Annotated in this window: 50 protein-coding genes and 1 rRNA gene (1 of these 51 only partly in view); 23 read left to right on the top strand and 28 right to left on the bottom strand. The window is 62.9% G+C overall.

All coding sequences use genetic code 11. The features are described 5' to 3' along the window. Positions 1-841, top strand: partial view of a LysR family transcriptional regulator gene (locus ACF8FB_RS14255; protein ID WP_010955289.1) — the 3' portion only. It extends 41 nt beyond the left edge of the window; the window shows 841 of its 882 coding nt (coding positions 42-882); its start codon lies off the left edge, out of view; the stop codon is at positions 839-841. A gap of 21 nt (positions 842-862) precedes the next feature. Here ACF8FB_RS14255 and ACF8FB_RS14250 read toward each other — a convergent pair whose 3' ends face one another. After that, positions 863-1,318: a flavodoxin gene (locus ACF8FB_RS14250; protein ID WP_003251656.1), complete on the bottom strand. Its 456-nt coding sequence runs from the start codon at positions 1,316-1,318 to the stop codon at positions 863-865. Positions 1,319-1,433: 115 nt separating this feature from the next. On the opposite strand from ACF8FB_RS14250, the gene ACF8FB_RS14245 reads away from it, so the two are divergent. Next, complete coding sequence (locus ACF8FB_RS14245) at positions 1,434-1,862, top strand: PAS sensor domain-containing protein (RefSeq protein WP_010955290.1); 429 nt, start codon at positions 1,434-1,436, stop codon at positions 1,860-1,862. Positions 1,863-1,921: 59 nt separating this feature from the next. Further along, positions 1,922-2,539 (top strand): hypothetical protein, encoded by a 618-nt coding sequence (locus ACF8FB_RS14240; RefSeq protein ID WP_049587077.1) that lies wholly within the window; start codon positions 1,922-1,924, stop codon positions 2,537-2,539. Here ACF8FB_RS14240 and ACF8FB_RS14235 read toward each other — a convergent pair. Next, complete coding sequence (locus ACF8FB_RS14235; protein WP_049587079.1) at positions 2,524-3,459, bottom strand: MerR family transcriptional regulator; 936 nt, start codon at positions 3,457-3,459, stop codon at positions 2,524-2,526. The two genes, ACF8FB_RS14240 and ACF8FB_RS14235, sit on opposite strands and share 16 nt — an antisense overlap. Positions 3,460-3,678: 219 nt before the next feature. Here ACF8FB_RS14235 and ACF8FB_RS14230 point away from each other — a divergent pair, with 219 nt between their 5' ends. Genes ACF8FB_RS14230 through ACF8FB_RS14215 form a run of 4 tightly spaced genes read left to right on the top strand, consistent with a single transcriptional unit; the run spans position 3,679 to position 5,651 of the window. Further along, a complete protein-coding gene (locus tag ACF8FB_RS14230) occupies positions 3,679-4,239 on the top strand; it encodes an antibiotic biosynthesis monooxygenase (RefSeq protein ID WP_010955292.1) in 561 nt (186 codons plus the stop codon). 33 nt (positions 4,240-4,272) lie between these two features. Next, complete coding sequence (gene folM / locus ACF8FB_RS14225; RefSeq protein WP_010955293.1) at positions 4,273-5,010, top strand: dihydromonapterin reductase; 738 nt, start codon at positions 4,273-4,275, stop codon at positions 5,008-5,010. 9 nt (positions 5,011-5,019) lie between these two features. Further along, positions 5,020-5,313: a DUF1244 domain-containing protein gene (locus ACF8FB_RS14220; protein ID WP_003251648.1), complete on the top strand. Its 294-nt coding sequence runs from the start codon at positions 5,020-5,022 to the stop codon at positions 5,311-5,313. Further along, complete coding sequence (locus ACF8FB_RS14215) at positions 5,310-5,651, top strand: HopJ type III effector protein (RefSeq protein ID WP_014592347.1); 342 nt, start codon at positions 5,310-5,312, stop codon at positions 5,649-5,651. The genes ACF8FB_RS14220 and ACF8FB_RS14215 overlap by 4 nt, the downstream gene beginning before the upstream one ends. A 44-nt stretch (positions 5,652-5,695) precedes the next feature. Here the strand turns inward: ACF8FB_RS14215 and ACF8FB_RS14210 are convergent, their stop codons facing one another. Further along, a complete protein-coding gene (locus tag ACF8FB_RS14210) occupies positions 5,696-6,604 on the bottom strand; it encodes an alpha/beta fold hydrolase (protein WP_060489783.1) in 909 nt (302 codons plus the stop codon). A 143-nt stretch (positions 6,605-6,747) separates the two neighbouring features. After that, positions 6,748-7,959 (bottom strand): enoyl-ACP reductase FabV, encoded by a 1,212-nt coding sequence (gene fabV, locus ACF8FB_RS14205; RefSeq protein ID WP_010955296.1) that lies wholly within the window; start codon positions 7,957-7,959, stop codon positions 6,748-6,750. Positions 7,960-8,260: 301 nt separating this feature from the next. Here fabV and ACF8FB_RS14200 point away from each other — a divergent pair, with 301 nt between their 5' ends. Then, a complete protein-coding gene (locus ACF8FB_RS14200; protein WP_392509259.1) occupies positions 8,261-9,439 on the top strand; it encodes an acetyl-CoA C-acetyltransferase in 1,179 nt (392 codons plus the stop codon). A 138-nt stretch (positions 9,440-9,577) separates the two neighbouring features. Here the strand turns inward: ACF8FB_RS14200 and ACF8FB_RS14195 are convergent, their stop codons facing one another. Next, positions 9,578-10,402 (bottom strand): 5-methyltetrahydropteroyltriglutamate--homocysteine methyltransferase, encoded by an 825-nt coding sequence (locus ACF8FB_RS14195; RefSeq protein ID WP_392511491.1) that lies wholly within the window; start codon positions 10,400-10,402, stop codon positions 9,578-9,580. 227 nt (positions 10,403-10,629) lie between these two features. Here ACF8FB_RS14195 and ACF8FB_RS14190 point away from each other — a divergent pair, with 227 nt between their 5' ends. Continuing rightward, complete coding sequence (locus tag ACF8FB_RS14190; protein ID WP_392511490.1) at positions 10,630-12,117, top strand: methylenetetrahydrofolate reductase C-terminal domain-containing protein; 1,488 nt, start codon at positions 10,630-10,632, stop codon at positions 12,115-12,117. Here the strand turns inward: ACF8FB_RS14190 and yjiA are convergent. From yjiA to ACF8FB_RS14175, 3 genes are all read right to left on the bottom strand, one after another. Continuing rightward, positions 12,077-13,054, bottom strand: a complete 978-nt coding sequence (gene yjiA / locus ACF8FB_RS14185; RefSeq protein ID WP_049587087.1) for a GTPase — start codon at positions 13,052-13,054, stop codon at positions 12,077-12,079. The two genes, ACF8FB_RS14190 and yjiA, sit on opposite strands and share 41 nt — an antisense overlap. A 77-nt stretch (positions 13,055-13,131) precedes the next feature. After that, positions 13,132-13,329, bottom strand: a complete 198-nt coding sequence (locus tag ACF8FB_RS14180; protein WP_003251633.1) for a YbdD/YjiX family protein — start codon at positions 13,327-13,329, stop codon at positions 13,132-13,134. A 17-nt stretch (positions 13,330-13,346) separates the two neighbouring features. Then, complete coding sequence (locus ACF8FB_RS14175; protein ID WP_392511489.1) at positions 13,347-15,413, bottom strand: carbon starvation CstA family protein; 2,067 nt, start codon at positions 15,411-15,413, stop codon at positions 13,347-13,349. Positions 15,414-15,590: 177 nt separating this feature from the next. Here ACF8FB_RS14175 and ACF8FB_RS14170 point away from each other — a divergent pair, with 177 nt between their 5' ends. Together ACF8FB_RS14170 and ACF8FB_RS14165 are read left to right on the top strand one after the other, a co-directional pair. Then, the gene (locus ACF8FB_RS14170) at positions 15,591-15,953 is read left to right on the top strand and encodes a PilZ domain-containing protein (protein ID WP_029615590.1); all 363 of its coding nucleotides are present in this window, start codon (positions 15,591-15,593) and stop codon (positions 15,951-15,953) included. Between the two features lie 263 nt (positions 15,954-16,216). Then, complete coding sequence (locus ACF8FB_RS14165; RefSeq protein ID WP_010955302.1) at positions 16,217-17,734, top strand: nucleobase:cation symporter-2 family protein; 1,518 nt, start codon at positions 16,217-16,219, stop codon at positions 17,732-17,734. 35 nt (positions 17,735-17,769) lie between these two features. On the opposite strand, the gene radA is transcribed toward ACF8FB_RS14165, so the two are convergent. Continuing rightward, positions 17,770-19,140 (bottom strand): DNA repair protein RadA, encoded by a 1,371-nt coding sequence (gene radA, locus ACF8FB_RS14160; protein ID WP_003251626.1) that lies wholly within the window; start codon positions 19,138-19,140, stop codon positions 17,770-17,772. A gap of 176 nt (positions 19,141-19,316) precedes the next feature. On the opposite strand from radA, the gene mscL reads away from it, so the two are divergent. Continuing rightward, a complete protein-coding gene (gene mscL / locus ACF8FB_RS14155) occupies positions 19,317-19,736 on the top strand; it encodes a large-conductance mechanosensitive channel protein MscL (protein ID WP_014592354.1) in 420 nt (139 codons plus the stop codon). Positions 19,737-19,859: 123 nt separating this feature from the next. Here mscL and ACF8FB_RS14150 read toward each other — a convergent pair whose 3' ends face one another. Continuing rightward, a complete protein-coding gene (locus ACF8FB_RS14150) occupies positions 19,860-20,636 on the bottom strand; it encodes a ferredoxin--NADP reductase (RefSeq protein WP_003251619.1) in 777 nt (258 codons plus the stop codon). Between the two features lie 215 nt (positions 20,637-20,851). Between ACF8FB_RS14150 and ACF8FB_RS14145 the strand changes: the two genes are divergently transcribed. Both ACF8FB_RS14145 and ACF8FB_RS14140 read left to right on the top strand, forming a co-directional pair. After that, positions 20,852-21,559: an autoinducer binding domain-containing protein gene (locus tag ACF8FB_RS14145; protein WP_392511488.1), complete on the top strand. Its 708-nt coding sequence runs from the start codon at positions 20,852-20,854 to the stop codon at positions 21,557-21,559. A 96-nt stretch (positions 21,560-21,655) separates the two neighbouring features. Next, positions 21,656-22,780 carry a methyltransferase gene (locus ACF8FB_RS14140; RefSeq protein WP_019752542.1) on the top strand — a complete coding sequence of 375 codons (1,125 nt, stop codon included), beginning with the start codon at positions 21,656-21,658 and terminating at the stop codon, positions 22,778-22,780. 105 nt (positions 22,781-22,885) lie between these two features. Here ACF8FB_RS14140 and ACF8FB_RS14135 read toward each other — a convergent pair whose 3' ends face one another. Genes ACF8FB_RS14135 through ACF8FB_RS14125 form a run of 3 tightly spaced genes read right to left on the bottom strand, consistent with a single transcriptional unit; the run spans position 22,886 to position 25,498 of the window. Next, positions 22,886-23,041 carry a DUF2474 domain-containing protein gene (locus ACF8FB_RS14135; RefSeq protein WP_003251614.1) on the bottom strand — a complete coding sequence of 52 codons (156 nt, stop codon included), beginning with the start codon at positions 23,039-23,041 and terminating at the stop codon, positions 22,886-22,888. Between the two features lie 9 nt (positions 23,042-23,050). Further along, positions 23,051-24,058 carry a cytochrome d ubiquinol oxidase subunit II gene (cydB, locus tag ACF8FB_RS14130; RefSeq protein WP_392511487.1) on the bottom strand — a complete coding sequence of 336 codons (1,008 nt, stop codon included), beginning with the start codon at positions 24,056-24,058 and terminating at the stop codon, positions 23,051-23,053. 3 nt (positions 24,059-24,061) lie between these two features. Further along, positions 24,062-25,498, bottom strand: coding sequence for a cytochrome ubiquinol oxidase subunit I (locus tag ACF8FB_RS14125; protein WP_392511486.1), 1,437 nt, complete (start codon positions 25,496-25,498; stop codon positions 24,062-24,064). Between the two features lie 343 nt (positions 25,499-25,841). Here ACF8FB_RS14125 and ACF8FB_RS14120 point away from each other — a divergent pair, with 343 nt between their 5' ends. From ACF8FB_RS14120 to trmA, 3 genes are all read left to right on the top strand, one after another. After that, complete coding sequence (locus tag ACF8FB_RS14120) at positions 25,842-27,062, top strand: MFS transporter (protein WP_392511485.1); 1,221 nt, start codon at positions 25,842-25,844, stop codon at positions 27,060-27,062. A gap of 229 nt (positions 27,063-27,291) precedes the next feature. Next, positions 27,292-28,587, top strand: coding sequence for an NCS2 family permease (locus ACF8FB_RS14115; RefSeq protein WP_010955311.1), 1,296 nt, complete (start codon positions 27,292-27,294; stop codon positions 28,585-28,587). Further along, positions 28,584-29,669 carry a tRNA (uridine(54)-C5)-methyltransferase TrmA gene (trmA, locus tag ACF8FB_RS14110; RefSeq protein WP_392511484.1) on the top strand — a complete coding sequence of 362 codons (1,086 nt, stop codon included), beginning with the start codon at positions 28,584-28,586 and terminating at the stop codon, positions 29,667-29,669. The genes ACF8FB_RS14115 and trmA overlap by 4 nt, the downstream gene beginning before the upstream one ends. Positions 29,670-29,806: 137 nt before the next feature. On the opposite strand, the gene pcaG is transcribed toward trmA, so the two are convergent. Both pcaG and pcaH read right to left on the bottom strand, forming a co-directional pair. Further along, complete coding sequence (gene pcaG, locus ACF8FB_RS14105) at positions 29,807-30,412, bottom strand: protocatechuate 3,4-dioxygenase subunit alpha (RefSeq protein ID WP_010955312.1); 606 nt, start codon at positions 30,410-30,412, stop codon at positions 29,807-29,809. Positions 30,413-30,422: 10 nt separating this feature from the next. Further along, positions 30,423-31,142 (bottom strand): protocatechuate 3,4-dioxygenase subunit beta, encoded by a 720-nt coding sequence (pcaH, locus tag ACF8FB_RS14100; RefSeq protein ID WP_009682255.1) that lies wholly within the window; start codon positions 31,140-31,142, stop codon positions 30,423-30,425. 199 nt (positions 31,143-31,341) lie between these two features. Between pcaH and ACF8FB_RS14095 the strand changes: the two genes are divergently transcribed. Beyond that, positions 31,342-32,226 carry a neutral zinc metallopeptidase gene (locus ACF8FB_RS14095; RefSeq protein ID WP_049587096.1) on the top strand — a complete coding sequence of 295 codons (885 nt, stop codon included), beginning with the start codon at positions 31,342-31,344 and terminating at the stop codon, positions 32,224-32,226. A 123-nt stretch (positions 32,227-32,349) separates the two neighbouring features. Beyond that, the gene (locus tag ACF8FB_RS14090; RefSeq protein ID WP_370688789.1) at positions 32,350-34,317 is read left to right on the top strand and encodes a methyl-accepting chemotaxis protein; all 1,968 of its coding nucleotides are present in this window, start codon (positions 32,350-32,352) and stop codon (positions 34,315-34,317) included. A gap of 122 nt (positions 34,318-34,439) precedes the next feature. Here the strand turns inward: ACF8FB_RS14090 and ggt are convergent, their stop codons facing one another. The 3 genes from ggt to ACF8FB_RS14075 form a co-directional block, all read right to left on the bottom strand. Continuing rightward, positions 34,440-36,107: a gamma-glutamyltransferase gene (gene ggt / locus ACF8FB_RS14085; RefSeq protein WP_010955315.1), complete on the bottom strand. Its 1,668-nt coding sequence runs from the start codon at positions 36,105-36,107 to the stop codon at positions 34,440-34,442. A gap of 117 nt (positions 36,108-36,224) precedes the next feature. Beyond that, positions 36,225-37,121: a LysR family transcriptional regulator gene (locus tag ACF8FB_RS14080; protein ID WP_010955316.1), complete on the bottom strand. Its 897-nt coding sequence runs from the start codon at positions 37,119-37,121 to the stop codon at positions 36,225-36,227. 183 nt (positions 37,122-37,304) lie between these two features. Further along, positions 37,305-37,895 (bottom strand): NAD(P)H-dependent oxidoreductase, encoded by a 591-nt coding sequence (locus tag ACF8FB_RS14075; protein WP_049587100.1) that lies wholly within the window; start codon positions 37,893-37,895, stop codon positions 37,305-37,307. 163 nt (positions 37,896-38,058) lie between these two features. On the opposite strand from ACF8FB_RS14075, the gene ACF8FB_RS14070 reads away from it, so the two are divergent. Next, positions 38,059-38,373, top strand: coding sequence for a putative quinol monooxygenase (locus tag ACF8FB_RS14070; protein ID WP_010955318.1), 315 nt, complete (start codon positions 38,059-38,061; stop codon positions 38,371-38,373). Here ACF8FB_RS14070 and ACF8FB_RS14065 read toward each other — a convergent pair. After that, the gene (locus ACF8FB_RS14065) at positions 38,363-39,127 is read right to left on the bottom strand and encodes a sulfite exporter TauE/SafE family protein (RefSeq protein ID WP_010955319.1); all 765 of its coding nucleotides are present in this window, start codon (positions 39,125-39,127) and stop codon (positions 38,363-38,365) included. The genes ACF8FB_RS14070 and ACF8FB_RS14065 overlap by 11 nt on opposite strands. A gap of 77 nt (positions 39,128-39,204) precedes the next feature. Between ACF8FB_RS14065 and ACF8FB_RS14060 the strand changes: the two genes are divergently transcribed. Together ACF8FB_RS14060 and ACF8FB_RS14055 are read left to right on the top strand one after the other, a co-directional pair. Beyond that, entirely contained in the window at positions 39,205-40,086 is an 882-nt protein-coding gene (locus ACF8FB_RS14060; protein WP_010955320.1) for a LysR substrate-binding domain-containing protein, read from the top strand. Between the two features lie 141 nt (positions 40,087-40,227). Continuing rightward, the gene (locus tag ACF8FB_RS14055; RefSeq protein WP_003251579.1) at positions 40,228-40,572 is read left to right on the top strand and encodes a cupin domain-containing protein; all 345 of its coding nucleotides are present in this window, start codon (positions 40,228-40,230) and stop codon (positions 40,570-40,572) included. A 191-nt stretch (positions 40,573-40,763) separates the two neighbouring features. Here the strand turns inward: ACF8FB_RS14055 and mmsB are convergent, their stop codons facing one another. Next, entirely contained in the window at positions 40,764-41,651 is an 888-nt protein-coding gene (gene mmsB / locus ACF8FB_RS14050; protein WP_010955321.1) for a 3-hydroxyisobutyrate dehydrogenase, read from the bottom strand. A 10-nt stretch (positions 41,652-41,661) separates the two neighbouring features. Then, positions 41,662-43,188 (bottom strand): CoA-acylating methylmalonate-semialdehyde dehydrogenase, encoded by a 1,527-nt coding sequence (locus tag ACF8FB_RS14045; protein ID WP_010955322.1) that lies wholly within the window; start codon positions 43,186-43,188, stop codon positions 41,662-41,664. Between the two features lie 132 nt (positions 43,189-43,320). Here ACF8FB_RS14045 and ACF8FB_RS14040 point away from each other — a divergent pair, with 132 nt between their 5' ends. Beyond that, on the top strand, positions 43,321-44,271 hold the full coding sequence (locus tag ACF8FB_RS14040; protein ID WP_392511483.1) for a LysR family transcriptional regulator: 951 nt from the start codon (positions 43,321-43,323) through the stop codon (positions 44,269-44,271). Between the two features lie 124 nt (positions 44,272-44,395). Here the strand turns inward: ACF8FB_RS14040 and ACF8FB_RS14035 are convergent, their stop codons facing one another. The 7 genes from ACF8FB_RS14035 to rrf all read right to left on the bottom strand — a co-directional run bounded on the left by ACF8FB_RS14035 (position 44,396) and on the right by rrf (position 56,356). Next, entirely contained in the window at positions 44,396-44,887 is a 492-nt protein-coding gene (locus ACF8FB_RS14035; RefSeq protein ID WP_049587103.1) for an OmpA family protein, read from the bottom strand. A gap of 4 nt (positions 44,888-44,891) precedes the next feature. Continuing rightward, positions 44,892-46,163 carry a diguanylate cyclase domain-containing protein gene (locus ACF8FB_RS14030; protein WP_392511482.1) on the bottom strand — a complete coding sequence of 424 codons (1,272 nt, stop codon included), beginning with the start codon at positions 46,161-46,163 and terminating at the stop codon, positions 44,892-44,894. Then, positions 46,160-46,726, bottom strand: coding sequence for a YfiR family protein (locus tag ACF8FB_RS14025; protein ID WP_010955326.1), 567 nt, complete (start codon positions 46,724-46,726; stop codon positions 46,160-46,162). Before ACF8FB_RS14025 ends, ACF8FB_RS14030 begins: the two co-directional genes overlap by 4 nt. Before the next feature lie 100 nt (positions 46,727-46,826). Next, on the bottom strand, positions 46,827-48,902 hold the full coding sequence (gene recD / locus ACF8FB_RS14020; protein WP_392511481.1) for an exodeoxyribonuclease V subunit alpha: 2,076 nt from the start codon (positions 48,900-48,902) through the stop codon (positions 46,827-46,829). Beyond that, complete coding sequence (gene recB, locus ACF8FB_RS14015; RefSeq protein WP_392511480.1) at positions 48,899-52,573, bottom strand: exodeoxyribonuclease V subunit beta; 3,675 nt, start codon at positions 52,571-52,573, stop codon at positions 48,899-48,901. The genes recD and recB overlap by 4 nt, the downstream gene beginning before the upstream one ends. After that, entirely contained in the window at positions 52,570-56,052 is a 3,483-nt protein-coding gene (gene recC / locus ACF8FB_RS14010; RefSeq protein ID WP_392511479.1) for an exodeoxyribonuclease V subunit gamma, read from the bottom strand. Before recC ends, recB begins: the two co-directional genes overlap by 4 nt. Before the next feature lie 188 nt (positions 56,053-56,240). Further along, positions 56,241-56,356, bottom strand: a 5S ribosomal RNA gene (gene rrf, locus ACF8FB_RS14005). Positions 56,357-56,472 lie beyond the last annotated feature (116 nt).

Raw genomic sequence — 56,472 nt, 5'->3', positions numbered from 1 at the left:
CCGCGGCGGTTTTACCCAGGCGGCACAGACCCTGCACATCAGCCAGTCGGCCGTGAGCAAGCAGGTGGCCCAGCTTGAGCAAGATGTGGGCCAGCCGCTGCTGGAGCGCCAGGCGTCACACCTGCACTTGACCGCTGCCGGGCGCATCGTGCTGGAGCGTGGCGAAGCCCTGCTGCGCCAGCGCCAGGCGCTGCTCAACGAGCTGGACGATCTCAGCCAGATGGAGCGTGGCGAACTACGCCTGGGCTTGCCGATGCTTGGCAGCGACACGCTGTTCGCCGGCTTGTTCGCCGAGTACCGGCGGCGCCATCCGAACATCGCCATCCAGCTGCTCGAAGGCGGCAGCCGCAGCGTCGAACAGGCCGTCAGAAGTGGCGAACTGGAACTGGGCGGCTGTTTGACGCCCACCGACGAGGCATTCGACTACCAGCCCTTCTGCAACGAACCGCTGGATGCCTTGCTGCCGGCTGGCCATGCTCTGGCGGGCCTGGACGCCGTGGGCCTGGGGCAACTGGCCGATACACCGTTCCTGCTGTACCAGCGCAGTTTCGTGCTCAACGACCGGCTGCTGAAGGCGTGCCAGCAGCAGGGCTTCACCCCCAAGGAAGGCGGGCGCAGCGGCCAGGCGGATTTTTTGGCGGCGCTGGTGGCGGCGGGCCAGGGCGTGGTGATGCTGCCCCGGGTGGTGGCAAAAGTGCTGGAGCGCCCCGGGGTGGTGCGTGTGCCGTTGCATGCGCAGGAGGATTTGCGTTGGGATATCGCGTTTATCTGGCGGCGTGGCGCCTACCTGTCACGAGCGGCGCAGGCGTGGTTGGCCTTGTTGCGCGAGCCCCACGGCTAACACGCCTGCACAGGTGCCGGGTCAGGCGTTCAGTGCGCTCGCCAACTCAGCCAGCCAAGGCTCGGCATCCGCCTCCGGGGTCACCGTCTCGCTCGCATCCAGGCGCAGCATTGGCTGCACTTCGCGCACGCCCAGTTCGGCGAACAGCTCACGCATCTGCTCGCCACCCCCGCAATAGGTATCGCCGTAGCTGGAGTCGCCCAAGGCGATCACCGCGCCAGGCAGGCCGCGCCAGGCCGCAGGCAGTGTGTCACGAAGGGTGCTGTACAGCGGCATGAGGTTGTCCGGCAACTCACCCATGCCGGTGGTAGAGGTCACGGCCAGCAAGGCGTCGGGGGCAAAGCCCTGAAGATCCTGAAGGGTGGCACGCGCAGCATGCCAGGCCTCGAACCCCGCCGCCTTGAGCAGCGATTCAGCATGACGGGCGACTTCTTCGGCGGTGCCATAGACCGAGCCGGAAATAATGGCGACTTTCATCGGGTAGAGGATTCCGAAACTGAGTGAAAACGTAGGATACTAGCATTCAACGCTGGCAAAAGGCCGCCGTTACCCACGTCGCCATCTTCCGTTTTTCTTTACCAATGGCCCGGACATGATCAACGCGCAATTGCTGCAATCGATGGTCGATGCGTCCAATGACGGCATCGTGGTTGCCGAGAAGGAAGGCGACGACACCATCCTGATCTACGTGAACGCCGCTTTCGAATACCTCACTGGCTACAGCCGTGACGAGATTCTCTACCAGGATTGCCGGTTCCTGCAGGGTGACGACCGTGACCAGCTTGGCCGCGCACGCATCCGCAAGGCCATGGCCGAAGGCCGCCCATGCCGCGAAGTGCTGCGCAACTATCGCAAGGACGGCAGCGCCTTCTGGAACGAGCTGTCGATCACGCCGGTGAAGAGCGACTTCGACCAGCGCACCTACTTCATCGGCATCCAGAAGGACGTCAGCCGCCAGGTCGAACTGGAACGGGAGCTGGCAGAACTGCGCGCTCGTCCGAAACCCGACGAACGCGCCTGAACCAAGTCCGCCACGCACGGTCAATTCCGTTGAAGAAATCGCCACCACCGAGTTCGATCATGCAAGCAGACGCGCTCCTGACCCAGGACGAGCTGGATTTCATACAGAACATGCAGCATTCGCCGCAACTGAACCTGGCTGACACCATGTCGAGCCTGCTGGTCAATGGCGACCGCCGCATACAAAGCTTGCTCACCCGGTTGGTGGCTAATGAGCAGGTGACCTTGCAGGCCCAGTTCAACAACCAGCAGATCAGTTTTCCCCTGCAGCTGGTAGAGGACGAGTTCCACGCCCTGCACCTGCAGCTGGGCTCACCGGAAATCTACGAAGACGGCCCCATGCTGCGCCCATGGCGCTTGTCGCTGGACCAGCCGAGCGCACTGCTCGATGCCCATGACGAGGCAAGTGGCCTGTGGGTGCGCGAGATTTCCTTCAAAGGCGTGCTGCTGGAAGTCCGTGATTTGCCAACAGCCCCTACCCGCTTCGAGCTGCGCTTCGCCCCCGGCGGCATCACCCCGATCGAACTGCATGGTGTGTTGGGCCGGCGCATCGGCACGGACCTGGCTGCCTACGACCTCGGCCAAAGCCCAGCCGAAGAAATCGAACGCCTGCGCGACTACATCCTCCAGGCCCACCGCCACGCCCACCCCGAACTGCACACTCAAGTATCGAGCTGACGGGCCAGAAACTGCCGCAAGCGCTGGCGCATCACACTGCCCTGCGCGCCCAGGCAGGCTACAGGGCTGCCAGCCAGGCTGTCCTGTACCGCTTCCGCTGCTTCACCAGCCAGTAACAACGGGCATTCCAGCATCGACGCCAGGCGCTTGAAGTGCCTGGCGAGTTCTGCTGTGGGCGACTGATGGGAAAACAGCACCAGGGCGTCCGGCTTCAGCCGTTCGCAGACCAGCGCAAGCTCCTGCAGCGGCTGCCCGTTCGCCAGCGGGATCACGCGTGTTTCGTCGCTGCCCAGGATCAGGCTGGTTACCAGCAACTCAAGCTCATGGCACTGCCCCGGCAATGGCGCCAATAGCACGGTGCGGCTACACGGCACACGGGCCAGCTGCAAGCGGGCGAAAACCCGACCGCGCAGGAACTGGTCATAGAACAGCCATTCGCTGGCCTGCCCATAGCCGCCTTGCCGAACGACCATGTCATGCCAAACCGGCATGAACACATCGGCGAAAACCTGGTCCAGGGTGCTGGCCGCGAACACCTCGTCATAGAGGCGATTCAGGCTCGCCACATCGAAGTGCTGTACCGCCAGGCGAATCTGGTTTTGCCAGCGCAGGCAGGCGTCCACCGCGCCGCCAGCCTGCCCGGAGAGCGCATTGTCGCGAGCGAGAATGCTGCTCACCTTGCTGACCGCCACGCCGCGCTCCAGCCACCCGAGGATACGGCGGATTTCATCGATATCAGCCAGGGAATACAGGCGGTGACCACTGTCGGTACGGATGGGCTGTATCAGCCCATAACGGCGTTCCCAGGCGCGAAGGGTCACGGCGTTGACACCGGTCAAGCGTGACACTTCACGAATCGGAAACAGCTCCTGCTGCTCGAAACTCGCATCGATCACCGGTTTACGTCCCTGCTCGTTCATCTGCACGAAGTACCCTGAGTGCGTAAAAACTGTGCACATAGCTTACTACGACTGTGTCGGTCTGTTGGACCCACCGTTTGCCAGCTGATAGTTGCCGAGGAACGCAACTTCGCGATAATGCGTGCCCGATTCTTGCATGCACGACTGCGTTGCCCACCACCCCGGGCAACACAGCCAAAGGGCCAGCTACCCGCCAGCCCCGTTGCCAGGAGATACACAATGTCTACCCCACCCGTCACCCTCATGGTGTCGCGTCGCGCCGCCCATGGCCGCTACCAGGACCTGCTGGCCTGGCTGCACGAAGGCGAACAGCTGGCCACCGACTTCCCTGGCTACCTCGGCTCGGGCATCCTTGCCCCGCCCCGGGATGGCGACGAATTTCAGATCATCTTCCGCTTCAGCGACGAGCCGACGCTGCATGCCTGGGAGCACTCCGCCTCTCGCCGCGCATGGTTACAACGCGGCAACGGCCTGTTCGAACGCCCCAAAGAGGCGCGCGTAAGCGGTATCGACGACTGGTTCGGCACCAACACGGTGCAGAAACCGCCACGCTGGAAGCAGGCCGTGGCCATCTGGCTGGCGTTTTTCCCAGTTTCGCTGGCCTTCAACCTGCTGTTCGGCCATTGGTTGACGGCACTCGACCTCGTGCCTCGGGTACTGCTCAGCACCCTGGCCCTGACGCCGGTGATGGTGTACCTGTTCATCCCGCTGTCCACCCGCCTGCTGGCCAGTTGGCTGCATGCCTCCCCGGCCACTGCCGGCGCCTTGCGCAGCCGCTGAGGCCAGGCCATACAACAGGGAAACAGTTCGGGTATGCTGGGTGGCAACCAAAGGACAGACAAGTTGACCACCCCGAACATGAACAGCCCCATTCTCGTTACCGGAGCCAGCCAGCGCGTCGGGCTGGCCCTGGCCCTCGAACTGGCACAGGCCGGCCATACGGTGGTCAGTGCCAGCCGCAGCATCCAGCCGCAGGCAGCCCACCCCAACATCGTGCAGTTTCAGGCCGACCTGTGCCAGGCGGGCGACCGCCAGGCGCTGATCGATCACCTGCACGATCGTTATGACGGACTACGCGCCATCATCCACAACGCCTCGCTATGGCTCGACGACGGCCTCGACAACCTCGAGACCATGTTCCGCCTGCACGTCGAAGCGCCCTACCACCTCAACCTGGCCCTGGGCGACCTGCTGGCCAAGGTGGAAAAGGCCGACATCATCCACATCTGCGACGAAACCTCCTCGCGCGGCAGTAAAAGCCACATCGGCTACGCCGCCACCAAGGCCGCGCTGCAGAACATGGTGCTGTCATTCGCCGAAAAATATGCGCCCAAGGTGCGTGTGAACGGTATCCTGCCTGGGCTGCTGATCCTCAAGGAAGGGGGTGACGACGCCTACCGCCAGCAAACCCTGAAAAAGGCCCTGCTGGAGTTCGAACCCGGCGCCGGCCCGCTGATCGAGACCGTCAAGTACCTGCTCGCCAGCCAGTACAGCACCGGCAGCCAGGTGGTCATCAACGGTGGCCGCCACCTGAAGAACCGCATGACTTGAGAGAAGACCATGACCCCACAGCAACAGCTCGAGCTCGAGGCCGCCGCGTTCCGGCGCCTGGTCGAACACCTGCAAAAGCGCACCGATGTACAGAACATCGACCTGATGAACCTGTCCGGTTTCTGCCGCAACTGCCTGTCCAAGTGGTACAAGGCCGCCGCTGATGAGCGTCAGCTGGACCTGAGCCTGGATGATGCCCGCGAAGCGGTGTACGGCATGCCCTACGCCGAGTGGAAAGCCCAATACCAGAAAGAAGCCAGCGCCGAACAACAAGCGGCGTTCGAAAAAGGAAAAACCTCGTGACTGACCTGAATACCCTGCGCGCAAGCCTGGCCAGCGGCCAACATGTATTTGCCGATACCTTGGCGTTCATTGCCGACAACTACAGCTACCAGCCGCAGGCCTTCAACAACGGCGGCGTGGAGAATGCGGCAGGGCAGAACGAAGGGTCGTGCAAAACCCTGGGCCTGGCCCTGCTTGAAGGGCTGAGCGACCAGGAAGCGCTGCTGGCCTTCGGCGAGCACTACCGTGATGTGTTGGCCACGCCTGAGGGTAGCGACCATGGCAACATCCGTGCACTGATCAAACACGGTTTGGCGGGTGTGAAGTTTGCTGCGCAGCCGCTTGCGCGCAAGGCTTGAGATTGCCGGGGCCGCTTTGCGGCCCCACGATCCTGCGCCCACCATCAATCCATGATGGTGCCAGGCCCCCCGCCTTCCAGCCTCCCCTGCCGCAACCACTGCAAGGCCACCGGCCACAGGCTTTCGCGAAACCGGTCATGGAAAAACGCGAAATGGCCAATTTCCTCGGCCGAGATATCCACAGGTGCAATGCGCAGGTGCTTTCGCTCGGCACCCTGTAGATAACCCAACAAACGCTCGGTCGCCGCCACGGTCCCGAAAGGATCGTCAGTCAGACTGATGGCCAACGTCGTCGCACGCACCTGGGCGAAAGGTAGCGCCGCCAACGCCCGCCCGCTGGGGCGGTGCTCATAACGTGGGGTACGCGTGGTCCAGTCGTGCACCACGCCGGATGGCGTGTCTTCCAGCCACCCCAGGCGCTTGCCGGGAAAATAGCCGAATACCCGGGTCAGCAGCGGCATGACCACATGCCACTTGCCGAACAGCTGCCAGCGCTGGTTGGCCGCATAGTCGCGCCAGTAGGCGAACTGCGCGCCAACCATCACGACCCGACGGATCTGGCCAGCCGATGGCGCCAGGCCTACTGCACAACCGCCGAAACTGTGCCCCACCACGTCCACCGGTTGACCTGGAAAATGCGCTGCCGCGTGCGCCAGCATGGCTTCGAAATCCAATCGGCCCCAGTCGCTCCAGGAGGCCTGGAAACCACGCAGCGAAGCCGGCCGGGATTCGCCGATGCCACGGTAGTCGTAGGTCAGCACATCGCAGCCGTGGGCGAACAGGTAGTCGGCAAAGCGGGCGTAATAGCGGCAGCGTACCGAAGTGGCAGCGTTGATGATCACCAGCGGGCGCTGGGGATCAGGTTGGGCGTGGCGCCAGCAGAAGCCGCCGAGGCTGTATCCGTCGGCCGCGGGGTGGCGAAATGGGGTAGCGGGTTGGATGAGGCTACTCATGGCGCATGTCCTGTTGTTGTGCGCCAAAACTAGCAAAGATTTTGTAGCCTGTACTGGCCTCTTCGCGGGTGAACCCGCTCCTACAGGGGGAGAACCTGTGGGAGCGGGCTTGCCCGCGAAGAGGCCGGTACAGGCTTACCCGATTACAGCTCGACGCAGTCGAACTTCACATCGGTGGCCACGTCTTTGTCGTAGTCAACGTCAGCGCGCTCGAAGCCGAACAGGTTGAGGAACTGCTTCTTGTAACCGGCGTAGTCAGTCAGCTCGAACAGGTTCTCGGTGGTCACCTGTGGCCACAGGGCCTTGCAGGCGTTTTGCACGTCGTCACGCAGTTCCCAGTCGTCCAGGCGCAGGCGCCCCTTCTCGTCGACCTCTGCCGGCGCACCGTCGGTGCGGTACATACGGTCGCGGTACATGCGGTCGAGCTGGTCCTGGGTGCCTTCGTGAACACCTTTCTCCTGCATGATCTTGAAGACCATCGACAGGTACAGTGGCATCACCGGGATGGCCGAGCTGGCCTGGGTAACCACCGACTTGAGCACCGCCACATTGGCGCCGCCTTTCACTTCACCGGCCAGCTTCTGGTTCAGACGCAGGGCGGTTTCGTCCAGGTCCTGCTTGGCCTGGCCCAGTGCACCGTGCCAGTAGATCGGCCAGGTGATATCGCTGCCGATATAGCTGAAGGCCACGGTGCGAGCGCCTTCGGCCAGTACATTGGCGCCAGCCAGCGCATCGATCCACAGCTGCCAGTCCTGGCCACCCATGACGGTGACGGTATCGGCAATTTCCTGCTCGGTGGCCGGCTCGATGCTGGCCTCGATGATGGTGTCCTTGTTGGTGTCGATGGCGGTCGACTTGTATGGCTGGCCGATCGGCTTGAGTGCCGAGCGAATCACTTCACCGGTCTGCGGCAGCTTGCGCACGGGCGAAGCCAGCGAGTAGATGACCAGGTCGACCTTGCCACCCATTTCGTTCTTGATCAGCTCGATGACCTTGGCGCGAGCTTCGTCGGAGAAGGCGTCACCGTTGATCGACTTGCTGTACAGGCCCTCGGCCTTGGCGAACTTGTCGAAGGCTGCAGCGTTGTACCAGCCAGCAGTGCCGGCCTTGGTCTCGGTGCCTGGTTTTTCGAAGAACACGCCCAGGGTGTCGGCCTTGAAGCCGAAGGCCGCCGTGATGCGGGCAGCCAGGCCGTAGCCGCTGGAAGCACCGATGACCAGGACCTTCTTCGGGCCATCCTCGCGTACGCCCAGCTTGCGGGTGGCTTCGATCTGGTCACGGACGTTGAGCTCGCAGCCCTTCGGGTGAGTCGTGGTGCAGATGAAACCGCGAACCTTAGGATGAATGATGGCCAATGTCTGTACCTCGTCAGGTTTATGCCAGGAAAGCGCCGCTTGGGGCGATTCCGATTGATCAGAGGGTGAGACTACCCCCGCAGGTTATCCGACACATATTACGGGGTGATCAGAGGGATGCAAAACCAGAGTTCTTCTGTGCAGGAAGGACATGGCTGCTTGAAATCCAGATTGGCGGGTTAGAACGCCGGGCACCCATTGATTTGCTTTTCACATCAATCCGAAAGAAAAACAAACTTAACAAATAAGCCAAACCCGCCGATGCTGGCGGCACTACGCCCATTGCACGGAGAACAACAACATGAACGACGTGGTGATCGTCGCCGCAACCCGTACCGCCATCGGCAGCTTCCAGGGCGCCTTGGCCACAGTGCCTGCGGTTGACCTCGGCGCCGCCGTGATCAAGCAACTGCTGAAACAAACCGGGCTGGACCCGGCGCAGGTCGACGAAGTCATCCTCGGCCAAGTGCTCACTGCCGGTGCCGGTCAGAACCCGGCACGCCAGGCAGCGATCAAGGCTGGCCTACCCTTCAGCGTACCGGCCCTGACCCTGAACAAGGTCTGCGGCTCGGGCCTCAAGGCCCTGCACCTTGCCGCCCAGGCGATCCGCTGTGGCGATGCCGAGGTGGTGATTGCCGGTGGCCAGGAGAACATGAGCCTTGCCCCCTACGTGATGCCCTCGGCCCGCACCGGCCAGCGTATGGGCCATGGCCAACTGATCGATAGCATGATCACGGACGGCCTGTGGGATGCCTTCAATGACTACCACATGGGCATCACTGCCGAAAACCTGGTGGACAAGTACGGCCTCAGCCGTGAGCAGCAGGATGCCTTTGCTGCCGAATCGCAGCGCAAGGCAGTGGCAGCGATCGAGGCCGGCCGTTTCGACGCTGAAATCACCCCCATCGTGCTGCCGCAGAAAAAGGGCGAGCCCAAGGTTTTTGCCCGTGACGAGCAACCACGCCCGGACACCACCGCCGAGTCCCTGGCCAAACTGCGCCCGGCCTTCAAGAAGGACGGCAGCGTCACCGCAGGCAATGCCTCCAGCCTGAACGACGGCGCAGCCGCCGTGCTTTTGATGAGCGCAGCGAAGGCCGAGGCGTTGGGCCTGCCGGTGCTGGCGAAGATCGCCGCCTACGCCAGTGCCGGGGTAGACCCCGCGATCATGGGCATTGGTCCGGTTTCGGCGACCCAGCGTTGCCTGGACAAGGCCGGTTGGCAACTGGCCGAACTGGACCTGATCGAAGCCAACGAAGCCTTTGCCGCCCAGGCGCTGGCCGTGGGCAATGCGCTGGCATGGGATGCCGCGCGGGTTAACGTCAATGGAGGAGCGATTGCCCTGGGCCACCCGATTGGTGCTTCCGGGTGCAGGGTGCTGGTGACCCTGTTGCACGAGATGATCAAACGGGATGCCAAAAAAGGCCTGGCGACCTTGTGCATTGGCGGTGGGCAAGGGGTGGCGCTGGCCATCGAACGTTGATTGATTCACGCAGGCCCGGCCTCTTCGCGGGTAAACCCGCTCCTACGCTGATCGGTGGCGGACACACATCGGTGATTGCGCGCAGGCCGTCGTAGGAGCGGGTTCACCCGCGAAGAGGCCGGCACAGGCGGCAACCGTTCAAGCTGCGGCTCGAGCCTGCTCCAGCGACGCGGCCAGCACCGCCACTTCCTGGCACTTCTGCACGGCCAGTTCTACTGGAATCTCCAGCAACGAACAAGCCGGCGCCAACCACAGCCGCTCACCCAGGCGTTCATGGGCTTCGTGCAGCAGCCCCAGGGTCTTGCCCAAATCACAAGGCGAGGCGTTGCGACCGTCGACCAGGCCCAGCGACAGTACCTTGTAGGCCGGCAGGCGATCGAGAATGGTCTGGTACTGCTCGGGCGCCTGAACCAGATCGACGTGCAGGCCATCAACCGGCAGGTTGGCGGCCAGGCCGAGGTTGCCTTCCAGGCCACCGAAGTACGTGGCGATCAGCTTCTTCAACGGTGCGCGTTGAAGGATGTTGTAGACGCGTTCATAGGCGTTTTTCCAGTCCTGGGGCAGCGCCTGGGCGAGGATGGGTTCATCGATCTGCACCCATTCAACGCCCAGGGCGGCCAGGCGGTTGAGGAGCTGGTCATACACAGGCAGCAGGCGGTCAAGCAGCTCCAGCTTGTCGAAGTCACCGCCCAGGGTCTGGCCCTGCCACAGGTAGGTCAAAGGGCCGATCACTACCGGCTTCACTGCATGACCCAGAGCCTTGGCGTGCTCCACTTCTTCGAACAGTGGTTCCCAGTTCAGAACGAACGGCTGATCGCCTGCGCTAAGCACGTGGCTGTCCCAGGCGAAGTCGCCGACCGGCAGCAGCTCGATGCCAGCGTCTTTCTGCACCTGCCAGTGGCGGGCACGCAGCTCGCGGTCACGGCCGATGTGTGGAAAGCCCAGGTTATGTGCCAGTGCCATGTCTTGTCCCTTCAGCATGCTTGAATGAATGAGGGGATTCTCCGGCTGGCGGAGTATTGAGACAAACTCATTAAATTTGAGATGAACAGAAGAAATCTTCATGATCATGCTGTCATGGTCTTCGCGCCCCATGTCTCATTCAGATCACCACCTTGCGCATCCGGACATGACCCGGCTCGCCTTCTGCCGCACAATGCCACCCTGACCACACCAGGTGCCCGGCCAATATGAGCCTGCTGAAAACCGCCCTGCGCGAACAGAACTTCGTCTGCGTAATGGAGTTCGTCCCCAAGCCTTCCGCAGAACGCTTTGCCGCCATGGAAGCGATCCTGGCCCGTGCGCACCTGTGCGGCTGGCCCATGACCGTGGCCATCGGTGATCGTGTCGGCAGCCCGCTGGACATGTCACCGCTGGACGCCCTCGCCTCGTTCAGCAACCCGGTGCCTGCCCTGCCGCATTTTTCAGGCAAGGATCGCGAACGCCACCACCTGCTCGCCCAACTGCAGCGCATGGACGCCGCCGGCCTCGACCAGCTGTTACTGCTGACTGGCGACCGCCTGCCCGGCCATGAACCTGGCCAGCGCCCGGTGCGTTATCTGGAATCGGTCGCCGCCCTGCAGGTTGCCCGCCAGGCCTGCCCGCACTGGCTGCTGGGCGCGGCGCTGAACCCGTTCAAATACCACGAGGAAGAAGGCGGCGCCCAGTACTTCAAGGCCGAGAAAAAGCTGGCAGCGGGGGCTGACTTCCTCACCTTGCAGCTGGGCTTCGATGCCGCCAAGCATCAGGAAGCCATACACTGGATGCGCCGTCAGGCCTCACCCAAGCCCATGCTGGCCTGCCTCATGAGCCTCACCCACGGGCGCGCGGCGATGCTCGACCACGTGGCCGGCGTGACTGTCACGCCATCCATGCGCGACATGCTCGAAGCGGAGACGGCGCAGTCCAAGGCCTTTGCCCAGGCGCGCAGTGTTGACCGCCTGGCCTTGCAGATTATCGGTACAAAGCTGATGGGCTACGCCGGTGTGCACCTGTCAGGGGTTCACACGCTCGAACAGCTGCTGGCCCTGGAGACCCGTATCGAGTACTGGCAAACCCAGGTTCAGTCCCTGGAGCAATGGGCACCGGCCTGGCGCGCCAGCTGGCAGATGCCTGGCCTGCCGGCGGTGACCTTCCATCCGCCACAGGCTGGCTGGCGCCTGGACGAGTCACGGGTCGATGCCTCACTCAAGGAAAAAGCCCGCTATCACCTGATGCATGGCATGCACGCACTGCTGTTCAGCCGGCGTAACAGCCTGAGCAAGGCCTTCGGCTGGGCGGTGCGCCAGCCTCTGTGGGGTACGCGCGTCGGCGCACACGTGCTGCACACGCTGGAGCGCAGTGTGAAGCGCCCACTGGTGGGTTGCGACACCTGCGGCCGTTGCCGCCTGGAAGACACCTTGTATATTTGCCCGGAAACCTGCCCTAAAGGCCTGGCCAATGGCCCTTGCGGCGGCACCGCCCTGAACCGCTGCGAGTTCGGCGACCGCGAGTGCATCCACAGCGTCAAGTACCGCACCGCCAAAGCCGTGCGGCAAACCGCTGTGCTGACCGAGCGCCTGATCCCGTGCATCGAGGTCGAAACCCGCCACCGCAGCTCATGGCCGCAGTGGTTCGCGGGGCAGGCACCGCAGCGGCTCAGCCCGCAGCCATTGCCTCGAAGCCAGCCCGAATCGTAGCCTCGGGCAGTTCATCGGCAATGAACACCATCACGCTCTCGCGCGCTTCGCCTGCAGCCCACTCGGCGTCCCAGTCGAAGCCATAAAGCTTGAGCACGCCCTGAAACACCAGCTTGCGCTCCTCGCCGGCAATGTTCAGCACGCCCTTGTAGCGCAGCAGCTGTTTGCCGTGGGTTTCCAGCAGCTCGTTCATGAAGCTGCTGAGGCGGTCGATATCCAGCGGGGCTTCGGTACGCAGCACCATCGTGGAAATGCGGTCCGGGGTGGCAGGCTTGAGCACCGGTCGCAACATCGGTTTCAGGTTCACCCCAAGGTCAGGGTTGAGGTTGAAACCTCGCACATCCAGTAACTCAGCCAGGTCGATGCAGCCGTGTTCGACCACACGGATCGCAGCCCTGCTATTGATGCGGGCCAGGCGTTCGCGCAGGGCTTCAACCGCAGCCGGCTCGACCAGGTCGGTCTTGCTCAGCAGCAGACGATCGGCAAAGCCGACCTGCGCCTGAGCGATGGTCTGGGTCAGGTGCAGTTCGGCATGCGCGGCATCGACGAGGGTGATGATGCCGTCGAGGATGTAGCGCTCACGCAGCTCTTCGTCGATGAAGAACGTTTGCGCGACCGGCGCCGGGTCGGCCAGGCCGGTGCATTCGATCACCAGGCGATCGAAGGCGATTTCCCCGGCATCCAGGCGTTCAAGCAGCAGGTACAGCGCGCGAGTCAGGTCGCCATGGATGCTGCAGCATACACAACCGTTGGCCAAGGTCATGACCTGCACCGGCTGTTCCCCCAGCAGTTGGCTGTCGATGCCGGCCTCGCTGAATTCGTTTTCGATCACGGCGAGCTTCAGGCCATGCTCGGCCTTGAGCATGTACTTGAGCAAGGTGGTCTTGCCGGCACCGAGGAAGCCTGTGAGGACGGTTACGGGAATGGGCATCTGCACGCAAAATACTCCTGAATCTGAAAATGACTGTGGGAGCCGGTTACCCAGGCTCCCACAGGTTTACACGTACCGCAGGCTCAACAGCACTTGGGCCCGGACTTGCCACCGTAACGTGCTTCCTGACGTTCGCGGAAGAATGCCTCGTAGCTCATCACCGGCTTGTCCGGATGCGTTTTCTGCATGTGTTCGACATAGTTGTCGTAGTCGGGCATGCCGACCATCAGGCGGGCTGCCTGCCCCAGGTATTTGCCCAGTCGACCCAAGTCGTTGAACATGATTGCAGTCCTCTCGATTACGCGTCAGGCAACGCCTGGAACGGGGTTTCCTTGTCGCTGCGTTCTTTGCGGCCCAAGGCGGCGTAGCCGACCTTGATGGCGAAGAACAGGATGCTGAAGACCACCAGCAGGAACAAGATCGTCAGGCCCGCGTTGGTGTAGGCGTTGAAGATCACGTGCTGCATCTGCCCGATGTCCTTGGCCGGGGCCAGTACCTGGCCGGCGTCCAGCGCAGTGCTGTACTTCTTGGCCAAGGCCAGGAAGCCGACAGCCGGGTTGGGGTCGAACAGCTTGATCAGGCCTGCAGCCGTGGTGCAGATCAGCAGCCATACGGCCGGCAGCAGGGTGACCCAGATGTAGCGCTGACGCTTCATCTTGATCAGCACCACAGTACCGAGCATCAAGGCGATACCGGCCAGCATCTGGTTGGAGATACCAAACAGCGGCCACAGGGTGTTGATGCCACCCAGCGGGTCGATGACGCCCTGGTACAGCAGATAGCCCCAGAGCGCCACGCAGCCAGCAGTGGCAAGCAGGTTTGCCCCCCACGATTCGGTGCGTTTGAGCGCAGGCACGAAGCTGCCCAGCAGGTCCTGCAGCATGAAGCGCCCGGCACGGGTACCAGCGTCTACCGCCGTGAGAATGAACAGCGCCTCGAACAGGATCGCGAAGTGGTACCAGAAGGCCATGGTGTTTTCACCTGGCAACACCTGGTGCAGGATCTGCGCGATACCGACCGCCAGGGTTGGCGCACCGCCGGCACGGGCCAGGATGGTGTGCTCGCCGATGTCACGGGCAACGGCTTCGAGCTGCTCGGGTGTAATCAGGAAGCCCCAACTGCTGACAGTCTGCGCCACCGACGCGACATCGGTACCGACCACTGCCGCCGGGCTGTTCATGGCGAAGTACACGCCCGGTTCGATCACCGAGGCCGCAACCATGGCCATGATGGCGACGAACGATTCCATCAGCATGCCGCCGTAGCCGATATAGCGGGCGTTGGTTTCGTTATCCAGCAGCTTGGGGGTGGTCCCCGAGGAAATCAGCGCGTGGAAGCCGGACACCGCACCACAGGCAATGGTGATGAACAGGAACGGGAACAGGGTACCCTTCCACACCGGGCCCGTACCGTCGGTGAACTGGGTCAGCGCCGGCATTTTCAGCTCGGGTGCGATGATCAGGATACCGATGGCCAGGCCAACGATCGTGCCGATCTTGAGGAAGGTCGACAGGTAGTCACGCGGTGCCAGCACCAGCCACACCGGCAGCACGGCAGCGACGAAACCGTAGCCCACCAGCATCCAGGTGATCTGCACGCCGGTGAACGTGAACGCCGGGCCCCACACCGGGTCCGCAGAAATCACGCCGCCCAGCCAGATCGAGGCCAGCAGCAGTACCACACCAACCACCGAGATTTCGCCAATACGGCCCGGACGGATGTAGCGCATGTAGATGCCCATGAACATCGCGATCGGGATGGTCGCCATCACCGTGAACATGCCCCATGGGCTTTCGGCCAGGGCCTTGACCACGATCAACGCCAGCACCGCGAGGATGATGATCATGATCAGGAAACAGCCGAACAGGGCGATGGTGCCCGGGATTCTGCCCATTTCCTCGCGCACCATGTCGCCCAGCGAGCGCCCGTTGCGGCGGGTAGACAGGAACAGGACCATGAAATCCTGCACCGCACCGGCCAGCACCACGCCGGCGATCAGCCAGAGCGTGCCGGGCAGGTAGCCCATTTGCGCGGCGAGTACCGGCCCGACCAAGGGGCCTGCGCCGGCGATGGCCGCGAAGTGGTGACCGAAAAGAATGTGTTTGTTGGTCGGGACGTAGTCCAGGCCGTCGTTGTTGAGCACCGCCGGGGTGGCACGGCGCGGGTCGAGTTGCATCACCTTGGTGGCGATGAACAGGCTGTAGTAACGATAGGCGACCAGGTAGATGGCCACTGCCGCGACCACGATCCACAAGGCGTTGATCGCCTCGCCGCGACGCAGGGCAACCACACCCAGTGCGCAGGCGCCTATGACTGCCAGCGCCAGCCACGGAATATGGCGTAGCAGGCTATTATTGTTGTTCATGGTTAGCTTCCAGCTGGTGGATTGGAAAGACCGCCCACCGAGTCTAGGGCCAGTCAAGCGGCATTGCCACACTTGCTTCGTTCTAGAGCCTCTGCGGCCAGATTGCAGTACCTGATGCACATGCAACTCTAACTATAGTCAGGATGACACCTGATGACCTATTCGAGGATCCATGCCATGAGCGATCATGACGAACGCCGCCGCTTTCAACGCATCGACTTCGATGCCCCCACCGAGCTGCGCCAGGGGCTGAAACGCTGGCCTGCAAAACTGCTGGACCTTTCACTCAAAGGCTTGCTGATCGAACGCCCGGCAGACTGGGATGCCGACCTGACTCAGGACTTCGACGCCATCATCGACCTGGACAACGAGGTACGTGTGCAGATGCAGGTCGAACTGCGCCACGAAGAGCCGGACCGCCTGGGCTTCATCTGCCTGTACATCGACGTCGATTCGATGACCCATTTGCACCGTCTTGTGGAATTGAACGTGGCTGACAGCACCGAAATGATGCGAGAGCTGCGCGAACTCATCGAATAATGAAATCTCTTAGCTAGCTAATAGCCCTCCCACCTGGTGTTTCTTGTCTACCCAGACAGCTTTAAGCCTGGGTAGCGATGCTTTGTACACACCCTTCTAATACAGCTTCTGCCAAGTTGGTACGCCTTCTGCATTGGGTTTTAGCACACCCTGCAGCCAGACCTGTTCGCGCTCCGATCAAAATATTGTATACAATTCTTGTGGCAATCATTTGTAGGAAGTGTCTACAGTAGCGGCACAACAATAAACAGAGAGCCTGCTCCATGACTACGTCCCCTAGCACGTCTCCCGCCAAGCGACCCGAGGATGAAAACCTCGGCCTTGGTGCCAACCTGGCCTATGGTCTGCAGCATGTGCTGACCATGTATGGTGGGATCGTCGCAGTACCCCTGATCCTGGGGCAGGCCGCGGGCCTGAATGGTGCCGAAATCGGCATGCTGATCGCCGCCTCGCTGTTCGCCGGTGGCCTTGCCACCCTGCTGCAGACCCTTGGCCTGCCGTTCTTCGGTTGCCAGTTGCCACTGGTGCAAGGCGTGTCGTTCGCCGGTGTGGCGACCATGGGTGCGATCCTGAGCAGCGAGGGGGGCGGTGGCCTGCCAGGGGTGCTTGGCGCGGTCATGGCTGCGTCGCTGATCGGCTTTCTGATCACGCCGGTGTTCTCGCGCATCACCAAGTTCTTCCCGCCGCTGGTGACCGGCATCGTCATCACCACCATCGGCCTGACCCTGATGCCGGTTGCCGCACGTTGGGTAATGGGTGGCAATAGCGCCTCGCCGGAGTTCGGCAGCATGGCCAACATCGGCCTGGCCGCGCTGACCTTCGCCATCGTGCTGCTGCTGAGCAAGCTTGGCAGTGCCACCATCTCACGCCTGTCGATCCTGCTGGCCATGGTAGTCGGCACGCTGATCGCCTGGGCATTGGGCATGACCGATTTCAGCAAGGTCGGCGAAGGCCCGATGTTCGCCTTCCCTACGCCTTTCCACTTTGGCATGCCGGAGTTCCACATCGCCGCGATCCTGTCGATGTGTATCGTGATCATGGTCACCCTGGTGGAAACGTCGGCCGATATCCTCGCCGTGGGTGAGATCATCGACACCAAGGTGGACTCCAAGCGCCTGGGCAACGGCCTGCGCGCCGACATGGCATCGAGCATCCTGGCGCCGATTTTCGGTTCGTTCACCCAGAGCGCGTTCGCCCAGAACGTCGGCCTGGTGGCCGTGACCGGGGTCAAGAGCCGCTACGTGGTGGCTACCGGCGGCGTGATTCTGGTGGTACTCGGCTTGCTGCCAGTCATGGGCCGGGTGATTGCCGCCGTGCCTACCCCGGTACTGGGCGGCGCCGGTATCGTGCTGTTCGGCACCGTGGCGGCCAGCGGTATCCGCACCCTGTCCAAGGTCAGCTACAAGAACAACGTCAACCTGATCATCGTCGCGGCCTCGCTGGGCTTCGGCATGATCCCGATTGCCGCACCGACCTTCTACCACCACTTCCCGAACTGGTTCGAGACCATCTTCCACTCCGGCATCAGCTCGGCGGCGATCATGGCCATCCTGCTGAACCTGATCTTCAACCATTTCACCACCGGCAACTCGGAAAACCAGTCAGTGTTCGCTGCAGCCTACGAGCGCACCATCCAGTATTCGGACATTTCCGCGCTGCGTGATGGGGACTACTTCAAGGATGGCAAGCTGTTCGATGCCGAGGGTAACGAAGTGCCGATGCTGGAACTGGACGAGCACGGCAATGAAACGGTCAGGCGCACGGCCGTTGCCGAGCACTGACGGGTTGCAGGAGCGAACTTGCTCGGTCCTGCACGCTATTCGAACAATGCATCCAGCGCCTGTTCCAGCCGGGTAACGGCAATCACCTGCAACCCCGCAGGCGCTTCTTTCGGCGCATTGCCCTTGGGCACGATGGCACGCTTGAAGCCGTGCTTGGCCGCTTCCTTCAAGCGCTCCTGGCCACTGGGTACCGGGCGTACCTCGCCCGACAATCCGATCTCGCCAAACACCAGCAAACCATGGGCCAGTGGCCGGTTGCGCAAGCTCGACATCACCGCCGCCAGCAGGGCCAGGTCCGAAGCCGTTTCCAGCACCTTCACCCCGCCGACCACGTTGAGAAACACATCCTGGTCATGGGTCGGGATACCGCCATGGCGGTGGAGCACAGCCAACAACATGGCCAGACGGTTCTGGTCCAGGCCCAAGGTTACCCGCCGCGGGTTGGCCAGATGGCTATCGTCGACCAGCGCCTGCACCTCGACCAGCATTGGCCGGGTACCCTCCCAGGTTGCCATCACCACGCTACCCGGCACCTCTTCCTGGGTACGGTTGAGGAAGATCGCCGACGGGTTGGATACCTCCTTGAGGCCACGATCGGTCATGCCGAACACGCCCAGCTCATTGACCGCGCCAAAACGATTCTTGACCGCCCGCAGCAAGCGCAGGCGGCCATCGGACTCACCTTCGAAATACAGCACCGTGTCGACCATGTGCTCCAGCACCCTTGGGCCAGCCAGCGAGCCCTCCTTGGTCACGTGGCCGACCAGGAAGATTGCCGTACCGCTTTGCTTGGCATAGCGCACCAGCAACGCTGTGCTTTCGCGCACCTGGGCCACGCCGCCCGGGGCCGATTGCAACTGCTCGGTGAAAATGGTCTGGATCGAGTCGATCACCATTACCCGCGGCTTCTCGACCCGCGCCGTGGCAATGATCGTCTCGATGCAGGTTTCGGTCATCACCTTGAGCTGGTCCTGAGGTAGGCCCAGCCGCCGCGAACGCATGGCCACCTGCTGCTGCGACTCCTCCCCCGTGACATACAGGGCCGGCATGCCCACGGCGATGTTGCACAAGGTCTGTAGCAAAATGGTCGACTTGCCGATGCCGGGGTCACCGCCAATCAGCACCACCGAGCCATCCACCAGGCCGCCACCCAGCACGCGGTCCAGTTCGGTGCTGCTGGTCGTGAAACGCGGGATTTCCTCGACACTGACTTCGGCCAGGGTCTTGATCTGCGCCTGCTGTCCTGTCCAGCCAGCGCGGCCGCTACTGGGTGCAGCAGCGCCGCCGCTTTCGATCATGGTTTCGACCAGAGTGTTCCAGGCCCCGCATTCGCCGCACTGGCCGGCCCATTTGGGGAAGGTCGCGCCGCATTCGGTGCAGCCATACAAGCGCTTGGCCTTGGCCATGGGTGGGGTCTCCTGGAAAAATTCGCCATGATAACTGAGCAGGACGTGTCTCGAACGCCTCGAGATGCGACAAAACTATTCGTTCTAACTGCAGTCAGTAGCCCTGAACACAACGCATGAAGCGTTTAAGTGGCTTACACTGCGTTTACCTCACCTTTTGTTACAAGGAACCAAACATGGGCGTGCTCAACGAGTTCAAGGCTTTCGCAGTCAAAGGCAATGTCGTCGACATGGCGGTCGGTATCATCATCGGCGCGGCCTTCGGCAAGATCGTCTCGTCCTTCGTCGGCGACGTGATCATGCCGCCACTGGGCCTGCTGATCGGTGGCGTGGACTTCAGCGACCTGGCCATTACCCTGAAGGCTGCCGAAGGTGACGTGCCAGCGGTGATGCTGGCGTATGGCAAGTTCATCCAGACCGTGATCGACTTCCTGATCGTGGCCTTTGCCATCTTCATGGGCGTGAAGGCGATCAACAAGCTCAAGCGTGAAGAAGCCGTGGCACCGACTACACCGCCTGTGCCTTCGGCTGAAGAGACGCTGCTGACCGAGATTCGCGATTTGCTCAAGACGCAGAACCAGAACCGCTTGCCTTGAAATTGCCGGGGGCGCTGTAGGGGCGGGCCTGCTGGCGAAGAGTCCAGTGCGGTGGATGGCACCGGCTTCGCCGGTGTTCGCGGGTGAACCGCGCCTACAGGCCCCACAACGGCCGCAATGGTCTTACCAGTAGTTCTCGACAGCCACCTGCCCGGGCCGCTTGCTCAGGCTCAATTGCAGGTCTCGCGCCTTGAGGACCTTGCGGGTTTCGTCGATCATTTCCGGGTTGCCGCACAGCATCACCCGCGAATGCTCCGGCGACAGTTCAAGCCCTGCCGCCCTCTCCAGCTCACCATTCTCGATCAACGTCGTAATCCGCTGATTCAACGCCCCGGGGTGCTGTTCACGGGTCACCACGGGAATGAACTGCAACTTGCCCGCGTACTCGGCCAGATAATCGCGCTGTTCCAGCCCGGCAATTTCATCCACATAGGCCAGCTCCTTCGCTTCGCGCACTGAATACACAAGCTTAATGCTGTCAAAGCGCTCCCAGGCCTCGAAGTCCTGCAGGATCGACATGAATGGCGCAATGCCGGTACCGGTAGCCAGCAGCCACAGGTCACGACCACCGACGAAGCGGTCGAGGGTGAGAAAACCGAACGCCTGGCGGTCGATCAGCAACGTATCGCCTGCCCCCAAACGGCTCAGCTCACTGGTGAACTCACCACCTGGCACCACGATGGAAAAGAAATCCAGGTGCTCGTCATGGGGGGCGCTGACCATGGAATAGGCGCGCCACACCACACTACCATCGGCCTTGGTCACACCTAACCGGGCAAATTGGCCGGAACGGAAACGGAACCCCGCGTCGCGCGTAACCCGCAGGCTGAAGAGGTTCGGCGTCAGTGGCTGAACATCGAGCAGTGTCTGGCGAGTGAACTTTTCGGCGCTAGCGGTCATATCGGGCTCCAGGGTTGGCGTGTGCACAGTGTCGCCTAAAGTGGCCAGGATAAAAACCACCGCTTTGTAGGGCCTCATCCAGGGTGAACGTGCCGAACTCGCAGAAAATCCTGTTCGCTATAACAAAAAAATCCCAACAGGATGGTAGGTCTTTTCCTACAATCATCCGGGTACTCAAACGGATTGGAACCTGCGCGCCCCAAGGAGTGTTTCAAATGCTTCACTGGAAACCCGAGTATCTTCAGGCGTTCGTCAGCGAACGCAGCCCGCAGAAGCTATTCGACATCGCAGTCCATCTGGCTCAGGACCTGGACATGGATTACCTTGGGCTGAACATCCGCATTCAGATCGCTACGCAAACGCCAAGGCTATACCTCTACAGCAACTACCCAAGTGAGTGGATCGAACGCTACCAGCGCGACGACTTCTACAAGCAGGACCCGGCGGCGAACCTGAGCCACAGCTCGACGATGCCGGTGCTGTGGACCGATGAGCTTTACAAGGAAGCCCCGCAATTTCGCGAAATGGCCTGCCTGCATGGCTTGCGCCACGGCTGGACACAGTCGCTTCACGATCAGCAGCACAACGAGAGCCAGATCAGTGTCGCTCGGCCAAACGGCCACATCGATATGCTCGAACTGTACGACAAAGCCGGCAGTGTGCAGTGGCTGTGCCACACCCTTCACGCGGTACTGGGCGAGCACCACCTGAACGCGCTATGCCCACCCCAGCCGAAAATGAGCGAGCGTGAACTGGAAGTGCTGAAATGGTCTGCCGCCGGCAAGACCGCTGCCGATGTTGCCTCCATCCTCTCGCTGTCGCAAAGCACGGTCAATTTCCATATCCGCAGCGTGATCACCAAGACCAACGCAGCCAACAAGGCCGGAGCCATTGCCATTGCCGCCTTGCGTGGCTGGATCTGATCTTCGAACCTGCGACCTCGGGCAAAGCCCTGTAGAATCGCCCGGCAAAGCCCGGCGCGAACCGCAACGGGCAGTTTCGTACCCGAGCCAGACGCCATGCCCCTGTTGACCACCCCCTACGCCGAACTCGACCTGATCCGCCAGCCGGAGCAGGCCAACGACCCGTTGCAGGCCTTCGATGCCGCCGACGAGTACCTGCTTGCGCAGCTACACGATCAGGCACCCGACGCCAATTGCCGGGTACTGGTGCTCAATGACAGCTTCGGTGCCCTGGCCGCAAGCCTTGCAGGCCAGCTGCAGGTGGTCAGCAGCGGTGACTCGCACCTGGGGCACCTGGCCCTGGAAAAGAACCTGGTGCGCAATGGCCTGCCGTTCGACAGTGTGCCGTTCGTACCGGCCAGCGAACACTGGCAAGGCCCGTTCGACCGGGTGCTGGTGCGTGTACCCAAGACCCTGGCCCTGCTGGAAGAACAACTGATCCGCCTGCAAGGCCAGCTGGCACCCGGTGCGCAGGTGATTGCTGGGGCAATGATCAAGCACCTGCCACGGGCGGCCGGCGACCTGATGGAGAAGTACATCGGCCCCGTACAGGCTTCGCTGGCCCTGAAAAAGGCCCGTTTGCTGACAGCAACGGTTGCCGAGCGGCCGCTCGCCAAGTCCCCCTATCCCAGCTGCTACCGCCTCGACGCGCCGGCACTTGACTTGGTCAACCACGCCAACGTGTTCTGCCGTGAAGGCCTGGATATCGGGACGCGGGCGTTCCTCCCGCATCTACCACGCGACCTTGGCCGTGCGCGGGTGGCAGACCTGGGCTGCGGCAACGGCGTACTCGCGATCGCCAGCGCCTTGGCCAACCCGGAGGCCGAGTACACCCTGGTCGACGAGTCGTACATGGCAGTGCAATCGGCGCAGGAGAACTGGCTGGCAGCGTTGGGCGAGCGCCCGGCGACCTTCTTCGCGGCCGATGGCCTGGCCGGGCTGGAGAAGCAGTCGCTGGACGTGGTGCTGTGCAACCCGCCGTTCCATCAACAGCAGGTAGTGGGCGATTTCCTCGCCTGGCGCATGTTCCAGCAGGCGCGTGAAGCGCTGGTGGTAGGTGGGGCGCTGTACATCGTGGGTAACCGGCACCTGGGCTATCACAGCAAGCTGGCGCGGTTGTTCCGGGGGGTGGAGCAGGTGGCGGCAACGCCCAAGTTCGTCATTCTGAAAGCCCGCAAGTAAGCGCTCCACCGCCCCCGTAGGAGCGGGCTTGCCCGCGAACACCGGCAACGCCGGTGCCATCTAGCGCGCTGCCTGCTTCGCGGGCAAGCCCGCTGCCGCTCTTTATCAATGTGTGGTCAGGCCCGCAGCCCCCATGAACAGCCGCATCACCCAGGCCGCCACACCCAGCGCTGCAACGCTCATTGCCCAGATCAGCAACAGCCAACCCAGTCGCTGCCACAGCGGTTTCTTGTCTTCCAAACCATGTTTGCCAGCCATCATGCGGCCCTCCTAGTGGTAGCCGTCTTCGTGGGTGACCTTGCCGCGGAACACATAGTAGCTCCAGGAGGTATACATCAGGATAAACGGCAGGATGAACAGAGTACCCACCAGCATGAAGCCCTGGCTTTGCGGTGGCGCTGCGGCATCCCAGATCGAAATCGACGGCGGGATGATGTTAGGCCACAGGCTGATGCCCAAGCCGCTGTAGCCAAGGAAGATCAGTACCAGCGTGAGCAGGAACGGCGTATAGTGCGCGTTGCGTGCCACCGCTTTGAGCAACCCGTAGAAGGTCACCAGCACCAGCAGCGGTACCGGCATGAACCAGATCAGGTTGGGCATGCTGAACCAGCGGTCGGCAATCTGCGGGTAGGCGATGGGCGTCCACAGGCTGACGATACCGATCACCACCAGCAGCACCAGCGCCAGCGGCCGGGCCATATCGTGCATCTTCTGCTGCAGCGGCCCTTCGGTCTTCATGATCAGCCAGGTGCAACCCAGCAAGGTGTAGGCCACGATCAACCCCAGCCCGCAGAACAGGCTGAATGGGGTCAGCCAGTCCAGGGTGCCACCGGCAAAATGCCGGTCGACCACCTTGAACCCCTCCAGGAACGCGCCCAGCGCCACACCCTGGAAGAAGGTGGCGATCAGCGAACCCCAGATAAAAGCCTTGTCCCAGATGTGCCGCTTGTCGGCCTTGGCCTTGAAGCGGAACTCGAAGGCCACGCCTCGGAAAATCAGGCCGATCAGCATCAGGATCAGGGGCAGGTACAGGGCCTCGAGGACCACGGCATACGCCATCGGGAAGGCACCGAACAGTCCGGCACCGCCCAGGATCAACCAGGTTTCGTTGCCGTCCCATACCGGCGCGACAGTGTTCATCATGACATCACGGTCCTGCTCGCCCTTGACGAAGGGGAAGAGCATGCCGATCCCCAGGTCGAATCCGTCCATCACCACGTACATCATGACGCCGAAGATGATGATCACGGCCCAGATCAGTGGAAGGTCGATACCCATGGTTCAGTTCCCCTCGTTCAGGCTGGCAGCGGTGGCCTCGCGGCCATCATCGGCGGCGGACAAAGGCCGTGCCGGCGTGCGTTTCTGGCCTGGGCCTCCCGGTGTGTGCTCGTCACCCTCGCCGGTCTGCGGCCCTTTGCGCACCAGGCGCATCATGTAGCCAAGGCCGGTGCCAAACAGGGCGAAGTACACCACCACGAACGCCACAAGGGTGAAGCCGAGCTGGGCGTAGCTGTGGTTGGAGACACCGTCTGCCGTGCGCATCAGGCCGTACACCACCCAAGGCTGGCGGCCAATTTCAGTGGTGAACCAGCCGGCCAGCAGCGCGACCAGCCCGGATGGGCCCATCCACAGGGCCACATGCAGGAACGGGCGTGAACTGTACAGCGTGCCGCGTTTGCGCAACCACAGGCTCCACAGGCCAACGAAGATCATCAGGAAACCAAGCCCGACCATAATCCGGAACGACCAGAACACAATGGTCGAATTAGGCCGGTCCTCGGGCGGAAACTCCTTCATCGCCGGCACCTGCTTGTCCAGGCTGTGAGTCAGGATCAGGCTACCGAGCGCCGGGATCTCGATCTTGAACCGGGTAGTCTCGGCCTCCATGTCGGGAATGCCGAACAGGATCAGCGGAGTCGGCTCACCGGGCACGTTCTCCCAGTGGCCTTCGATCGCGGCAATTTTCACCGGCTGGTGCTTGAGGGTATTGAGGCCGTGGAAATCGCCGATCACTGCCTGAATCGGGGCGACGATCAGTGCCATCCACATGGCCATCGACAGCATCTTGCGTACAGCCGGGTTGTCACGCCCGCGCAGCAGGTGCCAGGCCGCCGAGGCACCGACGAAGAACGCGGTGGACACGAACGCGGCAGTGGCCATGTGCATCAGGCGGTAGGGGAAAGAGGGGTTGAACACCACCGCAAACCAGTCCACCGGCACCACCCTACCATCGATGATCTCGTGACCTTGCGGGGTTTGCATCCAGCTGTTGGAGGCGAGAATCCAGAAGGTAGAGACCAGCGTACCGAGCGCTACCATCACCGTGGAGAAGAAGTGCAGACCACGGCCGACGCGGTTCCAGCCAAACAACATGACGCCCAGGAAGCCGGCCTCGAGGAAGAACGCAGTCAGTACTTCGTAGGTGAGCAGCGGGCCGGTGACGGCGCCGGCAAAGTCGGAGAAGCGGCTCCAGTTGGTGCCGAACTGGTAGGCCATGACCAGGCCGGAGACGACGCCCATGCCGAAGTTGACGGCGAAGATCTTCGACCAGAAGTGATAGAGGTCACGGTAGACCTGGTTGTGGGTCCGCAGCCAGAGGCCTTCGAGGACTGCCAGGTAGCTGGCCAGGCCAATGGTGATGGCCGGGAACAGGATGTGGAACGACACGGTAAAGGCAAACTGCATTCGGGCGAGCTCTAAGGCCTCTATTCCGAACATGGTGCTTCCTCTTCAGATAATCCGGCGTCCGGGCTTGTGGCCCCAGTCGCCCACTGCCCCCACTGGGTCGAGTACGGCGTGTTGGAATTGTTCTGTTCGATCGCAGGGATTCCGGCCAGACGGCCAATTCATTGATCTGGAACGATTGACCCAGATCAATGAATGCTAGGAAGCATAGTCCCGAATGGCCCGGTGGGCCGTGTGGTGGATTGCCGCGTGACCTGTTGCCTCACCCTCTTTGATTAGCAGTGGAAAAGTGCCGACCTGAGCAAACAGTAACCGCTTGTTACAAACAGATGATACGCTGCGCCCCCCTCTACTGCGCCGAGGCCCCTGGTTTCCGATGTCCGATTCCGCACCGCAGTTGTTGCGTCACCATCGTCCTTTTCTGGCCTTCTGGCTGGCCCGCGTGTTCACCGCCAGCGGCTTCCAGATGCTCACCGTGGCCATCGGCTGGCACCTCTACCAATTGACCGGCAACGTCCTGGACCTAGGCCTGGTCGGCCTGGTCGAGTTCGCCCCACGGGTGCTGTTCATGCTGCACACCGGCCATGTCGCCGACCGCTATGACAGGCGCAAGGTCGCCGCCCTGTGCCAGAGCCTTCAGGGGCTGATTGCCCTGGCGCTGGCGGTGGGCAGTGCCACCGACAACGTCACCCGCGAACTGATCTTTGCCCTGGCCTTCCTGCTCGGCGCCAGCCGCTCATTCGAAATGCCGGCAACCCAGGCGTTGTTGCCCAATGTGGTACCGGCCGGGCTGTTCCCGCGGGCAGTGGCGGCGTCGGCCTCGGCCACCCAGTCGGCGACCATCGTGGCGCCGGCGGTGGGCGGATTCCTGTATGCCTTTGGCAGCATGTGGGTGTACGGCCCGACGGTGGCCTTGTACGCCATTGCCTGCGTGCTGACCCTGAGCCTGCAGGTGCGCGGCCAGGTCGCCCAGCGCGGGCGCGCCAGCATCGAATCGCTGCTGGCTGGCATCCGCTTCATTCGCAGCCGGCCCGACATCCTCGGCGCCATCTCGCTGGACCTGTTCGCCGTATTGTTGGGCGGAGCCACCGCGTTGCTGCCGGTATTTGCCAAGGACATCCTGCTAACCGGGCCGATGGGCCTTGGCCTGTTGCGCTCGGCGCCAGCGGTGGGAGCATTGCTGATGTCGCTCTGGTTGGCGCGCTTCCCGTTCCAGCGCAACGTCGGGCGGACGATGTTCACTGCGGTCGGCGTGTTCGGCGTGGCGACCATCGCCTTCGGCCTGTCGACCTCGTTCTGGTTCTCGCTGGCGGTACTGGTGGTACTGGGTGCGGCAGACATGATCAGCATGGTCATTCGCAGTTCGTTCGTGCAGCTGGAGACACCGGATGAAATGCGTGGGCGGGTCAGCGCAGTGAACGGCCTGTTCATCGGTGCCTCGAACCAGCTCGGTGAGTTCGAATCGGGGGTGACCGCGCACTGGTTTGGTACAGTGCCGGCGGTGGTGCTGGGCGGGGTGGGCACTTTGGTGGTGACCGGGGTGTGGATAAAACTGTTCCCTACCCTGGCCAAGCGGGACCGGTTGCATAACGGGTGATGGGTCACCTGTGCCCGCCGCTTCGCGGGCAAGCCCGCGCCTACGGGGGAACTTCCCCGCACAGGGCCAGAAAAACCCATTCCCCAACGGCCATAGGCCCCCGCCATGCATGCTGGTATGATGCGCGGCTTTTTTCCTCCCCACACAAAACCACGGCATCCGGTACGGTCTGTGCTTTGCTGTTGGGGTCGATACATTCATGGCGCCGGGGGCGCCTTGGGGAGCGGGCATGCTGGAAAGGCTGTTTCAACTAAGAGCACACAACACCAACGTGCGCACCGAGATTCTCGCGGGCGTCACCACCTTCCTGGCCATGGCCTACATCCTGTTCGTCAACCCGAGCATCCTCGGCGAGACCGGCATGGACAAGGGCGCGATCTTCGTCGCCACCTGCCTGGCAGCGGCCATCGGCTCCGCCACCATGGGCCTGATAGCCAACTACCCGATCGCCCTGGCACCGGGCATGGGCCTGAACGCGTTCTTCACCTACACCGTGGTGCTGCACATGGGCCACACCTGGCAGGTGGCACTGGGTGCCGTGTTCCTGTCGGCGGTGATGTTCTTCCTGCTGTCGATCTTCCGCATCCGCGAGTGGATCGTGAACAGCATCCCGCTGCCGCTGCGTTCGGCGATTGCCGCCGGCATTGGCCTGTTCCTGGCATTGATCGCCCTGCATAACGCCGGCATCGTCGTCGATAACCCAGCCACTTTGGTGGGCATGGGCGACCTCAAGCAGCCGTCGGTGATTCTCGCCACACTGGGCTTTTTCCTGATCGTCGGCCTTGAGTCGCTGAAAGTGCGCGGCGCGGTGCTGATCGGCATCCTGGCCGTCACCGTCGCGTCGATCGCCATGGGCGTCACGCCGTTCGGCGGGATCGTGTCGATGCCACCTTCACTGGCACCCACCTTCCTGCAGCTGGACATCGCCGGTGCCCTCGATGTGGGCCTGATCAGCGTGATCTTCGCGTTCCTGTTCGTCGACCTGTTCGACAACTCCGGCACCCTGATCGCCGTGGCCAAGCGCGCCGGCCTGATGGGCAAGGACGGCCACATGCCGAAGATGGGCCGCGCCCTGATCGCCGACAGCACCGCCGCCATGGCCGGCTCCCTGCTGGGCACCTCGACCACCACCAGCTATATCGAGTCCGCTGCGGGTGTGAGCGCCGGTGGCCGCACCGGCCTGACGGCCATCGTGGTTGCCGTGCTGTTCCTGCTGGCGCTGTTCTTTGCCCCACTGGCCGGTAGCGTGCCCGCCTTCGCCACCGCTCCGGCGCTGCTGTTCGTCGCGGTACTGATGGCCTCGGGCCTGGCGGAAATAAACTGGGACGACGTCACCGAAGCCGCACCGGTGGTGGTAACTGCCTTGGCCATGCCGCTGACGTACTCGATCGCCAATGGTATCGCCTTCGGCTTCATCGCCTGGACCGCCGTCAAGTTGATCTCGGGCCGCCACCGCGAACTCAACTCGGCCCTGGTGATCCTTTCCATCCTGTTCGTCATCAAGCTAGGCTGGTTCAACGCATGAGTGCTGCTTTCGACCCCTCCTCCTACGCCACCCAACTGGACGCCAAGGTGGCACGGCTGCGCGAGCTGCTGGCGCCATTCGGCGCGCCGGAACCGGCTGTTTTCGACTCACCGCGCGAGCATTACCGCCTGCGCGCCGAGTTCCGCCTGTGGCGCGAGGATGGCCAGCGCCACTACGCCATGTTCGCCCCGGGCGAGAAGCACAAGGCAATCCTGATCGACGATTTCCCCATTGCCAGCGAACGCATCAACGCGTTGATGCCACGCCTGAAGGCAGCCTGGCAGGCCAGCGAAGAACTGGGCAACCGCCTGTTCCAGGTGGAGTTCCTCACCACGCTGGCTGGCGATGCGATGATCACGATGTGCTATCACCGCCCGCTGGACGAGGCCTGGGAAGTGGAAGCACGGCAACTGGCTGAAGCGCTGGGGGTGAGCGTCATCGGCCGCTCCAAGGGCAAGCGCTTGGTTATCGGCCGCGACTACGCGGTGGAAAAACTTGATGTGGCTGGCCGCGTGTTCAGTTACCGCCAGCCGGAGGGTGCGTTCACCCAGCCCAACGGCGCAGTGAACCAGAAGATGCTCAGCTGGGCCTTCGAGGCCATTGGCGAGCGTGAGGATGACCTGCTGGAGCTGTATTGCGGCAACGGCAACTTTACCCTGCCGCTGGCCACGCGTGTACGCCAGGTGCTGGCCACCGAAATCAGCAAGACGTCGGTCAATGCCGCCCTGAGCAACCTTGACGAAAACGCTGTGGATAACGTGCGGCTGGTACGTTTGTCGGCAGAGGAGCTGACCCAGGCACTGAATGAGGTGCGGCCGTTCCGTCGCCTGCAAGGCATCGACCTGAAGAGTTATCAGTTCGGTACCGTGTTCGTCGACCCACCGCGTGCGGGGATGGACCCGGATACCTGCGAGCTGACCCGGCGTTTCGAGCGCATTCTGTACATCTCGTGCAACCCGGAAACGCTGGCAGCGAACATTGCCCAGTTGCAGGACACCCACCGCATCGAGCGCTGTGCATTGTTTGACCAGTTCCCGTATACCCACCATATGGAGAGTGGGGTTCTGCTGGTTCGGCGCTGATCGTTGTATTGCCGGGGCTGCTTTGCAGCCCATTCGCGGGCAAGCCCGCTCCGACATTGATCGGCGTCGGTGTACGCAGATCGTTGTAGGAGCGGGCTTGCCCGCGAATGGGCCGCAGAGCGGCCCCAAGCTTCACCTCAGAAGTCGAAGAAGACGGTCTCCCCTTCCCCCTGAATGCGGATATCAAAGCGGTACGCCGTCTTCCCATCCACTTCGCAACGCTTGGCAATCAAGGTTTCACGCCGCTGCGGCTGCTCGATCAGGTTGAGCACCGGGCACTTGGCATTGGCCTGGGCCTCATCATCGAAATACAGGCGCGTGTGCAGGTGGATGTTGATGCCACGGGCAAACAGGCTGATGTTGATGTGCGGCGCCATCGGCACGCCAGCAGCGTTGTTCACCACACCCGGCTTGACCGTTTGCAGCGTCCACTCACCGGCATCGAAGGTGGTAGCCGTGCGGCCAAAGCTGTTGAAGGCGTTTTCCAGGTTGTAGGCATCCTGGTACTCACCGTTGGCGTCGGCCTGCCACACCTCCAGGAACGAGTCGCGCACAAGGTGGCCGTTTCCGTCGTAAACGTGGCCGATCAGCAGAATGTGCTCGCCCGGGGCGTCTGGCTTGGCCAGGCAGTTCCAGATTTCCTGGTCGCGGGTCGGGTTGCCGGCGGCTTCCAGGGCCAGGCCGATGTGCACGTAGGGGCCGGCAGTCTGCGAAGGGGTTTCCGGCAGCAGTTCGATTGGCATGGCGGGGTCCTCAGCAGTTTTCGAAGTGGGTCTTGCGCTGGCCGCGCAGCACGATGTCGAAGCGGTAGGCCAGGCAGTCCATCGGGTTGGCGTTGCTCATGTCGAGCTTGGCGATCAACTGCTGCACGGCTTGCGGGTTGGCGATCGACTTGACGATCGGGCACATCGGGATCAGCGGGTCACCTTCGAAGTACAACTGGGTGATCAGCTTGGTGGCGATCGATGGGCCGCTGATGGCGAAGTGGATATGCGCCGGGCGCCAGTCGTTCGGGCCGTTGCGCCATGGGTACGGGCCCGGCTTGATGGTGCGGAAGCTGTAATAGCCGTCACGGTCGGTCAGACACCGCCCAACACCACCGAAGTTCGGGTCCAGGGGCGCCAGGTAGCGATCGTTCTTGTGGCGATAGCGGCCGCCGGCGTTGGCTTGCCACATCTCCACCAGAGTGTTCGGCACAGGCTTGCCGTACTGGTCGACGACACGGCCGGCGACGATGATGCGCTCGCCAATGGGCAGGCCACCGTTATTGAAGTTCAGCAGCAGGTCATGGTCGTGGGCGCCGAAGCCCAGATGGGAAAAGTCCGGACCAGTGGTTTCGCTGATCGACTGCGGAATGCTGACCAGTGCCTGGCGCGGCGAGCGGGCAACGGAGGTCTTATAGTCAGGCGTAAGGGCTTTAGGGTGCCAGTTGCGATCACGGATCACGAAGCGGCTGTTGTCCTGGGCGGGCATGCCGGTTTCCTCTCTTGGAATTGTGAGAACGCCTGGGCGTGGCAGGCGGACTTGCAGTTTCCGGCAGGTCGCGCGTGATGAATATTGAAATCGACCAACTCATACATAACCAAATGGTTATGTCTTAACACCTTTGCCTGACACCAGCCGCTTTCCTGAACTAATCTTTGTCTTCTTGTTTCACGCTCGGAGAGCATTCATGGAATGGCGAAAAGGCCGACGCAGCGACAACGTGGTCGATGCCCGGGGCGAAGGTGGCGGTGGCGGCATGCGCTTCGGCGGCGGCAAGGGGCTGGGGCTCGGGGCGATTCTGCTGATCGTCGGCATCGGCTGGCTCACCGGGCAGGACCCGCTGCAGATTCTTGGCCAGCTCACCGGCCAGCTGGAGCAACAGCAAACGGCCCCCAGTGGTACAAGCGCCAAGGCCCCCCCGGCCAACGACCAGCAGGCCGAGTTCGTCGCCTCGATTCTGGGCGACACCGAGGACACCTGGAAAGCCCTGTTCGCCCAGGCCGGCAAACAATACCGTGACCCCAAACTGGTCCTGTTCAGCGGCCAGGTCAATTCGGCCTGTGGTTTTGCCTCGGCAGCGGTCGGGCCGTTCTATTGCCCGGCGGACCAGCGGGTGTACCTGGACATGTCGTTCTTCCGCGAAATGGAAACCCGCTTCGCTGCAGCGGGCGACTTCGCCCAGGCCTACGTGATCGCCCACGAAATCGGTCACCATGTGCAGACACTGCTGGGCGTTTCGGCCAAGGTGGATGCCGCACGACGCGCCGGCCAGCGCATGGAGGGCGACAACGGCCTGTTGGTGCGCCAGGAGTTGCAGGCTGACTGCCTGGCCGGGGTATGGGCCTACCAGGCGCAGAAACGCCTGAACTGGCTGGAGCCAGGCGATGTCGAGGAAGCGCTGAATGCGGCCAATGCCATTGGCGACGACCGCCTGCAGCAGCAAGGCCGCGGCCGCGTAGTGCCGGACTCCTTCACCCATGGCACTTCCGCGCAGCGGGTGCGTTGGTTCAAGATCGGGTTTGCCGAAGGTGAAGTGAACCGCTGCGACACCTTCAGCGCACGCACCCTCTGATCCCAGGCCCAACAGGGACCAAGTGAGACCATCTGCTGATATTTTGCTGAAAAAGCGTTTCAGCTTCCCCAATCACGGCCGATAACCCCTGCACGAATCAGCGGGCATCCAGAACAACAACGCCTGGCGATCGAAGATCAAGAGAGCGAAATCAACTTCTGGAGAGCGTGCATGAACAGCTGGTTCGCCAACATCAGCGTCAACCTTAAACTCGGCCTGGGCTTCGGCCTGGTGCTGGTCCTCACTGGCCTGCTGGCCCTCACCGGCTGGACCAGCCTGGGCAGCCTGATCGACCGTAGCAACTGGATGGGCGATATTGGCCAGTTGAACAAGGACCTCACCGATCTACGCATTGCGCGCCTGCAGTACATGATCGCCAACGGCGACGATACCGCCGCCGCCAACACCCTGGCCAAGCTGGACGCATTCAGCAAGCAGCAGGCCTACCTGGCCACCACCTTCAAAAGCCCGGAGAACGTCAAGCTGCTGGGTGAGCTGGGCGATACCATCAGTGCCTACAAGCTGTCGCTGAACAAGATGCGCCAGGGCTACGACGCCACCCGCGCAGCGCGCGTTTCCATGGACAGTTCGGCCATTCGCGCCGACCAGGCCATGGATGCGCTCAGCCAGGAGGTGATGGCTCGCCCCGAGGCTGACAGCGTGCGCCTGGCCCAGTACCAGCTGATCAGCAAGGCCCGCCAGCAACTGCTGCAGGTACGCATCGATGTGCGTGGCTACATCGCCGAGAACAGCAGCGCCAACGAGCAGGCCGCCTTGCGCCAGCTGGATGCAGCACTGGCCGATACCGACAACCTCAAGCGCCAGCTGCCCAGCGAAGACGCCCGCCTGCAACAGTTCGAAAACGCAGTACTGGCCTATCGTGACGCCGTACGCCAGTTCCGCGACGCGGTTGCCAACATCACTACCTCGCGCGCCGAAATGACCGTGCAGGGTGCCGACATCGTCAAGCGCAGTGACGCGTTGTACCAGATCCAGCTGGAGCGCCGTGACATCGAGAGCACCCAGGCCCGCAGCCTGCAGGCCATCGCCACACTGTTGGCGCTGCTGGTCGGCGTGCTGGCGGCGGTGCTGATCACCCGCCAGATCACGCGCCCGTTGCAAGACACCCTGGTGGCCGTGGAAAAAATCGCCAGTGGCGACCTTACCCAACACATGCGCGTCACCCGCCGTGACGAACTGGGCGTGCTGCAGCAAGGCATCGCGCGCATGGGCACCACCCTGCGCGAGCTGATCAGCGGCATCCGCGATGGCGTCACCCAGATCGCCAGCGCCGCCGAAGAGCTGTCGGCAGTCACCGAACAGACCAGCGCGGGCGCCAACAGCCAGAAAGTCGAGACCGACCAGGTGGCCACCGCCATGCACGAAATGGCCGCTACCGTTCAGGAAGTGGCGCGCAATGCCGAGCAGGCCTCACATGCAGCCACCGGAGCCGATGACGAAGCCCGTGCCGGCGACCGCGTGGTGGGCGAAGCGATTGGCCAGATCGAACGCCTGGCCGAAGACATGCACCGCTCCACCGAGGCCATGAACCTGCTGCAGCAGGAAAGCCAGAAAATTGGTAGCGTGATGGACGTGATCAAGTCGGTGGCCGAACAGACCAACCTGCTGGCGCTCAACGCAGCGATCGAGGCGGCGCGTGCCGGCGAGGCAGGCCGTGGCTTTGCCGTGGTTGCCGACGAAGTGCGCGGCCTGGCCCAACGCACGCAGAAGTCTACCGAAGAGATCGAAGAGCTGATTGCCAGCCTGCAGCACGGTACCCAGCAAGTGGCGAATGCCATGCAGGGCAGCCGTGCCCTGACCGACAGCAGCGTCGAACTGGCGCGAAAGGCCGGGTCATCGCTGGAGAGCATTACCAGTACGGTATCGAGCATCCAGTCGATGAACCAGCAGATTGCTGCGGCGGCAGAGCAGCAGAGTGCGGTGGCTGAAGAGATCAGCCGAAGCATCCTGAATGTGCGTGATGTGTCAGAGCAAACCGCAGCAGCCAGTGACGAGACGGCAGCGTCGAGTGTGGAGCTGGCGCGGTTGGGTGGGCAGTTGCAGACACTGGTCAGCCAGTTCCGCGTCTGACCGTTGGCACCTGGGGCCGCTTTGCGGCCCTTTCGCGACTCAAGGCCCCCAACGCAGGTCCTCGTGGGAGCGGCCTTGTGTCGCGATAGGAGGGCAAAGCCCTCCCGGCGTTCTGACAGGTACTACTTGACGATCATCCCTACCCCACGCCCACGTGGGTCGGAAGCAGTCTCAAGCTTCGCCCCATCGACGCGGATCGCCTGGATGTCGCCCATCTCCCAGCCCTGGTCCTCCAGCACATAGCCCATCTTCTTCAGCTCATCAGCTACCGGCCCGGTCAGTGGCGCATAGCTGTCGAAGTAAATGGTGTCCTTGGGCAGCAACTGATGGTGCACGCGCTGCGCCGCCACCGCCTTGTCCAGCGGCATGCCGTAGTCGTACAGGTTGTTCATCACCTGGAAGATCGAGGTAAAGATCCGTGAACCACCCGGGGTACCGATTACCAGCTCGACCTTGCCATCGCGGGTCATCAGGCTGGGGCTCATCGACGACAGCATGCGCTTGCCCGGTTCGATCGCGTTGGCATCACCGCCGACCACGCCAAAGGCGTTCGCCGCCCCCGGCTTGGCGCTGAAGTCATCCATCTCGTCGTTGAGCAGGAAACCGGCACCCTTCACCACGACGCCACTGCCGTAGTCGAGGTTGAGGGTGTAGGTATTGCTGACCGCGTTGCCCTGCTTGTCGACGATCGAGAAATGCGTGGTCTGGTGCGGTTCAAGGCCCGGCTTGACCTTGTCGGTGTCGGAAATGGCCTTCGGGTTGACCTGGGCTGCGCGCTTGGCCAGGTAATCCTTGGCCACCAGCTGGTCCACCGGCACCTTGGTGAAGGCCGGGTCGCCCAGGTAGTCGGCGCGGTCGGCGAACACCCGCTTTTCGATCTCGGCCAACAGGTGGATGTACTGCGCCGAGTTATGCGCCACCCCTTTGAAGTCGGCCGCGCGGTCTTCCTTGATGCCCAGCAACTGGGCCAGCGCCACACCGCCTGAGCTCGGCGGTGGCGCGGTATACACCACATTGCCACGCCAGCTCACGGCCATCGGTTCACGCCATACCGCCTTGTAATCCTTCAGGTCTTCTTTGGTAATCAGGCCTTTGTCAGCCTGCATCTGCGCCACCAGCAAGTCGGCGGTCTTGCCTTGATAGAACTCGCTCACGCCCTTGTCGGCTATACGCTCCAGGGTCTGGGCCATTTCCGGCTGCTTGAACAGCTCGCCGACCTTCATGTTGCCAAAGTAATCGTTGAAGTTGGTCGCCGTCTTGAACATGCCTTGGGCATCGTTGCGGTACTGGTACTGCTTTTCCGCCACCTTGAAGCCGTTTTTCGCATAGCCGATGGCCGGGGTCAGCAACTCGCTCCAGGGCAGCTTGCCGAACTTCTGGTGCGCCTCCCACAGGCCCATTACCGTACCGGGTACGCCTGCGGCGCGTGCCCCGACCAGGCTGAGGTTCTCGATGACCTCGCCCTTGTCGTCCAGGTACATGTTGCGCGTGGCGGCCTTGGGCGCGACTTCGCGGTAGTCGAGGAAGTAAGGCTTGCCATCGACGAACAGGGTCATGAAGCCGCCACCGCCGATATTACCGGCCTCTGGGTAAGTCACCGCCAGGGTGAAGGCAGTCGCTACTGCCGCGTCCACCGCGTTGCCGCCCTTTTTCAGAATATCGGCGGCCACCTGTGCGCCATATTGATCGGGGGCGGCCACCGCGCCGCCCTCCAGGGTGGCGGCGTAAACCGAGGAACAGCTCAGGATCGCGGCTGCGAGAGCCAGGTACTGGAACGGGACAATACGCATGACACTTCCTTGGTGTTGTTTTTGTTGAGCAGTCAGTAAGGCCGAAGCGCTTCGACTGTGCAATCAACCGGCGGAAGTTTCGCCGCCTGTGGACAGGATTTGTCGCGATCAGGCAACTCAGCAGGCGTACATCGCCAGCTTGCGCTGGATGAAATCCAGGAAGCACTGGATGCGCAGCGCCAACTGGGTGTTGCGGTAATACACCGCGTGGATCGGCTGACGGTAGCCATTGTTGGCCTCGCTCAGCAGCACCTGCAGGCGCCCTGTGCGGATATCTTCGTGGGTCATGAAGTGCGACAGGCTGACGATGCCCTCCCCGGCCAACGCCAGCTGGCGAAGGGTTTCGCCGCTGGAAGCGACCAGCGTCGGGCGGATGCTCCAGCGATCGCCCTGAGCGTGGCGTAGCGGCCAGTGATTGAGCGACTCAGGTTGGCTGAAGCCGAGCAGACAGTGGTTGGCCAGGTCCTCGACCTGCCGTGGCGTGCCGTGCTGCTCCAGGTAGGCCGGACTGGCCAGCACCTGCACCGGACTGCAACCCAGGCTGCGCGCGTGCAGGCTGGAGTCGGCCAGCTCTCCGATGCGGATCGCCACATCAGTGCTCTGCTCCAGCAGGTCGATGATCAGGTCGTCGGTGTTGAGCTCCAGTTCGATGCCTGGGTACTGGCGGCGGAACTCGCCAATCCAGGGCAGGATGGCATGCAGCATGAACGGCGCAGCGGCATTGATGCGCAATCGCCCGGTCGGGGTCTGGCGGTTCATCGACAGACGCTCTTCCATCTCGTCCATCTGCTGCAGGATCAGCCGCGCGCGCTCAAGAAAGTAGCGCCCCTCTTCGGTAAGGTCCATGCGCCGGGTGGTGCGGTTGACCAGCGTGGTGCCCAGCTTGCCCTCCAGACGCGACAAGGTGCGGCTGACGGCAGACGGGGTCTGGCCCATCTGCTCGGCAGCAGCGGAAATCGAGCCGCAGTCGATGACGGCGACGAATACCTGGAGTTCTTCGGATCGGGTTTTCACATCAGGGCCTGTGGTTGGTCTGTGCAAGGATTAGATAACCGCTTGTCGAGGCCAAGTCCAGCGGCGCCTGTATGGGCCTCTTCGCGGGCTTGCCCGCTCCCACAAGTACTGCAAAGTCCTTGAAACCTGCGTAATACCTGTGGGAGCGGGCAAGCCCGCGAAGAGGCCGGTACAGACATAAAATTACTGTGCCTTGCCAAACACCTTGTCCAGATGGGCCTCATAAGCTGCCAACGCCGCCGGCACATCCGGGCGCTTCATCACATCCACAGCCAGGAAGGTCGGCAGGCCGGTCATGCCCAGGAACTGGTTGGCCTTGTGGAACGGGAAATACACGGCATCCACCCCTTTGCCTTCAAAGAAATCGCTCGGGTCGTCGAACGCCTGCTGCGGCGCGTTCCAGGTCAGCGACAACATGTATTGCTTGCCGTGCACCAGACCACCGCTGCCGTATTTCTGCGAGTGGTCAGAACGGGTACGACCGTCATTGGCATACAGGCTGCCGTGACCGGCAGTGAACACCTCGTCGATGTACTTCTTCACGGTCCACGGCGCGCCCATCCACCAGCCGGGCATCTGATAGACCACCACATCGGCCCAGAGGAATTTCTCCACCTCTTCCTGGGCATCGTAGCCGCCGTCGATGAACGTCTGGCGCACATCGAAACCGGCGCGGTCCAGGTGAGCGATGGCCGCTTCGTGCAAGGTCGCGTTGAGGCGGCCTTCGGAGTGAGCGAACTGTTTACCACCATTGAGCAGAAGGATCTTTTTCATGCTGGCCTCCACGGCCGAATCAAAAATTGATGCCGGCAGGTTAGAGGCTCGCGGGGGCGGGATACAGCGGTGACGGGGCAAAATACAATTGACCAGAAGTCACGAATGAGCAATACATTATTGCCGTAGAATCGACTCACCACCCATCACCGAGTAGCGCCCCATGAGTGAGCCGTTCGCCTTTATCCTCAAAGCCAAGACCCGCCCGGAAATGGCTGATGCGTTCGAAAACCTGTTCCGTCCCTACGTCGAGCCAAGCCGCCAGGAACCCGGCTGCATCGAGTACCACATGTTGCGCGACCAGCAGGACCCAAGCCTGTTTGTGTTCTTCGAAGTGTGGGCCGACAAGGCCGCGCTGGACGTGCACTCGGCCCTTCCGCACATGGCCGCCTTCTTCGAAAAGCGCATGGACTACCTGGAGCGCGATTTCGATATCCAGCGGGTCGACATGCTCAGCGCTTCGTCCGCTAACCGTTGATCAGCAGGTGGCCGCCGAGGGCGGCCAGGCCGATGAAAAAGCAACGCTTGAACAGCAGCGCGCTGATCCGCTGACGCAGCCACTGGCCCGCCAGCATGCCGAGCAAGGCCGGCGCCAGCATCAGCAGCGACGCCCCCAGCGCCTGGCCACCCAAGGCATCCTGCCCGGCCAGGCCTAGGGCCAAGGCCAGGGTCGATACCGTAAACGACAGGCCCAGGGCCTGGATCATCTGCTCGCGGCTCAAGCCCAGGCTCTGCAGGTAAGGCACCGCTGGCATCACGAACACCCCGGTCGACGCAGTGACCACACCCGTGACCAGCCCGCAAAGCGGTCCCAGCCAGCGCTCGTGTCCCGGGGCTAGCTGCAAGCCCGGGCCGACCAACCCATACAACGCATAGACCAGCAAGGCGCCCCCCAGCGCATGCGCAGCCCAGGGGCCACTGTTGATTCCCAGCCAGGCGCTGCCCAGCAAGGTGCCGACAAAAATCAATGCCAGCATCGGCCCCAGGCGGACCAACAACCCTCGCAGGTGCCCGCCGCTGGCCAGCTGCCACAGGTTGGTGAGTGTCGAGGGCACGATCAACAACGCGGCAGCCTGCGCCGGTGGCATAGCCAGGCCCAACAGGCCCATGGCAATGGTCGGCAGGCCCAGGCCGATGACCCCCTTCACTGCTCCAGCCAGCAGAAAGGTCAGTACAACCAGCAACGAGAGTGCCGGGCCAATGTTCTGATAGAAAGCGAGCAAGGTCGTCATGGGCCGATGATGCCGTGCACCGGGCGACGTGAGAATCTGCCATATACTCAGCCAGCCTCTTGCCAGGACAGAGCCACATGCATTTCGACCTGATCGACCTCAAGCTGTTCCAGCACACCCTGGAGTGCGGCAACATCACCGCTGGCGCCGGCCGCAGCCATCTGTCACTGCCGGCAGCCAGTGCGCGCATTCGCGCCATGGAAGCATCACTGGGCATTCCCTTGCTGGAACGTAACCGCCGTGGCGTACAACCAACGCCGGCTGGCCAGGCACTCTTGCAGCATGCACGGCTGATAACGCAGCAGGTCGAACGCCTGCAGTTCGACCTGGGCCAATACGCGCAAGGGCAGCAAGGCCAGGTGCGCCTGCTGTGCAACACCGCTGCGCTGACCGAATACTTGCCCGAACTGCTGGCCAGCTATCTGGCTGAAAACCCTGGAGTCAGCGTGGATGTGCAAGAGCTGCCGAGTTTGCGCATCGTGCAGGCAATTACCCAAGGCATGGCCGACCTGGGCATCGTGTCCACAGCCGCCCCCAGCGAGCACCTGCAGACCCGGCCGTTTCGAGATGACCCGCTGGTGCTGGTGACGCCACAGGCCCACCCCCTGGCCAGTGCGCTGGCGCCAAGCTTCGTCGACAGCCTGGCCCATGGCTATGTCGGCCTGGGGGCCGGCAGTGCACTGGGGTTGTACCTGGAAGAGCAAGCGCTGCACGAGGGGCAGCGCATGCAGGTTCGGGTGCGTGCGGAGGGGTTTGATGGGGTGATCCGCATGGTCGCGGGCGGGGCCGGAATCGGGGTGGTGCCACTGGCAGCAGTACAGCGCTGGCAAGGCATGCTGCCGCTGCACTGGGTGGCACTGCAGGAGCCATGGGCCAACCGCCGGTTGCTGGTGTGCGCACGGGATTTTGCGGCATTGCCGGGCTATGCCGCAGAACTGGTAGCCACCTTTACCGGCTGACGCGCAAGGGCGCACACCACTGTCGAGGCAAACCGCCTGCCATAGCGCGGGCAGACACCTGGACGTCGAGCCCAGGCAACTGCGGCGCGGCCGTTGGGCCTATGGTGACCCGTCATTCAGCCAGTCACCAGGAGTTGTGCCATGTCCGATTTCATCACCGTCCTGCGCGAAACCTGCCCGACGCCGGTCGTGGACGCCACCAAGTGGAAGCGCATCGGCGGCGATCCGCACACCGTCAACCTCAATGCCTATCTGTCGGCTGACGGCAGCAAGATCATGGGCACCTGGATCTGCACCCCGGGCAAGTTCGAGGTCAACTACGATAAATGGGAGTTCTGCCACTTCCTCGATGGCTACTGCATCATCACCCCGGAAGGCGAAGAGCCGAAGCACCTGAAAGCAGGTGATGTGTTCGTGATCGAGCCAGGCATGAAAGGTACGTGGGAAGTGGTCGAGACTGTACGTAAGTATTTCGTCTTCGCCTGACTTGCAGGCGCGGGTTTACCTGCTAATGCGGCGGTGAGGCTTCTGTAGCATTCGCGGGTGAACCCGCTCCTACCACGGCCGCGCACTACCTGTAAGCGTGGACAAAAAAATCGCGGAGCAGACGCCCTTCCCTCTGGTGCGCAGTTACAGAGGGAAGGCCACCTGGCCCGCGATGAAGTCCACCTCTTGCATCAATCCTTCTTGCGATAACCCTCGACGATGGCCGAGAAGTCCTTGCCACCCTCGCCTCGCAGGCTCATGGCCTGGTACAGCTGCTGGGCCACGGCACCGAGAATCACCGGTTGGTGTGCCTGGCGTGCCGCTTCGGTGGCCAACCCCAGGTCCTTGAGCATGAGTTCGGCGCCAAAGCCACCGGTGTAGCCACGCGATGCCGGAGCGGTTTCGATGATGCCCGGCCATGGGTTGTAGGTGTCCGAGCTCCAGCAACGCCCGGTCGAACTGTTGATGATGCCAGCCAGCACCTTGGTATCGATACCCAACGCGTTACCCAGGGCCATGGCCTCGGACACGCCGATCATCGAAATGCCTAGCAGCAGGTTGTTGCAGATCTTGGCGATCTGGCCGGTACCGACTTCCCCGCAGTGCACGATGTTGCGGCCCATCTGCTCCAGTACCGGCTTGAGGCTGGCGAACAACTCGGTACTGGCGCCGACCATGAACGTCAGGGTGCCGGCCGCCGCGCCGCCAGTACCACCGGAAACCGGCGCATCCCCCATGTCCACGCCCTTTGCCGCTGCGGCCTTGGACACGTCACGTGCGGTCTGCGGGTCGATGGTGCTGCAGTCAACGGTCGGCGTGCCAGGGCGAATGCCGGCCAGTACGCCGTCCTCGTTCAAGTACACGCTACGCACATGGGCTGCGGCCGGCAGCATGGTGATCACCAGCTCGCTGTTGGCCGCCGCGTCCTTGGGCGAGGGGCTGATCTGCCCGCCCAGTTCTGCCAGCTCAGCAAGCACGGCCTTGTTCAGGTCGAACAGGTTCAGCTGATGCCCGGCCTTGATCAGGTTGCGGGCCATGGGCGCGCCCATGTTGCCCAGGCCGATGAATGCGATACGCATGACGTACTCCTTAGCGCAGGCTAATGGTGGTGTTCACACCGTCGTTGACGCTGTCGTCATCGAACCAGCGAGCAGTGACGGTCTTGGTCTGAGTGTAGAACTGCACCACTTGCTTGCCGTACGGCCCCAGGTCACCGAGTTTGGAACCCCGCGAGCCGGTGAAGCTGAAGAACGGTACGGGTACCGGGATCGGGATGTTGATGCCGACCTGGCCAATATCAATTTCGCTCTGGAACTTGCGTGCTGCCGCGCCGCTCTGAGTGAACAGGCCGGTGCCGTTGCCGAACGGGTTGGCGTTGACCAGGGCGATGGCCTCGTCGAGCGTATCGACTTCCAGGGTCACCAGCACCGGGCCGAAGATTTCCTGGGTATACACCTGCATGTCGGTCTTCACGCCCGAGAACAGGGTTGGGCCGACGAAGTTGCCTTGCTCGTAGCCCGGCACCTTGACGTCACGGCCGTCAAGTTCCAGCTTGGCGCCTTCCTTGATACCGCTTTCGATCAGGCCCAGCACACGCTCCTTGGCCCGCTTGGATACCACCGGGCCAACGTCGGTGCCCGGCTCACAGCCAGCATTGACCTTGAGCTTGCTGGCAGCCTCCTTGATATCCGGCAACCATTCGCGGGCCTTGCCCACCAACACCGCCACCGAGGTCGCCATGCAGCGCTGGCCCGCCGCGCCGAAGGCAGCACCCACCAGCGCATTGATGGTTTGTGTGCGGTTGGCATCAGGCAACACCACCGCGTGGTTCTTGGCCCCCATCATTGACTGCACACGCTTGCCATGCTGGCTGCCGAGGTTGTAAACGTGCGTACCGACTTCAGTAGAGCCCACGAAGGAAATCGCCTTGATGTCCTGGTGGGTGCAAATGGCATCCACCACCTGCTTGCCGCCGTGCACCACGTTCAGCACGCCGGCCGGTACGCCGGCTTCCAGCGCCAGCTCGACCAGAAGCATGGTCGACAGCGGATCCTGCTCGGATGGTTTGAGCACGAAGGTGTTGCCGCAGACGATGGCCATGGGGAACATCCACAGCGGGATCATTGCCGGGAAGTTGAACGGGGTGATGCCAGCGCATACGCCGATCGGCTGGCGCAAGGTGTAGGTATCGACACCGCCGGCGACGTTCTCGGCGAATTCGCCCATCTGCAGGGTACCAATGGACGCAGCATGCTCGACCACTTCCAGGCCGCGGAAGATATCGCCTTCAGCGTCGGCCAGGGTCTTGCCCTGCTCGGCGCTGAGCACCTGGGCAATGCGTTTGGTGTGTTCGCGGATCAGCGCCTGCAGCTTGAGCATGATGCGCATGCGGGCGCCGATCGGGGTGTTACGCCAGGTCTGGAATGCGCGTTGAGCGGCGGCCACGGCTGCGTCGACTTCCTCGACGGTGGCGAACGGTACGCGCGCCAGCACCTCTTGGGTGGCCGGGTTGACGATGTCACGCCATTCGGTGGTTTTGGACTCGACCCACTGGCCGTCGATCAGCAGCTTGACCTGCTCAACCTTGGTGCTGTTAGGGGATTGCGGTGCGTTCATCTGCGTTCTCCTTGGAATTGTTGTCGGGACGAGATCGCCAGCGCCGGGCAAACGCGGGGTGGCGTCCTGAGGCTTGTTTCGAGTATAGATGTGCAAACATCCAACAAGAACGCACAAAAAAACCGGATCATCATGCAAAAAGACCTTACATCCCTGAGCGCGCTCAACTGGGACGATTTGAAGTTCTTCCTCGAAGTGGCTCGCACCCGCAAGGCCAGCAGTGCCGCCAAACGGCTGAGCGTGGACTACACCACCGTGTCGCGACGCATCAGCTCGCTGGAGGGCGCGCTGGGTACCTTGCTGTTCGAAAAGTCGCGCACCAACGGCTTTGTGCTGACCGCCGAGGGCCAGCGCCTGCTGGGCTATGCCGAATCGATCGAGAGCACGCTGCACATGGCTTGCGAGCAGGTGTCCGGGTCGGGGGTGGCATTGTCGGGCCATGTGCGCATGGGCTGCACCGAGGGCTTTGGCAGCTTTTTCATCACGCCGCAGCTAAGCCACTTCGTCGACGCCTACCCGGCAATTTCGGTGGACATCCTGCCGCTGCCGCACTTCATCAGCCTGTCCAAGCGTGAGGCGGACATCGTCATCGCGCTGGAGCGGCCCGAGCATGGGCCTTATGTGTGCTGCAAGCTGTGCGACTACCGCCTGCGGCTGTATGCCACCCAGGGCTACCTGGACAGCCACGCGCCGATCCGCCAGGTGACGGATCTGGCCAAACACCCCTTCATCAGTTACGTGGATGACCTGGCGTTCAGCTCCGAGCTGCTGTACCTGGCCAACCTGATCCCCAACGCTAGCGCACATTTGCGCAGTACCAGCGTGATCGCGCAGTACACGGCAGCGCTGCAGGGGCGTGGGCTGGCGATACTGCCGTGCTTTCTCGCCGCGCAGGACCCGCGATTGGTCACGGTGTTGCCGGAGGAGATCGAGGTGACGCGGCAGTTCTGGATGTATTGCCGGGAGGATTTGCGCAAGTTGAAGCGCATTACCCTGCTGTGGGATTACATCCGCGGGGTGACCGAGGCGAATGCGCCGTTGTTGATGGGGCAAACCTGCGAGATGCGCTTTGCCCAGGACTGATGGGCCTGCGCATTTCCGAGCCCCCCTGTAGAAGCGGGCTTGCCCGCGAACACCGGCGAAGCCGGTGCCAGGCACCGCGTTGCCCGCACCTACAGGGACTATGTGACAGCCCGAGCGGCAACGATCAGTAGGACGCTACCACGATGGACACCCGACGGTTCTCGGTACGCCCGGCGCTGGTGCGGTTGTCCGCCACCGGCTGGCTGCTGCCCAGGCCACGGCTCTGAATGTTCTGCGCCTGCATGCCAATCCCCACCAGCGCCTTGGTCACGCTTTGCGCGCGGCGCTCGGACAGCTGCTGGTTATACGCCGCCTTGCCCGACGAGTCGGCATGCCCGTCCACCCGCACGCCCTGGATACCAACGCCGAGCAGCGCCTTGCCGATGCGCTCGACAATCGCCTGGCTCTGGCCGTTGAGGCTGTCCAGATCGCTGCCGAACAGCACTTTGCCAGACAAGTCGTAGGCCCAACCTTCATCGGTCGGGGTGAAACCTTCGCGCTTGAGCACGGCAATCTGTTCTGGGGTAAGGCCCTTTTGGGGGGCGCTCTGGCACCCCGTCAGCGCCAGCATGGCGAACAACAAGGCCCAAAGCGGAAAACGTAAAGCGTGCATCACGGGTTCAACTCCTGTTCCTGATTTCATTGGCGGACCGTTCCGTCTGCGCCACTTGCCAATGGCCACGGCGTTCGCGCTTGGCCTGGTACATTGCCGCATCGGCGGCATTCAGAAGACTGGCGGGGTCAGCGCCGTCATCCGGGTAATAGGCAATACCGACACTCAGCGAGGTGGAAACACTGCGGCCACTGTCCAGTTGCACCGGCAGCTCCATGCTGGCAACGATCTTCTCGGCAATGTGTTCGGCATCCTTGCGCGTATGCAAAGGCGTCAACAACACGGCAAACTCGTCGCCCCCCAGGCGCGCCACCAGGTCTTGCTCGCGCAGCTGGGCGCGCACACGTTCGGCCACGCTGATCAATACCTCGTCACCCACGGCGTGGCCGAGGGTGTCATTGATCTGCTTGAAGTGGTCGCTGTCGAGGAACAGCAGTGCCAGGTGGTCCTGCTGACGCGCCGCATTTCGCACGCTGCGGCTCAGGCGCCCTTCAAAGAAGGCGCGGTTGGGCAAGCCGGTCAGGCTGTCGTGGCTGGCCTGATGGGCCAGGGTCTGGTTTTCGCTCTGCAGGTGGCTATGCCACACCTCCAGTTCATCCAGCAGGGCATTGAAGTCGTTACCCAGCTCGTTCAGCTCGGCAATCGGCGCTTCTGGTACGCGCCGGTCGAAGCTGCGCTCGCGGCGGGCGGCATGGGCGACACTGGCCAGGCCACGCAGCGGGCGGGTGATATCGCTGAGCAGGCGCCGCGACAGATACTGGGCAGCCAGGGCGCTGAGGACCGTGCAGAACAGGATACCGGCCAAGCCACTGAGCAGGAACAGCAACAGGCTCCTGCCCTGGCCTGCCAGTTCGATATGCCCGACCTGCTGTTGCTGGTGCACGATCGGCAGAATGACCGGCTCATCCAGCAAGGCGCTGGCAACCTGCACCTCCAGCTGCGCGAGCATGCCGGTATTGTCGCGTTGCCAGTGCGCCAGTTGCTCGCCCTCGTTGTTGAAGACCTTGGCCTCGGCCACTTCTTCGGTACTGGCAATCAACGCCAGCGATTCGTTGGCGGCGGCGCTGTCATCGAACACCACAGCCGCTTCTACGGTGTAGTTGATCGAGCGGGCGATCAACTGCAGGTTATGGTTGGCATAGACACGCAGGGCGAGCACGCCCAGCAGGGTGAGGGAGATACCCGCCAGGCCAACGGCAAGCAAGGCGACGCTGAGGTGGCCACGGCCCAGCACCGAGCGCAGGGTCGGGCGCACGGTACGCTTGCGGGTCGGCTTCATGGCTGCTCCGCCCGGCGCCGCGACAATTGCAGCACGCTGGGGTGAATGCGCACGCCAGAGCGTGCCACCGAGTCGAGATTGACTTCAAAGGTCACCTGCTGGTCGCGGACTCGCAGGCAGAACAGGCTGCCGACCGTGCAGGGGTCATCCGCCTCGCTGATGCTCAGCACCGGGTGGCCGCCGATACGCTGGAACAGCCGATCGCGCTGGCCCTGGTCAAGCTTGCCAATGTAGAGGGCATCGCAGGCCTGGGCGACCTGGGTGTCTTCTGCCAGCAGGCGCCGCACCTGCAGCGGCCGGCCGGACTCCTGGACATGGCCCTTGATGAGATCGTCGGCGTACTCGGTCGGGCCGACCAGGCACAGGCGCAAAGGAGAGGGTTCGACGGGCCAGCGGGCGTAACTGAAAATACCCAGTACTACCTGGGTGACTGCCTTGGCGCGCTGCTGTGCCTGGGCGGCGGTTGTGCCGGGGTCTGCCCGGGCAGCGCCTGCAGAAAGGAACAGGACGGCCAGCAATAGCGAAAGCGCACAGCTTGTCACTCGCCTTGCGGCCACATTCATGTGGGAAATCCCTTTAAGCCCCTTCCGATATCGGCGCAACGATAGCACATGGCCGCTTTATTGTATGAGCCTGCAGCCACGTGTAATGGGTGTCATGGCCCTAGACCTGCTCGAGCATCAACCCGGAAATACGCCGTACTTTGCGCGCCACCGCTTCTTCGAAAATGCCTTGGCGTGGCTCGACCAGGCTGAAGCAGTGCTTGGCCCGAGTGATGCCGGTGTACACCAGTTCCTTGGTCAGCACCGGGTTGAGCGCATCCGGCAGCACCAGGGCAGTGTGGCTGAACTCCGAGCCCTGGGACTTGTGCACGGTCATGGCGAATACCGTTTCCACTTCGTTGAGCCGGCTCGGCAGAACGAACCGCACACCACCACTGCCGTCGTTGCGCGGGAAGGCCACACGCAGCAGCGGCTGGCCCTGCTCATCCGGCAGGCGCAGGGCTATACCGATGTCACCGTTCATCAGGCCCAGGCCGTAGTCGTTGCGGGTCACCAGCACCGGGCGCCCTTCGTACCAGTGCTGCTGGCTGTCGATCAGACCGGCATTGTGCAGCACCCGCGCCACCCGCTCGTTGAGGCCTTCGACACCCCAGGCGCCCCGGCGCACCGCGCACAGCAACTGGAAATCCTCGAAACTGCGCAACACCTTGCCCGCCCATTGCTCCCAGGCGGGGTCGTCAAAGGCGGTATCAAGTGCCGGCCGGTAACGGCCAAGGGTGCGCAGGTAGCTGCGGTAGCCTTGCGGTCCATCGGTACCACGGTTCAGGCCGTCGAGTAACAGGCGGTCGAACGCACGATCCTGTTCGTGCTTGAGCGAAAGGCTGTGCACGTCGGCAGGCGGCGCGGCCAGCAGGTTGCGCGCCGCGTGAGCGTCCTGACGATTGACCAGTCTGGCCAGCTGGCCAATACCGCTGCCTTCACCGAAACGCCGTGAAAAACGCAGCATCACCACCTGCTGGGCCAGCGGGTGACGCTGCTCATCGCCGGCCTTGAGGCCACTGCCGGCCAGCGACTCGTCACTGACCTGCTGAAGCCACGCTGCAGTCGCCGGCGAGTAAAAGCCCTCCTCAGCATCCCGGCACAGGTCACCCAGCACCGCGCCGGCCTCGACCGAGGCCAACTGGTCCTTGTCGCCCAGCAGCACCAGACGCGCCCGCGGCGGCAAGGCATTGAGCAGGTTGGCCATCATTTCCAGGTCGATCATCGACGCTTCGTCGACCACCAGCACGTCCAACGGCAACGGGTTGCCAGCATGATGGCGGAAGTGCCGCGAGCCCGGGCGGCTGCCGAGCAGGCGATGCACGGTGCTGACTTCAGTGGGGATTTGCCCACGTACTTCGGCGCTGACTTGCAGGCGCTCGACTTGCTGACCAATGGATTCGGTCAGGCGCGCAGCGGCCTTGCCGGTCGGTGCCGCCAGGCGGATGCGCAGTGGCCTGCCCTGCTCCACTGCCGGTGCCTGCAGCAACGCCAGCAGGCGCACCACGGTGGTCGTCTTGCCAGTACCGGGGCCGCCAGTGATGATGCTGAAACCGGCACGGGTGGCCAAGGCACAGGCGAGCTTCTGCCAGTCCACCTGGCCAGCTGGCGCGCCGCCCTCGAACAGTTGCGCCAGACGCTCTGGCAGGTCCGCAGGCGGTGCTTCGGCCTGACTCAGGCGCTGGCGCAGGGCCTGGTCGATGCGCCGCTCGTAACTCCAGTAACGGCGCAGGTAAAGGCGCTCGCCACTGCGTACCAGTGGCCGCGATTGCTGGCCAGGCGTATCACCTGCGGCCACCAGCGGGCTGGCGCTGATGCGCTGAAGCCAGGCATTCAAGTCAAGGTTGGCCAGCAGTTGCGATGGCAGTAGCAAAGGGCCGATAAGGGCGTCACCTTCCGGCGGCAACGACAGGGCGAAATCAGGCTCGGCCAAGGTTTGTTGCAGGTCGAGGCAGACATGTCCGTGCCCCAGTTGGTGGCTGGCCAGCGCCGCTGCCAGCAATAGCAAGGGATCACTGCCGGGGGCGCGCTCTTCCAGGAACGACACGAATGCGCGGTCCAGGGCACGTAGCCAGCCCCGCTCAACCCAACGGTCGAGTAATTGCAGCAGGTCAGCGCTGTTGTGCTGCGGTGCCAGTGCCAGCAGGTGCTCGGCGTGCAACGGGGTGGGCAACAGGTCGACAAGGCTTCGGCTCATGGCGCAACTCCGGCAAACAGGTCCTGCTGTACCGGCGCGTGCTCGCCACGGAACAGCGCATCGAGGCTTTCGATCAGCTCACGCGGTGGCTTGGCGTGGTACACGCCGTGGCCGCTGCTGCTGGCACCGCGCAGGAAGATGAACAGGGCGCCGCCAACATGGCGGTCATAATCGTAGTCCGCCAGCCGCGCGCGCAACTGGCGGTGCAGGGCCAGCAGGTACAGCACATACTGCAGGTCGTAGCGGTGCTCAAGAATCGCCTTTTCCATGGCCATGGCATCGTAGGCCTGGATGTCCGCACCCAGCCAGTTGGACTTGTAGTCGGTCACGTAGTAACGCCCGTCCAGCTCGAACGCCAGGTCGATGAACCCTTTGAACATGCCGTTTAGCACGGTCGGCTGCGCAGCTGGGCGCGCCAGACCGGGGTGGGTGTGGCGTGCCACCAGGCGATCGAGTTGTTCTGCGTCGACCCGGTGGCTGGCGAACCAGAACTCCATTTCAATCTGGTAATGACGCAGCTGGCCCAGCGTTACGCTCTGGTCGCTGCCCGGCAGCGGCAACGCCTCGCTCAGCAAACGCTGCATCCAGTGGCTCAGGGTGGGGATCCAGCCGGCCCAGTCACGGCGGTTGCAGCGCTGGCCAACGGTGCGCTCGATCAGTTGAGGGTTAGCGCTGACCTCGCTGAAGCCCTCACGGCCTGCCCACTCCAGCAAACCATGGAGGAAGGTGCCGGGGTTAGGCCCCCGCGGGAAGCGGTGGATATCGCCGCTGTCGGCCGGGACCTCGCGCAACACCTGGGCATCGGGCGCCTCGTCATCCAGCAGTTGCTGGGCCTGCGAGCTGTCGGCGCCGAGGGTCTGATCGCCGACACGAAGGGCACTGTAGGAAGCGATCCACCAGTGCTCGGCAGCCGCATGGCGTGGCCTGCGTGCTGGCAGCAGCTCACGTTCGGCGTGTGGCATGCGATACATCTGCTCATCCGCCTGCGGCAGGCCTGGGCAAGTGATGTGCGGGCAACTTGCCGCCAAAGCCTGCAACCAGTCCGTCAGCTGCGCCGAGCCAGCCAAGGCAAGGCCGCCCCCCAGCAGGTAGCCAAACGCCGAGCGGTGCAGCTGCGAGCTCTTCAGATTACCGCGCTTGAGGTCGGCGACACCCAGCCAGCAAGCATGCTGGGCGCGGGTCAGGGCCACGTAGAGCAGGCGCAGGTCTTCGGCCAGGCGCTCGTCGTCAGCGCGCTCGATCTGCTCCTGGTCGGGTGTGAGGGTGAGGTGAGCGTTACCTTCGCTGTCATGCCAGGCCAGCGGCAGACGGCTACCATCCACCGGTTTGCTGGTGCAGATGAATGGCAGGTAGACCAAGGGATATTCCAGGCCCTTGGACTTGTGGATGGTCACCACCTTGACCAACTGTTCGTCGCTCTCCAGGCGCAGGATCTGCTCTTCACCAGCCTGACCGGAACTGGCCAGATGCTCGGCCAGGTGGCGGATAAGCGCCTGTTCGCCGTCCAGTTCGCCGGCGGCCTGCTGCAGCAGCTCGGCCAGGTGCAGCAGGTTGGTCAGCACCCGCTCGCCATCACTGCGGCGGATCAGTGTGCGCGGTAGCTGGAAGTCATGCAGCAGGTGGCGCAACATCGGCAACACCCCCTGGCGCTGCCAGGTGTCGCGGTACAGGCGAAAACGCATCACCCAGCTCTCCCAGACCCGCTCGTCCTGGTTAAGCCGGTCCAGCGCAGCCAGCGACAGGCCCAGTGTAAGGCTTGCCAGAGCAGCCTTGAGCAGGCGCTCCGAGTCAGGCTCGGCGCAGGCCTTGAGCCAGGCCAGCAGGTCGTGGGCTTCCTGGGCGGCAAACACCGAGTCCTTGTCGGACAGGTAGACGCTGCGCACCTCGCGTGCGGCCAGTTCGGCGCGGACCATCTGCGCCTCATGGCCATCGCGCACCAGGATGGCAATGTCCGAGGGCAAGCAGGCGCGCAATTCGCCTTCGGCATTCCGGAACCCCGACGTGCCCTGCTGGCCGCCATTGAGCAAGGCCACAATATGGCTGGCGCAACTGGCGGCCATTTGCTGGCGGTAAACGCTGCTGGAGACTGGCTCTTCACTTTCCAGCTGCCAGCATTGCAGGGCTGCACTGACTTCACCGTCAATCAGCAGCTGTTCGCCACGCCCCTTGGCGCGCACCTCGATGAATGGCAGCGGGTTGTCATCGGCCTCGCGGAACAGGAATGCACCCCGCCCCGCTTCACGCGCCTCGGCCTGCAGGAACACCTGATTGACCGCCGCCACCATGGCTTTGCTGGAGCGGTAGTTGGTGTCCAGGCTGTGCAGGCGGCCGCTGGTAGCGCGTCGCGCGGCTAGGTAGGTGTAGATGTCGGCACCACGAAAGGCGTAGATCGCCTGCTTGGGGTCGCCGATCATGAACAGACCGGTTTCTGCGCGATTTTCGCTGATCTGGTAGATGCGCTCGAAAATGCCGTACTGAACCGGGTCGGTGTCCTGGAATTCGTCGATCAGCGCTACCGGGAACTGCTCACGGATCAGGCTGGCCAGGCGCTCGCCGGCCTCGCTGGCGAGCGCGTGCTGCAAGCGCACGAGCATGTCGTCGAAGCCCATTTCTGCACGCCGGCGCTTCTCCACTTCGAAACGCGCCGATACCCAACTGGCGGCGTGCTCGAGCAGCGGGGCATCCGGGCTGTCCAGGGCCTGCAGTTGCTGCTGCAAGTGCTGCATGGCGTTGAGGGCTGGGTGCTCGGGAGGTTCTCCCTTCCAGGCCTCGGCCATGCCCGCCGGGGTCAGCCGGGTAAAGCCGGTGCCCAAGTCGAGCTCTACCAGTTGCTCATCGCTGGCCCAAGCGCTGAGCTTGTCGAACCAGGGCTCGAAGTAACGGGCTTGCATCTTGCGGCCGTCGACCTGTTTGGCGGCCAGCGCATCGCGGCAGATTTGCCGCAGTTCCTCGGCCCACTGTGCCCATGGCGCCTTGATGCGGGCCAACTGTGCGCCACGTTGCTGCAGCGATGCCTGGATCAATGCGGCGGGCTCTGGCCCATTCTGCTGGGCGCGCACACGGCCGAACAGTGGGCGAATGCGCGGCAGCAAGGCATCTGGGCTCCCCCAGTTGCCGCGCACCCAGGCCAGTGCGTCACCTTGCATCCCATAGCAGAAGCGCCGCCAGTAATCGCGCATGACCTGGCCCAACAACTCGCTGTGGTCGGTTTCCAGGGTCTGGGTGAACAGGCTGCCGCTGTCGAAGGCATGCTCGCGCAGCATGCGCTGGCACCAGCCATGGATGGTCGATACCGCAGCCTCGTCCATCCACTGCACGGCGATTTCCAACCGGCCGGCGCAACGCGGCCAGTTCTCTTGTGGGTAATCGTCACGCAGTTGGTGCAACAGCGGATCGGCCCCTTCCAGTTCGCCACGGAAGAACCGTGCGGCTTCAGCCAGGCGGGCGCGGATACGCTCGCGCAGCTCTTTGGTGGCGGCGTCGGTGAAGGTCACCACGAGGATCTGCGGTGGCAGCAGCTCGCGCTCGAAGCCCTGTTCGCCACCGTGACCGAGGATCAGGCGCAGGTACAGCGCCGAAATGGTAAAGGTCTTGCCCGTGCCGGCGCTGGCTTCGATCAGCTGGCTACCGTGCAGGGGGAAACTCAGTGCCAGAGGACGGTCCTGGGTCATGCGCCTTTCTCCGGGTTGCCCAAGGTCTGCCAAGGGGCGGTGAACAACGGGCGGTACAAGGTCTCGCACCAGCCTTCAAACGTTTCGTCAGCGGTGAGTGCTGCAAAATCTCGGAACTGGCGAGCCAGCGCAATACTTTCACTCCGTTCGCCAAGGCTGGTGCGTTCGTCGCCTTCGTAGGCGCGAGCTGCTGCGGCCAGGGCTTTATCCGCATCGTCCTGGGCCAACCAGGCGAACGCGGTCTTGGCCGCGACTGGCAACGGCGCGTTCATTGCCGCCTGACGGGCCACCAACAGGTCGCCCAGCAGTTGCGCGGCCTGCGCTTGCGGCAGGGGTGCAAGCAACAGGGTCAGGTCACTGGCTACCAATGCACTGTTATAGGGGTAGCCCGCCGCACAGGCCGCCAGGTGCGTAACCCAGGGCGCGATAAGGCGGTGCCACTTCAGGTTGTTGCGCCCGGCACTGATGGTGTTGGGTACTGTGGTGATACTGAGAAGGCTCTGATCTTCCGCCTGGAACACCCGGCCCAGCCAGCCCTCCAGACGGTGCTGACCGTGCTCGAAATGCACCGGCAAAGCGCCCTCGACCAGCTGTGGCCAGCGTTGCAGCAATTGCTGGTGACGTTGCAGCAGGTCCGGCAGCGGTTCGATCAACTCGTTTTGCAGCAGTTCGCCGAAACCGGCTAGCGGCAGCAGACCGCAGGCCTGCAGGCGTCGGGCCTGGGCGCGCAAGGCTTGTTCGGCGTTGTCCGGTTCGGCCAAGGCGGCGCCAAGCAGGCTTTCACTGGCGCCGTAGCGTTGCAGGGTATCGAGGACGAAGGGCTCTTCGTCCGGGGTCGGCGCTTCCAGCGCCTCAAAGTACACCTTCAAGCGCTGGCTGAAGAAGTGCCGTACCGGGTGGCGCAAGAAGTCATTCAGCTGGTGCAGACTCAGGGCTTCAGCGTCCTGATAAGGCGGCAAGCCCGGCTCGCTCTGCGCGTCTGTCTCACCCTGCTGGTGCAGCACCTGCCATTCATGGGCATAGCTGAACAGTGGGCTGCCCTTCTGGAAGTACCGAGGGCTGAACGGCTGCAGCGGGTGCTCCTGGGTCAGTGCGTGCAACAGTTGCTCGCCCGGTCTCGCGGGCTGGCCCTGCTGCGCGTCGGCCAAATGCCAGCCCGCAGCGATGTGATCGCGCAACTGGCCGATCAGCACCGAGGCCGGGCGTTCGCTATTGTCGCGGATACTGCGCCCGACCCAGCTGACATACAGTTGGTCACGTGCTGACAGTAGCGCTTCAAGTAACAGGTAACGGTCGTCTTCGCGGCGTGAGCGGTCGCCGGGGCGATAGTCGCTGGCCATCAGGTCGAAGTCCAGCGGTGGCTGCGCACGCGGGTAATCGCCATCGTTCATGCCCAGCAGGCAGACCACTCTGAAGGGGATCGCGCGCATGGGCATGAGTGTGCAGAAGTTGACCGAGCCGGCGAGGAAACGTTGTGACAGCTTGCCCTGATCGAGGCCCGACAGCCAGGCTTCACGCACCACGGTAAGCGGTAGCGGTTCGTGCAGGCCGACGGTCTCGCACACCTCAAGCCAGCTATCACGCAAATCCTGCAACTGCATCAACAGGAACTCATCACCCTCGTCCTCGGCGAGGAAGAACACGTGCAGCAAGGCATGCAGTCGCTCGCCCCACTGGCTGACGGTGGCAGGCTCGGACAAGGCCTGGCAGGCGACTTCGAGCGCATCCAGCAACGCGACCAGCGGGCCGATCAGTGCCGCGTCCAGGCCACCGATTTCATCGTAGGGTTCAATGCCATCACAGGCCTCACCCACCCCCACGGCATAACCCAACAGCATGCGGCGCAGGCCGAAACGCCAACTGTTCTGTTCGAGCCCGGCGGGCAAGCCCAAACTCGCCCGCTGCGCGGCGTCAAGGCCCCAACGGATGCCAGCGCCCTCGATCCAGCGGTGCAGCGTGGGCAGGTCGTTTTCGCGGATGCCGAAGCGGGCGCGGACTGCCGGCACGTCCAGCAGGTCGAGCACTTCGCTGACCGCGAAGCGGCTGTCAGGCAGTTTGAGCAGGTGCTCAAGCGCGATCAGCAAAGGCTCGCGACCACGCTGGCCCTGGTCTGTCAGGGTGAACGGGATGTAGCGTGGATCGTTACGCTGCAACTGGCCGAAGACGGCGCGGATATGCGGCGCGTAAGTGTCGATGTCCGGCAGCATGACGATCACGTCGCGCGGGCGCAAAGTCGGGTCGGCGCTGAAGCGGGCCAACAGCTGGTCGTGGAGGATCTCCACTTCACGTTGCGGGCTGTGCGCGATATGGAAGCGGATCGAGCGGTCTTTTGTGGTGTCGACTGCCGGCCACCGTTCGCGGCTCTCGGCGAGCGGGCGCAATTCCAGGATGTCGTCCTGCAGTTCGTTGAGCAGCGTGGTGGGCGAACCGTCGCTGAACAGGTCGATGCGGCCGTCGCTGAACACGCCCTGGTAGCTGCCCGGGTCGTCATAGCTGTCGAGCAGGTTGATGTAGTCGCGGCCTTGTTTACCCCAGGCTGCCAGCAACGGGTGGGCATGCTGGTGCAGCGTCTGGTCGTCCAGTTGCAGGGGCATGCCTTGCTTGCGTTGCTGGCGTTTGTACTGGTGGCGCAGCAGGTCCTTGTCGGCAACGATATCGGCCCAGTGGTGGCGGCATGGGTTGTGTACGCACAGCAATACCTGACTGAAACGCGACAGGCCTGCCAGTGCTTCCAGGGCCTGGGCCGGCAGCGAAGAGATACCGAACACGATCACCCTCGGTGGCAGCCCGGCAGGCGCCTGCTCCAGGCTGTTGATGCGCTCGATGAAACGTTGGTGTACCCCGGCGCGGCTTTGCGCCATGCCTTGCTCGCCAACATCCTCCAGCAATGCTCGCCACAACTCGGCTTGCCAGCGGTTGCCTGGCGGCAGAACTTTGCGCTCGCCGCGGGCCGTGTTGATGACGTGCTCACCAGTGGCCCAGTCCTTGAGCCAATCGGCGCGGTAGACCTGATACTGGTCGAACAGGTCGGCCAAGCGCTCGGCGAGCTGGTAGCGCTTGCGCAAGTCACTGTCATCGGTGAGGAAGCGCCGCAGTGGCTCGAAATGCGGGCGCTCGATGAGTGCTGGCAACAGGCGCATCAGGCGCCAGGTCAGGGGTGCCTTGTCGAGCAGAGACACTTCGGGGATTTCGCTACGGCCAAGCACGCTGCGGTAGAGCTGCCACATAAAGCTACCGGGCAGTTGCACATCGATTGCAGCGGCGATGCCGCAGCCGCCTTGGTCATCTTCCAGCGGATCTTCAGCCAGGGCCAGCTTGAGCCATTGGGCAATGCCATTGCTTTGCACCAGGGCAATTTCGTTTTCCAGAGGCGCCAGCGGGTAGCGACGCATCCAGCTCACTACCAGGCTGCGCAGGTCGTCGAGGCGGTTGCCGTGGACGATCATGAAGCCAGGGTGGAGATGGGCGGTGTTGAGCATCGGAAGGTCTCTGGAGGCGCTGATGGCTGAGAGGGGAACGATATCACGCGTACATGAAACGGCCGAATGCCATCAGGCTGCGGGAGCGGCCGTGCCCGCTCCCGCAGTGATTCGCGCAGGTCGAGTTTTTTTGCCCACAAAGACAAAACCCCTACCTGCATGCGCAGATAGGGGTTTTGCGAAATGAATCTTGACGATGACCTACTCTCACATGGGGAAACCCCACACTACCATCGGCGATGCATCGTTTCACTACTGAGTTCGGGATGGGATCAGGTGGTTCCAATGCTCTATGGTCGTCAAGAAATTCTGTTGCCAGAATGTCCAGATGGACAGCCCAGCGAATTCGGATATGCGATATTTGCGACGCTCTTGTGTAAAGCACGAATTTTCGGGTCTTTCGTCTTCACCACCACAATC

Source organism: Pseudomonas sp. yb_2 (assembly GCF_043103905.1).
GTDB classification, from domain to species: domain Bacteria; phylum Pseudomonadota; class Gammaproteobacteria; order Pseudomonadales; family Pseudomonadaceae; genus Aquipseudomonas; species Aquipseudomonas alloputida.
The sequence above is the reverse complement of the archived record's forward strand: the minus strand, read 5'-3'. Positions and strand labels throughout refer to the sequence as shown.

Coding starts and splice junctions, on each gene's coding strand:
- ACF8FB_RS14250 (WP_003251656.1), bottom strand. CDS start 1,318: ATGAAAGTCGCCATTATTTCCGGCTCGGTCTATGGCACCGCCGAAGAA.
- ACF8FB_RS14245 (WP_010955290.1), top strand. CDS start 1,434: ATGATCAACGCGCAATTGCTGCAATCGATGGTCGATGCGTCCAATGAC.
- ACF8FB_RS14240 (WP_049587077.1), top strand. CDS start 1,922: ATGCAAGCAGACGCGCTCCTGACCCAGGACGAGCTGGATTTCATACAG.
- ACF8FB_RS14235 (WP_049587079.1), bottom strand. CDS start 3,459: ATGAACGAGCAGGGACGTAAACCGGTGATCGATGCGAGTTTCGAGCAG.
- ACF8FB_RS14230 (WP_010955292.1), top strand. CDS start 3,679: ATGTCTACCCCACCCGTCACCCTCATGGTGTCGCGTCGCGCCGCCCAT.
- folM (WP_010955293.1), top strand. CDS start 4,273: ATGCTGGGTGGCAACCAAAGGACAGACAAGTTGACCACCCCGAACATG.
- ACF8FB_RS14220 (WP_003251648.1), top strand. CDS start 5,020: ATGACCCCACAGCAACAGCTCGAGCTCGAGGCCGCCGCGTTCCGGCGC.
- ACF8FB_RS14210 (WP_060489783.1), bottom strand. CDS start 6,604: ATGAGTAGCCTCATCCAACCCGCTACCCCATTTCGCCACCCCGCGGCC.
- ACF8FB_RS14200 (WP_392509259.1), top strand. CDS start 8,261: ATGAACGACGTGGTGATCGTCGCCGCAACCCGTACCGCCATCGGCAGC.
- ACF8FB_RS14195 (WP_392511491.1), bottom strand. CDS start 10,402: ATGGCACTGGCACATAACCTGGGCTTTCCACACATCGGCCGTGACCGC.
- ACF8FB_RS14190 (WP_392511490.1), top strand. CDS start 10,630: ATGAGCCTGCTGAAAACCGCCCTGCGCGAACAGAACTTCGTCTGCGTA.
- ACF8FB_RS14180 (WP_003251633.1), bottom strand. CDS start 13,329: ATGTTCAACGACTTGGGTCGACTGGGCAAATACCTGGGGCAGGCAGCC.
- ACF8FB_RS14175 (WP_392511489.1), bottom strand. CDS start 15,413: ATGAACAACAATAATAGCCTGCTACGCCATATTCCGTGGCTGGCGCTG.
- ACF8FB_RS14170 (WP_029615590.1), top strand. CDS start 15,591: ATGAGCGATCATGACGAACGCCGCCGCTTTCAACGCATCGACTTCGAT.
- ACF8FB_RS14165 (WP_010955302.1), top strand. CDS start 16,217: ATGACTACGTCCCCTAGCACGTCTCCCGCCAAGCGACCCGAGGATGAA.
- radA (WP_003251626.1), bottom strand. CDS start 19,140: ATGGCCAAGGCCAAGCGCTTGTATGGCTGCACCGAATGCGGCGCGACC.
- mscL (WP_014592354.1), top strand. CDS start 19,317: ATGGGCGTGCTCAACGAGTTCAAGGCTTTCGCAGTCAAAGGCAATGTC.
- ACF8FB_RS14150 (WP_003251619.1), bottom strand. CDS start 20,636: ATGACCGCTAGCGCCGAAAAGTTCACTCGCCAGACACTGCTCGATGTT.
- ACF8FB_RS14145 (WP_392511488.1), top strand. CDS start 20,852: ATGCTTCACTGGAAACCCGAGTATCTTCAGGCGTTCGTCAGCGAACGC.
- ACF8FB_RS14140 (WP_019752542.1), top strand. CDS start 21,656: ATGCCCCTGTTGACCACCCCCTACGCCGAACTCGACCTGATCCGCCAG.
- ACF8FB_RS14135 (WP_003251614.1), bottom strand. CDS start 23,041: ATGATGGCTGGCAAACATGGTTTGGAAGACAAGAAACCGCTGTGGCAG.
- cydB (WP_392511487.1), bottom strand. CDS start 24,058: ATGGGTATCGACCTTCCACTGATCTGGGCCGTGATCATCATCTTCGGC.
- ACF8FB_RS14125 (WP_392511486.1), bottom strand. CDS start 25,498: ATGTTCGGAATAGAGGCCTTAGAGCTCGCCCGAATGCAGTTTGCCTTT.
- ACF8FB_RS14120 (WP_392511485.1), top strand. CDS start 25,842: ATGTCCGATTCCGCACCGCAGTTGTTGCGTCACCATCGTCCTTTTCTG.
- ACF8FB_RS14115 (WP_010955311.1), top strand. CDS start 27,292: ATGCTGGAAAGGCTGTTTCAACTAAGAGCACACAACACCAACGTGCGC.
- trmA (WP_392511484.1), top strand. CDS start 28,584: ATGAGTGCTGCTTTCGACCCCTCCTCCTACGCCACCCAACTGGACGCC.
- pcaG (WP_010955312.1), bottom strand. CDS start 30,412: ATGCCAATCGAACTGCTGCCGGAAACCCCTTCGCAGACTGCCGGCCCC.
- pcaH (WP_009682255.1), bottom strand. CDS start 31,142: ATGCCCGCCCAGGACAACAGCCGCTTCGTGATCCGTGATCGCAACTGG.
- ACF8FB_RS14095 (WP_049587096.1), top strand. CDS start 31,342: ATGGAATGGCGAAAAGGCCGACGCAGCGACAACGTGGTCGATGCCCGG.
- ggt (WP_010955315.1), bottom strand. CDS start 36,107: ATGCGTATTGTCCCGTTCCAGTACCTGGCTCTCGCAGCCGCGATCCTG.
- ACF8FB_RS14075 (WP_049587100.1), bottom strand. CDS start 37,895: ATGAAAAAGATCCTTCTGCTCAATGGTGGTAAACAGTTCGCTCACTCC.
- ACF8FB_RS14070 (WP_010955318.1), top strand. CDS start 38,059: ATGAGTGAGCCGTTCGCCTTTATCCTCAAAGCCAAGACCCGCCCGGAA.
- ACF8FB_RS14065 (WP_010955319.1), bottom strand. CDS start 39,127: ATGACGACCTTGCTCGCTTTCTATCAGAACATTGGCCCGGCACTCTCG.
- ACF8FB_RS14060 (WP_010955320.1), top strand. CDS start 39,205: ATGCATTTCGACCTGATCGACCTCAAGCTGTTCCAGCACACCCTGGAG.
- ACF8FB_RS14055 (WP_003251579.1), top strand. CDS start 40,228: ATGTCCGATTTCATCACCGTCCTGCGCGAAACCTGCCCGACGCCGGTC.
- mmsB (WP_010955321.1), bottom strand. CDS start 41,651: ATGCGTATCGCATTCATCGGCCTGGGCAACATGGGCGCGCCCATGGCC.
- ACF8FB_RS14045 (WP_010955322.1), bottom strand. CDS start 43,188: ATGAACGCACCGCAATCCCCTAACAGCACCAAGGTTGAGCAGGTCAAG.
- ACF8FB_RS14040 (WP_392511483.1), top strand. CDS start 43,321: ATGCAAAAAGACCTTACATCCCTGAGCGCGCTCAACTGGGACGATTTG.
- ACF8FB_RS14030 (WP_392511482.1), bottom strand. CDS start 46,163: ATGAAGCCGACCCGCAAGCGTACCGTGCGCCCGACCCTGCGCTCGGTG.
- ACF8FB_RS14025 (WP_010955326.1), bottom strand. CDS start 46,726: ATGAATGTGGCCGCAAGGCGAGTGACAAGCTGTGCGCTTTCGCTATTG.
- recD (WP_392511481.1), bottom strand. CDS start 48,902: ATGAGCCGAAGCCTTGTCGACCTGTTGCCCACCCCGTTGCACGCCGAG.
- recB (WP_392511480.1), bottom strand. CDS start 52,573: ATGACCCAGGACCGTCCTCTGGCACTGAGTTTCCCCCTGCACGGTAGC.
- recC (WP_392511479.1), bottom strand. CDS start 56,052: ATGCTCAACACCGCCCATCTCCACCCTGGCTTCATGATCGTCCACGGC.